At 60.2% G+C, this 46185-nt stretch carries 47 protein-coding genes and 4 pseudogenes (1 of these 51 cut by a window edge); 10 read left to right on the top strand and 41 right to left on the bottom strand.

Going from position 1 to position 46185, the window contains the following annotated elements:
• A pseudogene (locus TU80_RS32765) lies at nt 1–120 on the bottom strand (IS5/IS1182 family transposase); the annotation flags it as partial.
• A 77-nt stretch (nt 121–197) separates the two neighbouring features.
• On the opposite strand from TU80_RS32765, the pseudogene TU80_RS33815 reads away from it, so the two are divergent.
• From TU80_RS33815 to TU80_RS21635, 3 genes and pseudogenes are all read left to right on the top strand, one after another.
• Nucleotides 198–395 (top strand): annotated as a pseudogene (locus TU80_RS33815) (hotdog family protein); the annotation flags it as partial.
• Nucleotides 396–484: 89 nt separating this feature from the next.
• The gene (locus tag TU80_RS21640; RefSeq protein WP_261754711.1) at nt 485–1252 is read left to right on the top strand and encodes an HpcH/HpaI aldolase/citrate lyase family protein; all 768 of its coding nucleotides are present in this window, start codon (nt 485–487) and stop codon (nt 1250–1252) included.
• Nucleotides 1253–1382: 130 nt separating this feature from the next.
• Nucleotides 1383–1754: pseudogene (locus TU80_RS21635) on the top strand (electron transfer flavoprotein subunit beta/FixA family protein); the annotation flags it as partial.
• A gap of 131 nt (nt 1755–1885) precedes the next feature.
• Here TU80_RS21635 and mobH read toward each other — a convergent pair.
• Nucleotides 1886–3724: a MobH family relaxase gene (mobH, locus tag TU80_RS21630; RefSeq protein WP_057005381.1), complete on the bottom strand. Its 1839-nt coding sequence runs from the start codon at nt 3722–3724 to the stop codon at nt 1886–1888.
• Between the two features lie 291 nt (nt 3725–4015).
• Here mobH and TU80_RS21625 point away from each other — a divergent pair, with 291 nt between their 5' ends.
• Genes TU80_RS21625 through TU80_RS21615 form a run of 3 tightly spaced genes read left to right on the top strand, consistent with a single transcriptional unit; the run spans nt 4016 to nt 5189 of the window.
• Nucleotides 4016–4336 carry a type II toxin-antitoxin system PrlF family antitoxin gene (locus TU80_RS21625; RefSeq protein WP_057005380.1) on the top strand — a complete coding sequence of 107 codons (321 nt, stop codon included), beginning with the start codon at nt 4016–4018 and terminating at the stop codon, nt 4334–4336.
• Entirely contained in the window at nt 4336–4794 is a 459-nt protein-coding gene (locus TU80_RS21620) for a type II toxin-antitoxin system YhaV family toxin (RefSeq protein ID WP_057005379.1), read from the top strand. Before TU80_RS21625 ends, TU80_RS21620 begins: the two co-directional genes overlap by 1 nt.
• A gap of 29 nt (nt 4795–4823) precedes the next feature.
• On the top strand, nt 4824–5189 hold the full coding sequence (locus tag TU80_RS21615; protein WP_057005385.1) for a DUF3742 family protein: 366 nt from the start codon (nt 4824–4826) through the stop codon (nt 5187–5189).
• Between the two features lie 26 nt (nt 5190–5215).
• Here the strand turns inward: TU80_RS21615 and TU80_RS21610 are convergent, their stop codons facing one another.
• From TU80_RS21610 to TU80_RS21535, 16 genes are all read right to left on the bottom strand, one after another.
• Nucleotides 5216–6724, bottom strand: a complete 1509-nt coding sequence (locus tag TU80_RS21610; protein WP_057005378.1) for a conjugal transfer protein TraG N-terminal domain-containing protein — start codon at nt 6722–6724, stop codon at nt 5216–5218.
• Between the two features lie 15 nt (nt 6725–6739).
• A complete protein-coding gene (locus TU80_RS21605) occupies nt 6740–7078 on the bottom strand; it encodes a hypothetical protein (RefSeq protein WP_057005377.1) in 339 nt (112 codons plus the stop codon).
• A complete protein-coding gene (locus TU80_RS21600; RefSeq protein WP_057005376.1) occupies nt 7075–8466 on the bottom strand; it encodes an integrating conjugative element protein in 1392 nt (463 codons plus the stop codon). Before TU80_RS21600 ends, TU80_RS21605 begins: the two co-directional genes overlap by 4 nt.
• Nucleotides 8467–8476: 10 nt before the next feature.
• Nucleotides 8477–9412, bottom strand: a complete 936-nt coding sequence (locus TU80_RS21595; protein ID WP_057005375.1) for a TIGR03756 family integrating conjugative element protein — start codon at nt 9410–9412, stop codon at nt 8477–8479.
• Nucleotides 9409–9828, bottom strand: coding sequence for a TIGR03757 family integrating conjugative element protein (locus TU80_RS21590; RefSeq protein ID WP_057005374.1), 420 nt, complete (start codon nt 9826–9828; stop codon nt 9409–9411). Before TU80_RS21590 ends, TU80_RS21595 begins: the two co-directional genes overlap by 4 nt.
• A gap of 194 nt (nt 9829–10022) precedes the next feature.
• Nucleotides 10023–10502, bottom strand: a complete 480-nt coding sequence (gene radC / locus TU80_RS21585) for a RadC family protein (protein ID WP_231990967.1) — start codon at nt 10500–10502, stop codon at nt 10023–10025.
• Between the two features lie 193 nt (nt 10503–10695).
• The gene (locus TU80_RS21580; RefSeq protein WP_057005372.1) at nt 10696–11445 is read right to left on the bottom strand and encodes a DsbA family protein; all 750 of its coding nucleotides are present in this window, start codon (nt 11443–11445) and stop codon (nt 10696–10698) included.
• 16 nt (nt 11446–11461) lie between these two features.
• On the bottom strand, nt 11462–14326 hold the full coding sequence (locus TU80_RS21575; protein ID WP_057005371.1) for a conjugative transfer ATPase: 2865 nt from the start codon (nt 14324–14326) through the stop codon (nt 11462–11464).
• On the bottom strand, nt 14326–14760 hold the full coding sequence (locus TU80_RS21570; RefSeq protein ID WP_057005370.1) for a TIGR03751 family conjugal transfer lipoprotein: 435 nt from the start codon (nt 14758–14760) through the stop codon (nt 14326–14328). Before TU80_RS21570 ends, TU80_RS21575 begins: the two co-directional genes overlap by 1 nt.
• Entirely contained in the window at nt 14741–16177 is a 1437-nt protein-coding gene (locus tag TU80_RS21565; protein ID WP_057005369.1) for a TIGR03752 family integrating conjugative element protein, read from the bottom strand. The genes TU80_RS21570 and TU80_RS21565 overlap by 20 nt, the downstream gene beginning before the upstream one ends.
• Nucleotides 16167–17075, bottom strand: a complete 909-nt coding sequence (locus tag TU80_RS21560; protein WP_057005368.1) for a TIGR03749 family integrating conjugative element protein — start codon at nt 17073–17075, stop codon at nt 16167–16169. Before TU80_RS21560 ends, TU80_RS21565 begins: the two co-directional genes overlap by 11 nt.
• Nucleotides 17072–17764: a PFL_4703 family integrating conjugative element protein gene (locus TU80_RS21555; protein WP_057005367.1), complete on the bottom strand. Its 693-nt coding sequence runs from the start codon at nt 17762–17764 to the stop codon at nt 17072–17074. The genes TU80_RS21560 and TU80_RS21555 overlap by 4 nt, the downstream gene beginning before the upstream one ends.
• A complete protein-coding gene (locus tag TU80_RS21550) occupies nt 17761–18162 on the bottom strand; it encodes a TIGR03750 family conjugal transfer protein (protein ID WP_057005366.1) in 402 nt (133 codons plus the stop codon). The genes TU80_RS21555 and TU80_RS21550 overlap by 4 nt, the downstream gene beginning before the upstream one ends.
• Nucleotides 18163–18172: 10 nt before the next feature.
• Nucleotides 18173–18529, bottom strand: a complete 357-nt coding sequence (locus tag TU80_RS21545; RefSeq protein WP_057005365.1) for a TIGR03745 family integrating conjugative element membrane protein — start codon at nt 18527–18529, stop codon at nt 18173–18175.
• Nucleotides 18530–18545: 16 nt separating this feature from the next.
• Complete coding sequence (locus TU80_RS21540) at nt 18546–18779, bottom strand: TIGR03758 family integrating conjugative element protein (protein WP_057005364.1); 234 nt, start codon at nt 18777–18779, stop codon at nt 18546–18548.
• Complete coding sequence (locus TU80_RS21535) at nt 18776–19132, bottom strand: integrative conjugative element protein, RAQPRD family (protein ID WP_057005363.1); 357 nt, start codon at nt 19130–19132, stop codon at nt 18776–18778. Before TU80_RS21535 ends, TU80_RS21540 begins: the two co-directional genes overlap by 4 nt.
• A gap of 377 nt (nt 19133–19509) precedes the next feature.
• Between TU80_RS21535 and TU80_RS21530 the strand changes: the two genes are divergently transcribed.
• Together TU80_RS21530 and TU80_RS21525 are read left to right on the top strand one after the other, a co-directional pair.
• Nucleotides 19510–19833, top strand: coding sequence for a helix-turn-helix domain-containing protein (locus TU80_RS21530; RefSeq protein WP_024718120.1), 324 nt, complete (start codon nt 19510–19512; stop codon nt 19831–19833).
• Entirely contained in the window at nt 19830–21119 is a 1290-nt protein-coding gene (locus TU80_RS21525; RefSeq protein WP_057005362.1) for a type II toxin-antitoxin system HipA family toxin, read from the top strand. The genes TU80_RS21530 and TU80_RS21525 overlap by 4 nt, the downstream gene beginning before the upstream one ends.
• A 15-nt stretch (nt 21120–21134) precedes the next feature.
• Here the strand turns inward: TU80_RS21525 and TU80_RS21520 are convergent, their stop codons facing one another.
• From TU80_RS21520 to TU80_RS21440, 17 genes and pseudogenes are all read right to left on the bottom strand, one after another.
• Nucleotides 21135–21884 carry a TIGR03747 family integrating conjugative element membrane protein gene (locus TU80_RS21520; protein WP_057005361.1) on the bottom strand — a complete coding sequence of 250 codons (750 nt, stop codon included), beginning with the start codon at nt 21882–21884 and terminating at the stop codon, nt 21135–21137.
• Nucleotides 21881–24052: a type IV conjugative transfer system coupling protein TraD gene (gene traD / locus TU80_RS21515; RefSeq protein ID WP_057005360.1), complete on the bottom strand. Its 2172-nt coding sequence runs from the start codon at nt 24050–24052 to the stop codon at nt 21881–21883. Before traD ends, TU80_RS21520 begins: the two co-directional genes overlap by 4 nt.
• Before the next feature lie 10 nt (nt 24053–24062).
• On the bottom strand, nt 24063–24614 hold the full coding sequence (locus TU80_RS21510) for an integrating conjugative element protein (RefSeq protein ID WP_057005359.1): 552 nt from the start codon (nt 24612–24614) through the stop codon (nt 24063–24065).
• Nucleotides 24611–25141 (bottom strand): transglycosylase SLT domain-containing protein, encoded by a 531-nt coding sequence (locus TU80_RS21505; protein WP_235000080.1) that lies wholly within the window; start codon nt 25139–25141, stop codon nt 24611–24613. Before TU80_RS21505 ends, TU80_RS21510 begins: the two co-directional genes overlap by 4 nt.
• Before the next feature lie 35 nt (nt 25142–25176).
• A complete protein-coding gene (locus tag TU80_RS21500; RefSeq protein WP_057005357.1) occupies nt 25177–25914 on the bottom strand; it encodes a TIGR03759 family integrating conjugative element protein in 738 nt (245 codons plus the stop codon).
• A gap of 9 nt (nt 25915–25923) precedes the next feature.
• Nucleotides 25924–26580, bottom strand: a complete 657-nt coding sequence (locus TU80_RS21495) for a hypothetical protein (protein WP_057005356.1) — start codon at nt 26578–26580, stop codon at nt 25924–25926.
• Nucleotides 26577–27161, bottom strand: coding sequence for a PFGI-1 class ICE element type IV pilus protein PilL2 (pilL2, locus tag TU80_RS21490; RefSeq protein WP_057005355.1), 585 nt, complete (start codon nt 27159–27161; stop codon nt 26577–26579). Before pilL2 ends, TU80_RS21495 begins: the two co-directional genes overlap by 4 nt.
• A 226-nt stretch (nt 27162–27387) precedes the next feature.
• Nucleotides 27388–27696 carry a hypothetical protein gene (locus tag TU80_RS21485; RefSeq protein WP_024718111.1) on the bottom strand — a complete coding sequence of 103 codons (309 nt, stop codon included), beginning with the start codon at nt 27694–27696 and terminating at the stop codon, nt 27388–27390.
• 449 nt (nt 27697–28145) lie between these two features.
• Nucleotides 28146–28973 (bottom strand): DUF932 domain-containing protein, encoded by an 828-nt coding sequence (locus TU80_RS21480; protein ID WP_057005354.1) that lies wholly within the window; start codon nt 28971–28973, stop codon nt 28146–28148.
• Between the two features lie 263 nt (nt 28974–29236).
• On the bottom strand, nt 29237–29788 hold the full coding sequence (locus TU80_RS21475; RefSeq protein ID WP_057005353.1) for an STY4534 family ICE replication protein: 552 nt from the start codon (nt 29786–29788) through the stop codon (nt 29237–29239).
• A 319-nt stretch (nt 29789–30107) separates the two neighbouring features.
• Nucleotides 30108–30942 (bottom strand): annotated as a pseudogene (locus TU80_RS21470) (phosphoadenosine phosphosulfate reductase domain-containing protein).
• A gap of 131 nt (nt 30943–31073) precedes the next feature.
• Nucleotides 31074–32411, bottom strand: a complete 1338-nt coding sequence (locus TU80_RS21465; protein ID WP_082643881.1) for an IS4 family transposase — start codon at nt 32409–32411, stop codon at nt 31074–31076.
• Between the two features lie 113 nt (nt 32412–32524).
• Nucleotides 32525–32887, bottom strand: coding sequence for a DUF3085 domain-containing protein (locus TU80_RS21460; protein ID WP_057005352.1), 363 nt, complete (start codon nt 32885–32887; stop codon nt 32525–32527).
• An 83-nt stretch (nt 32888–32970) separates the two neighbouring features.
• The gene (locus TU80_RS21455) at nt 32971–33771 is read right to left on the bottom strand and encodes a hypothetical protein (RefSeq protein WP_057005351.1); all 801 of its coding nucleotides are present in this window, start codon (nt 33769–33771) and stop codon (nt 32971–32973) included.
• A 309-nt stretch (nt 33772–34080) separates the two neighbouring features.
• Nucleotides 34081–34794 carry a DUF5983 family protein gene (locus TU80_RS21450; protein WP_057005350.1) on the bottom strand — a complete coding sequence of 238 codons (714 nt, stop codon included), beginning with the start codon at nt 34792–34794 and terminating at the stop codon, nt 34081–34083.
• Nucleotides 34795–36401: 1607 nt separating this feature from the next.
• Nucleotides 36402–38426 carry a DNA topoisomerase III gene (locus TU80_RS21445; RefSeq protein ID WP_057005349.1) on the bottom strand — a complete coding sequence of 675 codons (2025 nt, stop codon included), beginning with the start codon at nt 38424–38426 and terminating at the stop codon, nt 36402–36404.
• A 319-nt stretch (nt 38427–38745) separates the two neighbouring features.
• Nucleotides 38746–41172: an ATP-binding protein gene (locus TU80_RS21440; RefSeq protein WP_057005348.1), complete on the bottom strand. Its 2427-nt coding sequence runs from the start codon at nt 41170–41172 to the stop codon at nt 38746–38748.
• 33 nt (nt 41173–41205) lie between these two features.
• On the opposite strand from TU80_RS21440, the gene TU80_RS32760 reads away from it, so the two are divergent.
• The gene (locus TU80_RS32760) at nt 41206–41370 is read left to right on the top strand and encodes a hypothetical protein (protein ID WP_156422912.1); all 165 of its coding nucleotides are present in this window, start codon (nt 41206–41208) and stop codon (nt 41368–41370) included.
• A gap of 223 nt (nt 41371–41593) precedes the next feature.
• Nucleotides 41594–41833 (top strand): DUF7740 domain-containing protein, encoded by a 240-nt coding sequence (locus TU80_RS21435; RefSeq protein ID WP_082643880.1) that lies wholly within the window; start codon nt 41594–41596, stop codon nt 41831–41833.
• Between the two features lie 204 nt (nt 41834–42037).
• Here TU80_RS21435 and TU80_RS21430 read toward each other — a convergent pair whose 3' ends face one another.
• From TU80_RS21430 to TU80_RS21400, 6 genes are all read right to left on the bottom strand, one after another.
• Nucleotides 42038–42433 (bottom strand): single-stranded DNA-binding protein, encoded by a 396-nt coding sequence (locus TU80_RS21430; protein WP_019689279.1) that lies wholly within the window; start codon nt 42431–42433, stop codon nt 42038–42040.
• Nucleotides 42430–42945 carry a DUF3158 family protein gene (locus TU80_RS21425; protein WP_057005347.1) on the bottom strand — a complete coding sequence of 172 codons (516 nt, stop codon included), beginning with the start codon at nt 42943–42945 and terminating at the stop codon, nt 42430–42432. Before TU80_RS21425 ends, TU80_RS21430 begins: the two co-directional genes overlap by 4 nt.
• Nucleotides 42942–43769, bottom strand: coding sequence for a PFL_4669 family integrating conjugative element protein (locus tag TU80_RS21420; RefSeq protein ID WP_057005346.1), 828 nt, complete (start codon nt 43767–43769; stop codon nt 42942–42944). Before TU80_RS21420 ends, TU80_RS21425 begins: the two co-directional genes overlap by 4 nt.
• 617 nt (nt 43770–44386) lie before the next feature.
• Nucleotides 44387–45574: an STY4528 family pathogenicity island replication protein gene (locus TU80_RS21410; RefSeq protein ID WP_057005344.1), complete on the bottom strand. Its 1188-nt coding sequence runs from the start codon at nt 45572–45574 to the stop codon at nt 44387–44389.
• The gene (locus tag TU80_RS21405) at nt 45574–46134 is read right to left on the bottom strand and encodes a DUF2857 domain-containing protein (protein ID WP_057005382.1); all 561 of its coding nucleotides are present in this window, start codon (nt 46132–46134) and stop codon (nt 45574–45576) included. Before TU80_RS21405 ends, TU80_RS21410 begins: the two co-directional genes overlap by 1 nt.
• An 11-nt stretch (nt 46135–46145) precedes the next feature.
• Nucleotides 46146–46185, bottom strand: partial view of a ParB family protein gene (locus tag TU80_RS21400; RefSeq protein ID WP_057005343.1) — the 3' end only. It continues 1685 nt past the right edge of the window; 40 of the gene's 1725 nt are visible here — the last part of the coding sequence; its start codon lies off the right edge, out of view; the stop codon is at nt 46146–46148.

Genomic DNA, 46185 nt, shown 5'->3' with positions numbered 1-46185 from the left:
GATCAAGGCAATCAAGCCCTTCCACGGCACCACCCGATCCATCTCGATCAGAAAACGCTCACGTCGGGTTTGTTTACGCTTGCCGGCATACTCAGCATCGGCGAAGGAGATCTGCTTCATCGGAAAACTCGGCGGGTGGTGTCCGGCTATTTTGCCAAAATCAGGAAGTCTTTTTCAGAGTTTCCTTAGGTTTTACTGACATAAGTTTTCCTGCACCGGTGTTTTCTGGCGATACCCTCTATGCGAAGACAGAAGTCATGGAAAAGCGTCTATCAAAGTCCCGCCCGGACGCTGGAATAGTTCTGCTGGAGCATCGTGGGTATAACCAGAAAGGTGTTTTAGTGGCCGTTGCCCGGCGTCACGCGCTCATGTTGCGCAAACCGGAGGTTGTATGAAAGAAATCCGCCTCGGAGAGGCCATATTATTTTGCCCTGGCGATCGTCCTGACCGCTTTGAAAAGGCATAGCATCGTGCCGACCGCGTTATTTTTGACTTGGAAGACAGCGTCGCTCCACAACGCAAGGAAGCGGCCCGTCGCTGCGTAATTAATGCCTTGCCGGAATCAGGTAAGGACATAATTGTCCGGATAAACGCATCTACATCCCCTTGGTACAAAGAGGATGTGCAAGCCTTGCGGGACCTGCGTGAACGGAGCGGTTTTTCTCCGCTGATCCTTCTTCCGAAGGCAGAGGAAACACAGCAGCTGGCGGCTTTGGATGACTTCCACGTCATCGCGCTCTGTGAAACCGCGAAAGGAGTGATCAACGCTTATCAGTTAGCGATGGCTCAGAACTGTATTGCGCTGTTCTGGGGAGGCGAAGATCTAATCGCCGACCTGGGAGGGCGCAGTAGCCGGGACCCCTTCGGAAACTACTACCCTGTGGTCGAGCACGCGCGAACCACAATACTCCTAGCTGCTGGCCAGTGCGGTAAGCCAGCCATTGATGCCGTGCATATTGATATAGCAGATGTGGACGGGTTGGCCCGCGAATCGAAGCAAGCGGTTGACGTGGGCTTTACGGCCAAGGCATGCATTCACCCATCCCACGTCAACGTTATTCGTGGCGCCTTCAGCCCCAGCAAAGAGCAACGCCTTTGGGCTGAAGAAGTGGTTGCGGCGATGCAATCTGCTGCAGGCGGGGTAGTAAGCCTCAATGGACGCATGATCGATGAGCCTCTCCTTAGACAAGCTCTGCGAGTGCTCGCAGTGCCTCCCTGTAACTCTCAACGACAGTTAGCCGGCGCGCCCTGACTTAGACGCCACGACTAAGCCTTATTATGGAGGCTGTTGTAACGAATAAGTTAATAGAGCTCGCACACAGAAATTTCGACGCAATCCCGCCAGCAGCGGTGGCATCTTCACAAACAATAAAAGGTAAGCCATGAAAATTTTGGTGCCAATCAAACGAGTGGTCGACTATAACGTCAAGATTCGCGTCAAAGCGGACAACTCCGGCATCGACCTCGCTAACGTCAAGATGTAGATGAACCCTTTCTGCGAAATCGCCTTGGAAGAAGCCGTACGCCTGAAAGAGCAAGGTGTTGCGACTGAAATCGTCGTCGTCTCCATCGGCCCGTCCACCGCCCAAGAGCAACTGCGCACTGCGTTGGCTCTGGGTGCCGACCGCGCCATCCTCGTCGAATCTGCCGAAGATCCGACTTCCCTGGCTGTTGCCAAACTGTTGAAAGCTGTTGTCGACGAGGAACAGCCTCAGTTGGTGATCCTTGGCAAACCAGCCATCGACAGCGACAACATTCCGAGTATTGTGCTGGTCTAAATTTTCATGGATACCTCGATAGGGGATGATTCCCCCAAAGAGGACTTTGACCACCATGACATCCCGGTCCCGTAGAACGGCGGATGCAGGGGCTGAGTGCAACACGGTTATTGGATTGACGCCGTAGCGTTCGACGCTGGCAGCACCGCGAGATAAGGATTGTTCATGGGAATATCATTGAACAATAGCAGCGGATCAATCAGAAGGTAGCCATGCAACTTGCGTGACTTTCGGGGTCCATTGACTTCACATGTCCAGATGTTCAGACCGTTATCTTGTTTGCGGTGCAGTTTCAGGTTCTCAAAAAGCTTCTGTACCCACTGCCAGTCCGCCATTCTCTCCCTTTTGGCAAAGATTGCCGTAAGCGGGTGTTCCTGTGCGTAGCGTTGAAACACCCCTGGACTCACCAAGTATACGGTATCCGCAACTGTATGCACCAAGGCCTTTGCGTCGTTGATGATTAGGCGGCGTTCATCGATGCGCTGGCGTAGCCAGTCTACAAAATGCCCAGCCGACGGTGGCGGCCATGAGTCTTGATCCTGTGCGGGGAATGTTTGCGGCATAACAGGTGCTTCAGGTTCTTGTTGAGCTGTCGCTTGTTCGGAAAGCTCATTGTTCCGTGGAGTAGGCAGAGAGAAAGCCTTATCAGTGGTGTCGAACAAAACTAATAGATCATCCAACCCGCCCGAAGGGGTTACAGGAGTGGGTGGATGAGGTTCCTTCGTCGTCGTTGTCTTGACACTGGACGGGGTGTTTACATCAGTCACTGTCGGGGGGGCGCCTTTCGGTGCTGCTTTTTCCTCTACTATCTCAACCGTGCCGCTGAACGGCAGCGGGCGCTCTGCGCTTTTCCAAATCAAGGCGGGGGCCAGACGCAGCAAGGTGAACGTATGTGACCATCCTCCCACGCTCGTGACAACGGCTTTCCAGATGGCCCTGTCATCGGCGGTGGGCTGCAACATGCCGTGATCCTGCAGCACGTTGAAGACAGCGGTATTGCTCGACGGGATCCCCTCTATACCTTGTGACAGCAGGTGCGCGCGCAGCTTGTCCGAAACAGTCTTGCTGACGAGCCACAAAGCGTCTTGGGTCAGCCAGCCGTCCGAGGCCTGTGGCTGATTCAACCTCAGCTCTTCCTTGAGCAGGAACCGCAGGCCTTCAAGCAGTTTGCGTTGCAGTGCATGTTTCGGCGCAGCTATCGCCCTGGCCGGATCGCCACCTAACTCCTGAGCGACGGAGGCTCGGTCGGCCTGGGTTACGAGCTCACCGAGCACCCCGGCATGTTCATATTGGCCTGCCAGCACATACAGTAACGACGACCACAGCGCGGGATAGGCGCTGAGCCAGTCCAGGATGTGACCATCAAGCAGGCGGTTGTAGAGTAGCCCGGTTGCGGCACTGTGCAGTCGGTACTCACGCTCCTGGCGATAGCGGAAACGGTACGGATGCAACAACGGTCCGTGCCAGGGGTGCCAGGTGCTGCCGTTGGCATATTCCACATGAAGATCGACGGCGATCTTGCCAATATCGTGCAGGAGCGCTGCGTAGGCAATGGCGGCTGTCCAGGCTTCGGCTTGTGCTACTTGGTCCTCGGGTGTTGTGCCTGCGGGAAGAAGGTGCGATTGCCTCAGCTTGAGCGCGTAGGCGACGATTTCCAGCCCGTGGTCGAGCATGCCGCCTGGATAGGCGTGGTGATGGCTTTCCGACGCGGGGAATTGCTGGACCAACTCGGCGTAGCGTTCCAGTGGTGCGAGATACAGGGACCTGAACTGCTTGCGTGAGAGCGAAGTACGTTGCCAGATGTGTTCCAGCAGCTTCTGCCGGCGTGGGGTGGACAGCAGCGATGCAGCCGACTCCGGCCGCGTCAGCCCCTTACCTTTTACAGCCGCTTCCGTGGGCGCCATCGGTGCCGACGCCGAGCGTTTTCGTTGGAACAGCGCGAACATGATGTCACCTGAAGTTGCGGTGGACGGGAGAGCCTTTTCCTTTTCCGGGTAGAGCCTTTCCCCTTGCGCCCATTCTATTGACCCTTCCCAGCCCTTTGACCTTTATCGAAGCCTTTACTTGTAGCTCGGTTCGGGGAGTCGCTCTACAACCTATCCGGCACGGGGTCAGCCCTTTTTTGTGGTAAGCGCGATCCGCCTGCCGGCGTCTGAAGACCTCGCCAATCTGCCTTGACGAGGAAAGGAATATTCCTTACTATTGGAAAAACTGTCATCCAAGGAGCGCGCCACACCATGCCAGCCATTCATGAACTAGCCACGCTCACATCGAAGGGCCAGATCACGCTGCCCAAGCCGATCCGTCAGGCGTTGGGCGTCGATACTGGCGGCAAGGTAGCGTTCGACCTAGGCGAGGATGGGCAGATTGTCGTCACCCGCGCGAATGCCGAGCACGAAGATCCGGCCATCGGCGCGTTTCTGATTTTGCTGGCCCGCGATATCGAGGCTGGCCGGCATGTTCGCGGGTTGCCAGACGAACTGGCTCACGCCATGCTGATGCAGGTTGGGCATGACGTGAGTCTGACCAACGAGATTGACGGCGAAGTGACGCTCTGATGCAGCGGCATGGATGGACGCTACTCTTCCACGATTGTGTGATCGAGCAGATGCAGAAACTGTATGTCACCGCGCAGCGCGCGGAGCAGAATGACCCGATAGGATTTGCATCCAATGCCAACATCAAGCTGTTCCGAGCCCTGAGCCAACTGATGCTTGAAATCGTTCCCGGTGAGCCGGCGCGCGATGAGTACCGTCAAGGGAACACACTGGGGCCGGAATACCGCCACTGGCGCAGGGCCAAGATTGGGAGACGATTTCGGCTGTTCTTCCGTTATGACTCGAGGGCCAAAGTGATTGTCTACGCTTGGGTCAACGATGAGCAAACGCTGCGTTCCTCGGGGAGCAAATCCGATCCGTATGCGGTGTTTGAGAAGATGCTGGGTCGTGGAAATCCGCCAGACGACTGGAACGCATTGGTAACTGCCAGCCGGCAGAATTGGAGTAAACAGGAGTAATTGTTCAACGCGCTTAACAGGTGATGACTATGAGCACAGGAACTCGCATCAGCAATGCAGAACGCTTTGGCTGCTGGCTCGGCCGCGGATGGCGTGCTTATGTGCGCAGAGAACGGCGGGTATCGGGATGCTTGGTTGCGCAAGGCGTGCCTACGCCAGCGGCGGTTGTATTGATCTGGGGCGTCAAGCTCGCGGTACTGGCTGTGCTGCTCTATACCGCTTTCTGGCTGGCGTTGCTTCTTGCTTTGATGGCGGCTCGTGGCATCAGCAGCGGGGATGAGGATATTCCCGTAGCACAAGAAGAGTTGCGCCATGGCGAGGCTGGATTTGGGTTGTACTCATCTAGTGGTCAGCGCATCGACCCTCATGACCTCAATCGTCCTTACGACGAATAGATCTACTACGGAGGAAAGATGTTGGCTCAACGTATCATCCTGTTGATACCCGAGGCGGCACTATCCTTGGCATCCTTGCTTCCAGTCGCAAGATTCTGAGCGATCACCCCTGCCTGCACTCCGACCCAACCCAGTGCAGCAACCCAAAACGTGGGTAATGCCAGAAACATCGTCCCCATGACGAAGTTGAGCAGAAGGTCGCCAAAGGCATTGTTCAATCCCATCACCGGATCGAAATTTGTGACGGGCCGGTTCCAACCCCAGCCCGAGCCATAGAGCGCGTCGAGGATGGTGCTGTCGATCCAGCGAGCGAGCTGGAACCAGAAGTCGACGAAGAACAGCGCGAACTGGACCACGCTGATGGTGACCACGGTCTTCAGGTCGTAGGTGCCCATTAACAGCACCAGCGGGATGCAAATTACCAAGGCCATTTTCAGCAGCGACAGCACCATCGGCAGGGCTTGGCGCACCACGTCCATCGCCGGAAATGCAGGAATGGCTCCCACCGCAAGTCCCACGTCGCCCGCGGCGCGGGTAACGATGTTCGGCAAGGTCTTGTCGATCTGGCCACCATAATCGGTGTAAACCGTTCCCTGGTTGAGCTTCTGTTGGCGCGGGGAGGCGATTGCGCGGATGACCGAGTCATCAACCTCGCTGCGGCTCAGAAAGCCTGCCCAGCCGGCCAGGCGTGTAAGCAAGCTGGGATCGACCTGACCCAGCAGACGTGCCCGCAGACCATTGCCACTCTCGCTCCACCATTGCTGGCAGGTCGGGTAGCCGCCCCCGCCGGGCACCTGCGCAAGGCCCGCGTCGCGGTCAGTGTCATAGGACCAGGCATCGCGCGGCGTGCGTGAGTGGTAGGTGTCATAGTAGCCGCCAGTGTTGACGAAGTAGGTCGAGCCGATCCAGGTCACGTCATGCATCTGCGCGTCGTCGAGTGGAGGGCGGTTCATGAACAATTTCGCCCTGGCGGGTCCATAGCAGTCGTGGGTGAAGTCCGCCACGTCCTGTGCGAGGAGCGGGTCGTCAATGCGCGTGGCGTTGATCTCTATCCTCATTTGCCGCAGATCTGTTCCGCACGGGATCGCTGCCACCGAGGCCCCTGTCACCGCGCGGGAGAGCGCATGCATGAAGGCCCACCACACCGGCACCTTGGCGCTCTGGTTGTTGAGGGTAGTGAATGACTGCGACCAGCCGGTATCCGTAGGTTGCGGAACATTAACCTGGCACTGTGCCGATCGCGCCTGGTCGTACTTGATCGTGCCTAGGTCGATATCGATAAACGAGATGCCGGCGAACATCAGCACGACGATGGCCACCCAGATGCGGTTCTCGATGCGCATCGAGGACAGTACGCCCTTGTTGCCTTCGTCGGCCCCTTCAGTACGTGCTTTGAGCCATTCCTGGATAATAATGGCTATAAAGGGAATGGCGAACACGCCGCTGGAAACCAGCACCGCCCAGATGCCGTTGTGGACGATCCAGCCCACGAGGGTCAGGTAATACTCCAGATAGTCAGTGGTGAAAAGCGTCATGTTCCAGGTCTCCCGCTAGACCGCCTGCATCAGCAGGCTGGCCTCCAGTGCGACGATCGCAGTGACTCCGGCGATTTCGGTACGTAGCAGCCGGCGCTGTGTCGAGGCATCCGATTCGCGTGCCAGCAACCGACGGCGCATCCACACCCAGCCATAGACAGTCGCCCCGTAGAGGCAGAGCCGCCACAGCAGGAAGTAGCCAGCCGCGTTCGCCAGCCAGAGTTCCCAGCCGGCAATGCTGCCGACCCGATAGAGGCCAGCGATGTTGGCCGCCACTGCCAGCGCAACGAGCAGCAGCATCCATAGCAATGCCCTGGGGACGCGCCAGCGCGGCCGTAGCCATGCTGCGTTCATGGCGGGTCTCCTGGATGGGAGCGCTGTAACTGGTCGAGGCGATCCGGCACCGGGTCGCCCTCGTAGATACCACGCGAGCCTGACGCGCGCGTGCCATGGCGCTGAATGATCGTCATCGGCGAGTTGTTTGCCAGCTCGCGCCTGATCTCCAATTCGGTTTTGAGGTTGAGGATTTCGCGGTCGAGCGTGTCGCTTTCATGATTGACCGCTTCGACGGCCAATTGGTTAGCCGCGACATTGGGTTCTTTCTTGCCGGTCAATAGTGTGCGCTGCAGCAGCAGAGCCTTTTCCAGTACCGACGCCAGCGCTACCTCGGACGCTAGGCGGTGGGCGAGGACATCTTGGTCGGGTTCATCGCGCAGCGCTTCGATCACGCCGCGGGTAACCGGCAAGGATGTACTGCCGGCTGCACGCAAGTTCTCAGCGGTGGTATGGCGGGCGCCGCTGATCAATTCCTGCAGCGTTTCCAGCTTGGCCTCGTACTCTTCCTGAATCAGCGGCGTCAACCCGACGCCTGGCACGGTCTGGGTCTTGGTGCAGATCGCGCAGGTGCGCTGCTCCTGTTCGCCGAGCACGCGTGTGGCCCAGTCGGTGGCCGCTTGCGGCGACGACCAGGTCTGGCAGGCCAGGCTATTACAGCTCGTCGGGTCGATGGATGTTGGGTCGGTTGCACTGCGGCCATTGACCAGGTTGTAGCCGGCACGCGTTACATCGCCGATCACTTTGATCGACGGCTGGCCGGCACCGCCAGCATTGCCGCCGCCCACCCACGGCACGCCATCCTTGCCCCGGCTGGTCTCAGCCTGTTCGATGGCTGACACCGCGTCAGTGCTCGCCACCGCCTGGCGCAACGCCATCCCCTCGGCGAGCTGGCTCCAGCTCATCTGTCCGCCTGCCGTGTCGGCCATCTTCTCGGCCATCGCGCGGCAGGTCAGTTTGGAACGATCGAAATCGAGCCTGGCCTGAAGAATACCGTTGGTCAACAGGTTGTAGAGGCCGGGGTCTGCCCGCTGAATGATCAGCGCCGGCAACGACGCGACCGCGCTCGTCGCGTTCTGGATCACGCTGCTCATGATGTTCTGAAAGCCATTGGTGAGGCCGTTGAGCTGATTCTGGATCGTGGTGCTGATGTTCATGTCGCCGCACATCAGGTTGCTGTTCCAGCCCGCGCCCACACCGAGCGAATGCATGCCGGCCGCGCGGCTCATAGACACCGCGCTGCCGCCACCGATCGAATACATGAGGTCGTCGCCAATCACGCTGCCGCTGTTCTGGAAACCGTCGGTTTGGGCCGATACCAGGTTGCTGACCAGCACCAGCGCGCTGGCCAGCAGGGCCACCTGCCACCGCAACGGCAATGGGTGGAAGAGGGTGACAGGACGCTTCATTGTTTTCCCCTCAGTTGAAGTCTGTACTGCCGAGGAACGTCTGCCCGCGGCGTTCGCAACAGCTGTATGGGCGCCAAAGCGCCCAGGCATAATCACCTTGCTGGGCCTGGGTCAGCGGTTCGCTGTGGGGGAACACCGCGCAGCTGTTGGAAAGACGCGGCGTCAGCTCCTGCCACTTGCCGGTCGAGGCATTGCTTTCCTCCAGCGCTCCGGCCGGCCAGTAACCGGGCTGCGAGTTCGCGAGCAATGGCTGATAGACATGCAATTGCCCCCGCCGGGTGACGATGTCGCCGGCGCGTTGGGCGACCACGGCACCGGTCTTATAATCGTCGGTCTGATGCAGAAATCCGCCGCGCGGATAGACGGCGCCCCACAGGTTGAACGTGCTGCGCGCGCCGATCTCGCGCATGCCCGGAATCAGGGCCTCTGGGTACACGGCTTCGGGCACGTTGTAGCGCCAGGCCACGGTGTCGAGCGTGCTCAGCAGGTACGGCATGAACGCGGTGCCGGCACCTTTGCAGGCGTAACCTGAGGTGCTGGCAAATTGGCCGAACACATGACCGCCGGGATGGCCGATCACGTCGGCGTTCTTGAACTTCGCCATGTTGCTTTCATTGTCATGGTTCGTCGTGCCGTCGCCACCGGCCTGGGCCGTCACGTTGGGTGCGCTCATGGCCCGCACTTCGAGCCACGGGTTCTCACCGGTATTGGAGTAACTCGAAACCACGGCATCCGGAATGTAGTGGCGCACCTTGGTGGACGTCCGCACCGAGCAGCCGAACGGCGTGCAGAACAGCCAATAGCAGATCCCTACCACCCGGTATTCCAGGCACGATGGGGACAAAGTGGAAGACACGATGGTCGCGGTGTTGAGCGCGAACGATGACGAGGCGGTCATTAACAGAATGGTGGCGATGCCGGTACGCCGAAGCCGGGCACACTTCATGGTTGAGTCCTCCGGTAGGCCTCGATGCGTGCGATCGCCGTGGCGACGCCCGGCTCGCCATAAACTACGTAGCGTTGATCCATGACGATGGCGGGGAGAGAGGTAATGCCCAAGCTCCAGGCATCGGTCACGTCCTGGTAGGTCCTGGCCAGACGCTGCTCCAGCGCGGGGCCGCCGTGCTTGAGGCGCTGCTGTACCAAGAGTGACGCTTGCTGGACATCACTTGGAAGATCGGTCGACAGTTCGGCTTCAATACGCGCGGGTGCATCCAGCTCGATCAGTCGGTCAGGTGTACCTTGCACGGGATGTTGGCGGTCGGTGATGACCCAGATATCCATTGCACTAGCCGCAGAGGCACACAGCGCAATGGCCAAGGCCAGGCAACTGATCGGGCCGGGGGAAAGAGAACACAACATGGCGCAGCATCCGGTGGTTCATGACCTCGGTAGTGCAACGCATCGCGCTTAACGCGACAACAAACAATCGGAAAAGGGAGGTGCCCGGTTTCCATGCACCGATGAATCGCGGTATTTCGTGGACCGCAGATACCCCATCGAAAGCATCGCTTCCGATGGGGTGTTGGAGCGTCAGCAAGCTGGCGCGAGGAGGATCAGATCAATCCGTGTTCGGCGAACGAATAAGGATCGCCTTTCCCGATGATGAAGTGATCCAGCAGACGGATATCGACCTGTCCCAATATCTCCTTCAATCGCTGGGTCAACGTTTCGTCCGCCGTACTGGGTTCAGTACAGCCGGAAGGGTGATTGTGGCAGAGCACCAGAGCGGCGGCGTTATGGTCCAGGCAGCGCTTGAGCACCACCCGTGGATAGACGCTGGCGCTGTCGATAGTGCCTTGGAACAAAGGCTCGTAGGCCAGCACCTGATGCTTCGAATCGAGGAACACGGCGCCAAAGACTTCATGCGGCTGTGCTGCGATTTTCAGCTGCAGGAAATTGCGCACATCCTCCGGGCTTTGCAGCGAGGGGCCACGAGTGAACACTCGCTGCTCAAGGATGACCAACGCCTGTTCGATGATTTGGTCGTCGTCCGGTGTGCCGACGGGATTGAGTGACGCATTACCACTGATCATGGCGAGGGATGTGGACATGGGAACCTCCTTTAGGAATTGGAGGCAGCCGCCCCTGGAGGGCGGACCCTCCGGAGACAGTGACGATAGGCATCCGCCATCGCTTGCGCAGATGACCGTTCGCTCGGGGGATGCGTGGCGAACTGGCGTGCAGTCAACGCGGTCGAAACCGCGCCATAGCCTTGAAGACCGCGGGCTATCTGGGCATGTCGCCGACGACGTCGGCAGGCATTTGGTGATGAAGTTGTGCTGCGTATGGCGCCGTACCGTTGGACACCAATAGGTCCAATGCCGACAGCAACGCGTCGCCTTCGGCCGGGCCGGCCAGGGTCAGTGACTGGCCGCTGTGGTGGTCGATCAGACGCAGGGTCGGGGTGGCGCTCACGCCGCCATGGCGTGCTTCGTTGGCCTGCCCCTGGATGATGGTGTCGGGCCGCTCACTGGCGAGGCAGGCTTGCACGGTTGGGTCCTGGCCGTGGTACTCGGTGTCGGGCGGCAGGCCCTGGCCGTCGCTGCGGGTGTGCTGGTAGATCCAGGTGATGGCTTGCCAGAACGCATCATGGCCGTGGGACTCGCCGATGCATTCGGCCAGACGCGCCTGTCGAGTCGCTGCCGGCTCGTGCATGGCTAGCGGCAGGTGGTGCCATTGCAGATTCACCTCCGGGTGCTGGTCGATCCAATGCCGCAGTATGGGGTCATAGGCCTTGCAGTAGGGGCATTCGAGGTCGGCGTATTCGACAATGGTGAAGCGCGCATTCATGCGTCCATAGCGCCAAGGTGGGCCGGCCGGGTGCTGGGCAGCGGTGGTGTCCGACGTGTGGGTTGACTCATGCGACTCGTCGGCCCACGACCAAAGCCAGAGCACGAGCAGGCCAGCAATCACCCACCCCAGCAGCCAGACCCCGCACGGCCACCGACGGTAGAGGAGGAAAGTGGGCGAAGGCATGGCGGAATCCTCGACGTCAATCAAACAGGTCGTAGCGCAGCGGCTCGATGCCCCGCGCTCGGTCGATCTGGTCGGCAACGCGTAGCGCGGCTTCCAGTTCACTGATGCCGTGCTGCTGCATCAACTGAAAACGTTCGGCTTTCTCTTCGGGTTCCGTCATTGCCAGCGCCAGGTACAGGCTGGGCGGTACCGCACGGAACAGCAACTCCATTGATTTTGACAAAATCACCCCCTCCGTGAATTTTCCGGCTTCCTTGCGTGCGGACAGCATCAGGGCCTTCTGCGAGGCGTTCAGTTCACGAAACCGGGCAATCTTCTCCACCTCGTCGGGCGGCATGCTCAGGCAAATCCACCACTCGATCATGTTGAGCATGGGCTCGGCGGCTTTCGGCAGGTCGTCCAGGTTCTGCGTTGCCAGCCAGTACCAGGCGCCCAGTTTGCGCCACATCTTGGTGATCTTGACCACATAGGGCGCGAGCAGCGGGTTCTTGGTGATGATGTGGCCTTCATCGGTGACATTGATGATCGGGCGGCCGAGGAACTGGTCGCGCTCGGCGATGTTGTTGACGGTGTTGATCAGCGAAATGTAGGCAATCGACAGCTGCGCGTTGTAGCCCTCGCGGGCGAACGTGGCCAGGTCGACAACCGTGATATCGGCCTCCGGCCAAGGCGTACCCGGCCTGTCGAACATCTCGCCATCGACGCCCTGGCAGAACATGTCCATCGCATCGGCCATTTCCAGCAGACGAGTACGACGTGTCTCGGGTAACGTCGAATCGCAACCGCGTTCGCGCAGCGCATTGCGTACATCACGGGTCAGTACCGTGCGTTTTTCTATCACGCAGCGATGGGCGGCCTCGAGGATGCACTGACGGATCAGGCTGCGATCGGCACGGGTCATCCTGGCTTCCTCTCTGTCCTCCCCGCCGGTGATCATCAATCGTGCGGTGATCTCCAGTTCACCCAGCACATCACGTTGCTCGTCAGCACTGGCATCGCCCTCGGCGGATTCTTCATCGAGCGCGTCGGCATCGAGTGTCTGGACCTGGCTGGGCGTGTCGACCAGGCGCCAGGCGTCGGCGAAGGGCGCAAGGCTCACGCCTGCACCGGGCGAAAGCCTGACGCGATGCACCGTCAGCCCCAGACGCGCGGCGAACTCACCGTAGAGGCCAAAGCTGTTACCGGCTTCCACGATGAACAGCCGTGGCCGGTAGATGGCGGTGATCTGGTTGAGGATGTTGTTGAGCGTGGCCGACTTGCCTGAACCGGTGGGGCCGAACAGGAACAGGTGTGCATTCATCTGGCGGTCGAGTCGGTTCAACGGATCAAAGGTGATGGTGCCGCCGCCACGGTTGAAGAAGGTGATCCCGGGGCGGCCGGTGCCGGCACTGCGCCCCCAAGTCGGTGCCAGGTTGGCTACATGCTGCGCGAACATGAGTTGGGTGTACCACTGACGCTTGTCTTTGCCCGGGTCATAGACACAGGGTAACCAACGCAGATAGCTGTTGAGCGGCGCGACTTCATCTTCTTCGCGCACCGGTTGCAGGCCTGCGTTGAGCAGGACGTTGCCCAGTTGCAGACCGCGGGTATCGAGGTCTGCCATGTCCCGACCCCGAAGGTAGAACGCCAGCGAGGCGCGATACAGCTTGTGTGCACTGCCAATCAGCCCGCGCGCCTGCTGGACGTCCTTCAATGCCTGTTCCGAGGCCAGGGTTTCACCAACCGCCTTTTTCGCCAGGTGATTCAGGTGCGCCTCAAGAATATCCTGCGGCGTGACGACCATCGTCAGGCACATCACCGTGTCTTCGGGCATCTGGTCCATCAGGGCATTGATCGCATCACCGCCCTTGCAGGTTTCTCCGGTGATGTGCCCGGTGTTGGGCGGTGTGCGCAACCGGTCGACAACAACAGTCCGGTGGGGCAGGTCGTCGAAGTACCACAGGCCGTGCTCGACGTCGGAGCGGGGCTGGCCGAAAAACAGACGCTGCGCGAAATCCGTACCACTGGCCAGTTCCAGCCCGCCGGGTTCGGACTCCGTCGGATAGGCCGTGAGGCGGTAGAAGCGTTCGCGGTCTTCTAACGTGGGGCCGAGCATCGTTGGCCGCGGGTTGAACCAAAGCACCAGCCAGGCATGAATATCTGCCGCCTGCAGGCGACGGGCGCGTATGCCCGCATTGGACAGGCCGCCGAGCAACCGGTCGCAAATGACATTCAATGCCTGCTCGGGGGATTGCCCGCGTCGGGCGGGCGCACTCCCAGCACGCCGATACACCACCAGGCGGACGCGGCGCGTTTGGCCGCGCCATGGTAGCTTGGTGACTGTGCGGTCCTCGAACAGGCCACCCTGTTTGGCAACGGCCCGCAGATGGTGACCGAAAAAGCGCAGGTAGAACTCGCTGAAGGCGCTGCCCTGTGCCCGTGGCTGGAGATAACTGCGCAGGGAGGCAAGGTACGGGTTCCAGTCGGTCTCGTCCTGAGCGTAGAGCTGCATCACCCAGGGCGATTCATCCAGTTCATCGAAACTGTCCTGTAGTGCGTTTTCCAGGGCGTCGCGCGCCTGCGCAAGCCAGGCCGCCTCACGGCCCTCCGTACCCACGGGCATCAATTCAAAAAATGCCGCGACGGAGACGCCGTCTTCGAGCAGCATGCATTTTGAATCCGGCAGGTATTCGACCCAGGGCAACAGGTCGGCGAACGAGGGCGCGACGTCATAAAGTGCCTGCTCGTCGGCCTGTGTTGCGGAACGCTGCCTCCTGACGCCGATCTTGCCCGGTACCGGAATACCGTGCGCTTGCAGTTCGGCAACATGGCGCTCCCAGGCATCCGGCGTTGGCCTGTCTGTCTGAGTTGTCTCAGGTACGCGGGAAAATGGCCAGCGCATCAGTAATCCTCGACCCGCTCACTGGGCATGGCGTACTGGACCCGCTGGTACAGGGGAAAGACGGTTGTGTATCCGGGAATGGGAGCGGGATCAGTGCCTGCCAGATGGGGAAAGACGTACATCACAAGGTCCGGATTGGGCAGGCGGTGAAACTGCCGGTAGATCTCGTTCTGTGCGGTGCGGGTATAGCTTGCGTTGACAGTCGGCGCCGCGTTTACATCGTCTTGCGTGAGTGGCCGGCGCAGCGACTGCCGGGCGTCCAGCAGATGCTGCGCGCTCTGTCCGCCACGCGCGGCACCGCCGGTCTCCTCGTTCCAGATATCGAGCATGGTGTTGCCGTCATGCGGCAGCATCTTTTCCTTGCTGGTCGAACAGCCGGCCAGGGCCGCGGCCACCATGAGGACCGTCAGGCCGTTAGTCCAGATCCTGTGCATGGGGAGCTCCTCCGAGACGGTGATCGACGCGACGACCTTTGGGGTCATAGTCGATGCTGAGGGGTTGTTCGAGATGGACGGCGACCTGGGCACCGGGCTTGACGTAGACGGCTGCGAAGGCCTGCCCGTAGAGCTTGTTCACCCACTGCGACATGTCCTGCACACCGCCCGCGAGGATGCGGCCCACCGCTTCGTTGCCGGTAATACCGACGGTGCCCATTGAACCGTTGTTGTTGGCCACCACAGCGACGCTGTCGTTGTCCGATTTGATCAGCGAGGCGGCGCCGGCACCCGCCGCCGTAATCAGCGCCTGACTGCTGAGGTACTGCTGGGCGTTGCTGCGGCGTTCACCTGAAACGCACGGGATGCCATAGGGATCGCTGATCCAGCCCAGGCCCTCCTGGGTAGCGTTGCTGTCCCTGTTGTCCTGCTGCTGGTTGCCACCGCGCTCGCCCTCTTCGGGCACGGTGCGGATGGTGCCGTCATGGAACACGAACGTCACACTGCGGACCTGGCCGCGCACGCAGGACAGCGTCCAGTCGCCCGAGGCGGTACCGCTGACCACCGCGCCGGCCACCTCGGGGAGGTCGATGCCGTTGGCGGTGAGGTTGTCGGGACCAATGAGGACCTTGAACGGGTAGGGGTCATTCACCGTACCGTCTACCGGCACGCGCCCGATCAACGCAGTCATCGCAATCGAGCCCATCAGCGTCGCGTTGGTTGGTACGGTGTATACTGGCGTTGCGGTGGACACACCCGCCGCCTTGCTGCCAGCTTCCACGACGGTCTCCTGGGTCGCTTCCAGCGTTTTCTGCGCGGGCCCGAAACGGGTGGGGAAGCTGAAGCTGTCGCGCTTGCCGGAGGCGCTACTTTTGCCATCGCGCCTGGCATCGTCCGGTTCAATCCAGTGAATATCGTCACTGCCGAGTCCATCGCCGTCCCCGGGTTTCAGGCCCAGACCGATGGGAAGGTCGGCATCGCCACGCTGACGGGACAGCCCTTCAATTTGGCGCTGCAGGTCTTGCAGCAAGCCCTGAGCTTGCTGCCGCTCGCCGGAGACCTGTTCACGGTCGTTGCGCAACTGGTTGCGTTCAGTCTCCAGCGCACTTTGGATGCGCCGGTCAATTGAGCCTTCACGCTGACGCAACCGCTCGTTTTCAGACTTCTGCGTTTTGTTGTCCGCCATCGCACCCTGCAATTCGGTACGCATTTGTTTGACCTGACCTACCAGCGTCGCCACGGTGTCGCGGGGCGTATCGCCTTCGATACCCAATGCCTTTGCCTCTTGCGACGTCAGCCGGGGAGTGCCGTCATTGACGGGTTGGACGTTACCGTCGGAAAACAGCTTGATCCCGACGAACACCAGCAAGAGCGCCATGGGCACCATCAGCCACTTCAGCAGGCCGTTACCTTTCATGACGAACTCCGTCCTTCGGGGCAGGCGTTGAGGGGGACGGCAGATTCAGCGCCGCATTGATCGGGCTCACTCTCGGCAGCAGAGATTCGGCCAGGCCATGCCCCCGGGTCACCAGGTAAACCACCGAGGTGTCTTCCGGGGTACCGGCGGGCCCCAGGGTTGAATGCTGAAACGTTGCGGTCATGAAATCACCCTGCAGTTCGCGCGGATCCAGGGCGAGCCAGCGGGTCGACCTGTTGGCCAACCTGACGGCGGTCACCCACAGATCATCCAGCCGCCAGGCGGCGATGGCTCTGGCCTGAACGGGCAGGGTGGGCAGCAGCGTATCCAGGGGCAGATGGCGGCGCAGGTTCACGCGCGTCACGCCAGGAACGGAGTCGACCGTGCGCAGTGGGGCGTACAGGTTCTGCGCGGCGTAGCGGGTCAGCACCACGGGCACAGGCGTTTCATGGGCGGCGCGAGGCGGGGCGGTTGTGTCGACACTGCCATGACTGCCCTGAGATGTCTGCGTCTGGCCGTAGCGTTGAGCCGGGCCCTCAGCCTCAACAATACGCACCGGCTCCATCGCCGCCTGGCCTGTCACAGCGGGCTCGGCCGCGATGTCCAGCAGGATCAGTGTCCCGTTGTCAGCATCCTGCAGTTGCAGGCGTGTCGGTTCGATGGGCTCACTGGCGCGCAGATAGAGTGCACCACCGGCACTTTGTACCCGCAGGCGTCCGGCGAGTGAAGCAGGCACACCCACGCGGACGTTGCGGTCGATGAACACGATCCGCTCCTGATCCACGACCAGGGGAATCGCCAGGGGCAGGCGTTCCCAGTGCAGGATCTCCACGGCGCGGGCTGCTGGCGACAACACAACGGTGAGCAGCAAACTGAAGGCACAGAGCAGGTGTTTCATGGCGTCACTCCCATAGCGCCACCCAGCCCGCCCGGCGTTGTGCTGGCAGGTGTGACGGGATCGGGGGTGATGATGCGTTGCGGCGCGCCGCTGTAGCAGTCCAGGGCCAGGCCGAAAGGGTTGCGCTCGGGGTCGACGTCCACCCGTACGACCTTGAGCGGGTAACGAACCAGCGCTCGCTTGACCTGTTCGGCGCCGTAGTACTCATCCGCCGTCACATCAAGCGTGACGATCCAGTCGCGGTCGGAAACGACTTTCACCCGCTGGGTCGGGTTCTCGCCGTAGCCACGCCCGGGGATTTCATAGAGGCCTCGTACCCGCTGGCGTAACTCACCTGCCGTACGGCGGTATTCGTAGTCGTTGCGCAGAAAGGTCTGGCAGGCGGGAGTGAAGTAGGGCGCCAGTACATGGATGTTGCGCGCATAGTCTTCGTCACCGTTGGTGGGCCAGCGTTGGAGTTGCTGCCAGATGTAGAACGAGAAGGCGTAGACGCTTTCGGGTGGCACTTCCCACCACTTGCGGGTACTGCCGGAGCGCAGGTCGGGCGGGACGTGCACGGTCAGGTCACGCGGTGCGCTCCACCAGCCGCCGCCCATCAGCAAGGCGATAACAAGTAGTGCGCCAAGCCCCAGCCGCAAGGTCTTGATGTGCGACTGGAGGTGAGTGATTTCGTTCTTGAACCGGCTCACAGTGCCTTGCTCCTGCGCGTGCTCCAGTAACCCGAGCGGATCACTAACGCGTGCGCGCCCACAAAAGACGCTAAGGCTGGATGATGCTGTGCAATACGCCACTGCAGTTGGCGATACAGCCAGGTATCGGGCCTGCCACGTTTCTGGCGACGCAGCATGCCTCCACCGGCAAATACCCCGGCAGCGATGCCCAGCATGATGGCCGTGGGCACGATGGCGATCGTCGAAAATACAAAGGCCAGCGGCACGCCAACCACCAGGCTGCCTGCCGCCGACAGCCCGGCGCAGATCCACAGCTCATCCGCGGTAAGGCCGCGGACGACCACAGGGTGACGGTTGAGACGGTGTGGAAGAAACACTACCGTCCCGTCAGGCCGAATGTCCTGATGCGTGTTCATGGCATGAGTCCTAGAGCACGCCGGTGGCTTCAGTGAGCAGCCAGATACCGACGACCAGCAGGACGGCGCCCACCGCCACCGTCAGGCCGAATTGCCCCCAGGTTTTGCGACCCGTGTGGATCTCGGCATAGGTACCGTAGGCGTGGTAGCAGACGCCGACAAACATCGAGGCGACCACCAGCAAGGCAACGAGCATCACGATGTCGTAACCGTAGTTGCGCAGTGTATCCATGATGCCCGACCCGGTGCCTCGTGACGGATCTTCCAGGGTTGGGAGATCGGCCCGGGCAAGCGAAGACAGCATGGCGAATGCGGAGGCCAGGACGGCCACACGTGCCGAATGCAAGCGATGCGAGAGCGGGTTCATGATGTAAGCCTCTGCGTTAGGAGAGCAGGAAAAAAGTCAGCACGACGTACATCGCGATAAACCTCACCGCGACGCCGAGGAACTGACGCTGGGAAATCCGCTGTTCCGACCAGCCGACATAGGCTGTGCGCAGGGCCCATACGCCCCACAGCAGCAGAGTTGCGAACACGGCGCCGAGCAGTACGCCGGCGACAGCAGAAGGGGTGAAGCCTGCATTGGCCTGAAAGGCGGCAAGCTGGTTGGCGTTCATCGGTCATCCCCCTGTTCGGCGTCCTGGCGGTAATCACCAAGCAGTGCAAAGGGATCGCGTGGCTGTGCACGCTGGGGCGTCAGGTAGTCGTCGATGCCCGACCGCATGCGCTGCAGGTCGGCGTCCAGACGCCGATAGTCGAAGTGATAGCGGGATCGTGACTCGGGGGCGGTGCTGGCGGATTGTTTGGCCAGGCGGTCAAGCAGGTCGAGCTGGCGGGCGACGGCCGCCAGGTGTTCACGCTCATACCCATCGTCAGCTGCGGCGGCGGGCTGAGTGATGACGATACTGGTGAGCAGCAACGCTACGACAGGACGTCGCCATGCGTAAGCCGAATTGTGAAACCTTGCCATGGCGCCATTTCCGATGGACTCGAATGGCTCGATGCTGCGGGGATGGCTGGTGGAAAGCCGCAAACAATGGGGAGTTACTCCTCACCACTTTCCTTACATACATTTTTTCGGTGGTGTTGCGTTGTGCATTCTGAAGAGAGTGGCAGGGGCGACTGTTTCATCGCAGAACAGCTATCTCTTCATCTGTGTCTCTGCGTATCGAAATCGTGGACGCTAAGGGCTGATATCTTGTCAGATTTCACTTTAGCATTCTGCTTGGAGCGCTAATCGCTTACTAGCGCTCCCATGGGATGTTTATTGACAACAGTAACGAGGCGTGAGGTAATTGTTCTTATGGGAACTGATAATAGCCTTAAGCGTTCCTATGAGGATGATAAATGAGTACACCACTGCCGTTACCCGTCGAGCGGGCGCTCCGCAAGCTCGGCAGCGACATTGAGCTTGCACGCAGGCGTCGACGGATTTCACAGGCCTCGCTTGCAGAGCGAATGGGGGCTTCTGTATCCACTGTTCGGCGCATGGAGAAAGGGGATATGCGGGTGCCTATTCATTTCTTCGCCCGCGCCTTGCACGTGTTCGGTGAGGTACAGGCGCTGGCCAACCTGCTGGATACGGCGCACGACGATATCGGGCTGACGCTGATGGATGAACAATTGCCTAAACGTGTACGCAGTAAACCGCCGGCATCGGGGGCATTATGAAATCGGTTACTTCAGTTCGCCAGCAAGTCCAGGTCTGTCTTGGTAAGGCGGGAATAGCTGTTGGCACTCTTATTTACGTCAAGCAGGGGCGCCGCGAGAACACCACCTTTGCCTATGAGCAGGGATGGTTGGGGAATCAGGAGGGGTTCAATGTTTCTGCCGATCTCAGCCTGATCTCGGGTTATCAGCCACGTAGAGCTCCCTCAGCTCACGATTCGGTCTTTCATTTCGCCATTGCCGATACGACACCGGACGCTTGGGGACGCCGGGTCATCGCACGTGACCATGCCAAGCGTCGTAAGGGTAATCCATCGCTCGCGTCGCTGACAGAGATGGACTACCTGCTGGCGGTTGACGATTTCAGCCGGATCGGCGCGCTGAGACTGCGCGATCAGAATGGACAATATTGCCGGACGACTGAAGATGGACGGCGCGCTACACCGCCACTGCTGGAATTGCAGCGCATCTACCAGGCCAGCCGGGCAGTTGAGAAAGGTCAGGAAAGCACTGAAGACTTGCGTTACCTACAGGGCAAAGGCACATCGCTCGGCGGGATGCGCCCCAAGAGCACGGTGGTCGATGAGGATGGCGCACTCGCCATAGGAAAATTCCCAAGCGTGGGCGACACCCGTAGCGTGACGCGCGGCGAAGTGCTGGCCTTATGCTTGGCAAAACAAGCAGGTATCAATGCCGCGCCGGCCCGTATCATAGAGCTGGATGGCGTACCGGTCGCTATCATCCGCCGTTTCGATCGCGATGGTGCTGATGGGCGTATTCCATACCAGTCCGCCGCGTCTTTGCTGCAGGCGTCGCGCGAAGAGGATCGAAGCTATACCGAAATTGCCGATGCTATCCGTTCCGTGGGGCATGCACCGACCGCAGATGTGCAGCAGCTGTGGCGGCGACTGGTGTTTAACCTACTGATCACCAATGTGGATGACCACCTGCAGAACCATGGCTTTCTTCATGTGGAAAAGGGGCTCTGGCGGCTGGCACCGGCATTCGACGTCAATCCCTTCCCGGACAAAGAGCGAGAGTCGAAAACCTGGCTATCGGAGGAGGATGGACCGATCACCGATCTTGAGATGCTGCTGGCGCGGAGCACCTATTTTTCGTTGAGCCGGGAGGATGCGTTGGCCGTGCTGGCAGAAGTGTATGACGCCGTGCTGGACTGGCGGCAGATTGCGCTCAGTGCAGTGGTGGGGTTGCAAGCGAGCGAGTTGGACGATTTTGCTCCAGCGTTTGAGCACGAGCAAATGGAGGCGGCGCAGGCATTACTGGCCTGAAATACCGCTCAGCACTTATAGGTATTTTTTGAAGCTTCCTGCTGCGAGGTCTGTTGCGGCACCTAACAGAATTGCGCAGGGAAGCAAGATAAGAAGCGGGTGTGCGCTGACGGGCAGGGTCAGGTAAAGGACCCAAGGCATGACGGCGAGAGGCATCAGGCTGGCCTTTGCCCGGTGGTAGACAAAGCCTGACTCACGGCCCGCACCAAAGCGCCTGATGTCCCGCCGCACCAGGCCATCGACCAGACCGACGAAAGCCGCCATCAGAAATAGCGGAATGGTCAGTACCAGCACCAGCAGCCGGACGAGGAACACCAGTAGCGTGTACGCACTGGCGATCAGGTAGCTCTCCAGGTACACATAAACCTGACTCAGATAAAAACGGAAATCCCGACCCGTTCCCTGGCTGGGTGAACTGGCTTTGGCGGATGCGTCGCGCATCCAGTCGATGAGCCCGCTTTTGACGAACACCCATTGGTAAGCCGTTTCTACCAGCCAGGACGCGGTTCGTCCCGGTTCCTGCAAGATGGCGCTGCGCATGAAGTGTTGTGAGAGCTGCGTCAGTTCGTAGTCCAGCATGCCTTGCGCATGCCGCCAGCCTTGATCGGCCCAGAACAGGTGCATACCCACGCATTCGATCACGATGGACAGAAACAAAGACCCCAACAGCACGGCCACAAACCGGAATGGCAGTGTGATGATGCCGGTGATCAAACCCTGCTGCTGGGTCTGCTGGCGCTGCGCTGTGTTGGCCGGGTCACTCACGGTTGCGCCTCTTCAGCATCCATTTCGGCGGTCGCCATATGCCGGAACCCGTCAAGCAGGTCATCAGGTAGGGGGGCATCCTGCAGGCCCGGTAGTGCTTTGCTGTCCCACCAGTCACCCGCCTCGGCGTAGTGTTGGCGCATGTACCCAGCAAGCTGCTGCAGGTCCCTAGGCATCACTTCGTCAGGGTCGGGTGCCGGCAGCGGCATGCGAATCTTCCAGAGGTTGCCGCCTTCGATCAGTGCAAAGCACTGCCCCTTGGGCAGGCCGACAACATGGGCGGGTTCGATCAGGGGCACACTCGTCGTCGTGATGCGGTCCTGGGTGTTGCTGGTAAAATCGGTCTTGCCGTGAATGTCGGAGCTGTCGGTGGCGCCGCTCATCAATGAGGTGGTGTATACCTCAACTTTCGGCAATTGCTTCGTGAGTAACTCGGCGGTCGCAGTTTCCCGCACCCTCAACATGAACAGGTTGTTGAAGTTACCGACCACCTGACCGGCTTTGGCGCGGTTGCCGATACGCGCTTCAATGTCACTGAGCGTTTGCGTGTAGGCCGTGACCTGGAGACCGGCACCGCCGCCTTTGTTGACCATGGGGATGAACTCATCACCCATCAGTTCGTTGAACTCGTCGGCGTGCACGTTGATCGGTACTTTGACCCCAGACGCCGTGCCGGGTAGACCATCGTCAATTCCGAACTTGTAGATGTGTCCAGCGACCGACACCAAGTCACTGAACATGCTGTTGCCCACGGCGGCTGAAACCTCGGCATCCGAGAGCGCATCCAGGCCCACATACACCACGGCCTTCTTCCGGATAATCTGCATCCAGTCGAAAATGGGCCGGGGATCGGCCAGATCGGCATAGTCCGGGGCCAGCAACTGAGAAATCTTGCCGGTCGTGAGTTTTTCCAGCAGGGGCAGCAACGAGGCGACGATCTTGTCGAAGTAGGTGCGGTCGTAGCGCACGGCAGACCTGAGCCCGTCCAGCACCGGATCGTAGACCCTGACCTGTGACAGGTATTGTTCGAGCGCAATGACGCGCTTCTCGCGGCCGATCATGTTGCGGGGAATGTTCTTGTCGTTGAGCCTGGCCTCGATCTGCACGATGACTTCCCAGGCCTTCGGCTCGTTGCTAGCGAAGTAGTGCTGGGCGTATTCGATAAACAAGGCGTCGATGTTCACCACGTGCCGCTGGATCAGCAGGTAGTCGGGCCGCTGCCCCAGCTCGACGAGTGCACGGGCGATGATGTTGACGAAGCGCCAGGCGAACTCGCGAAACGCCGCGGAATTACCCTCGCCGGAGAGTTGACCGGCAATGCGCGTGGCCACCTCGCTGGTGCGACCAAACCGTCCCACGGCGTTGTAACGGGCGGAAATATCTGGCCAGCCGAGGTGAAAAACATAGAACTCGCCCTCGCGCCCGGCGCGTTTGGCCTCGACATACATGCGCTTGAGCAGGTCCGCATCGCCTTTGGGGTCGAAGACGATGACCACTTCGTGCTCGCCAACTGCGTTACGCCGCCGGATGTCCTGGGTGATGAACAGCTCGGCGAGTCTTGTTTTGCCCACCCGCGTGGTTCCCAGGACGAGTGAATGCCCAACCCGTTCCCCTAGCGGAAGCGTGACGTCCACCTCATGCGGTTCAATGCCATGCAGGCGCGGCATGCCACCGACTGGAGGTAGCGGCCGCGCCGGATTAAATGGGCTGTCCCAGGCCGTCAGTCGGGCAAGCTTTGAGAGTGGAAAGGGTGCGAATTCCAGTCGCTCTTCCAGGCGGCGGGCGATGCGGTAGGCGGCCGTGGGCTCCACATAGCGACGAAACTCGGGGCGGTACGTTTGCATCAGCCGATGCGTGTGCCGTTGATCCCAGCGAAACCCCCGACCGATGAACAGGCGCTGCTGACTGACCGGCACAGCGCGGCTGGTCATCACGTACTTCGGCAGACGGCGGATGTTGCGCCGATAGCGCAGAATGAACCGAGCCTCACGGAGCCGAATAATGCCAAACACCAGGAACGCCAGGGCTGATCCCAGGCCCAGCAGTGGATTTAACGCGAGTGACCATGGCGCCACTAGGCACAGAAGCGCGGCGGCGGCGCAGACGGCCACCGTGTACAACTCCACCGCTGACCGTAGCAGGACTTCCACCGCATGAGGCTGGGCCATGGCGAGCGGCTCACTGCTCAATGCCGGTGGCAGTGACCAGCACGGGGTAATGGCGCAACCCCAGGCGTTCTGCGAGATCGTCGCCCGATACCGGCGATAGTGTCAGGCCCGGGACCAGCCCGCGCAAGGTGGCAAGGGCGTCGGCAGATGCCACGTTGACGACCAGGCCGACCGCATTCAATTCGCCCAGGATTGCTGCACGCTCGCGTAACCATTGGCGCGAGCGGTCGTCATCGCCGACCAGAAACATTGGCCGCAGCCCGGAGGCCTGGATGACCCTGCGCGGCTCCTCCCCCGGCGACAGCCGCCCGGAACGAACCGGCAGCATGTCTGTTTCGCTGAAACGTTGCTGTGAAGGATGAGGTGCGGAGAGGGAAGGGGCCAACGGCTGGTCCTGGCGTGGCCGCAGATTCAGTGATTGGTAGTAGGGCCATGCCGAAACACCGCCACGGTCTTCGACCACGATCAACGAGGGGGCGTCCGCGAGCGCTCCCCTGGTGGCCAGGCATAGCAGGCCGAACAGCGATGGGGCGGCGATTCGCAGAGGAGGATGGAGCCTCATAGTGGTTTTCTCTTGGGGGAGTTTTCAGCGAGGGCGCCGCCGAGCACGCGCTGCAGGTGCTTGTGCACACTCATGCGGTAGCGGGCGGCCGGTGCCCCTCCGGCCGGGCGGTGGTAGCGTCCAATGGCGAGCAGCCAGTCCTCGCCGTCGGTGTGCTGTTCGCGCAGAATTTCCGCGGCGATAGCGAGGTTGCGATACGGATCCAGTAGTTCGCAGGGTTGTTGGTAACGGTGCTTCTGATAACCCAGATTGACCTGACCGAGTCCGGCATCGACGCGTGAGGGGGGAGCCGTCCGCAGCGCCTTTTGCAGACCTGCACAGGCATCGGCGCGGGAACTGAAACGGCGCGGTGCGCCCGCCACATTCAGGGTCCAGGGCCACGGCACTATCCGGCCATCGCGCTGCAGCCCGCTCTCCTGCAACGCCACCGCATACAGCACTGCAGAAGGAATGCCAGCCCGGTGCGCGGCGATCTGGTACGCCGGCGGCGGCACTTCCTGCGCGCCGGCGGAGGCGATTATGGCCATCCAGCCCAGTACCACGAGCCGATGACGCCAGCGGGTCACTGCCGTTGCCATTGGCCATTGACCTGCCGCACAACGGCAGGCAGGTCCCCCGGCAGGCCCAAAGACAGCCAGCGACCGGCATCGTGGTTGAGCGTGATTGAACCGTTGCGTACGCGATCTGGATTGATCCTGGCGCGTTTTGCCCAGTCGCGAATGAGCGCGTCGTTGGCGCGGCTGCCAACCATGTAGAGGTCGAAGCCGACATCGGATACCTGCAACTGCTGAACCGCCAGGCCACAGGGCGCGCAGCCGTCCTTGATGAACACGGCGATGCGGTCGGTGCTGTTGGCTGTGGTGGAGGAATTGCGTGGAGTATGGCCGGGCAGGGTGACACGTTGCATGCCCGGGTGCAGGCGTTGCCAGGCGGCGTCGTAGGCCTGCTGGTATGCCAGCGTCTTTTCGACGCGGCGGGCTTCAACCTGAACCTGCAACTCGGCATAGCGGTCGCGTTCTTCCTCGGAGCGCGCTTCGATGCCGAGTGCGGTCAATGGGTCGAGGTTGGGCGAAAAAAGGCCCAGCGGTCCCTGCATCAATTGGCGATAGCGAGCCCATTCTTCCGTGTGCAACCCCCAGTCACGGGCCTGTTGTTCGTCGCTGACGCGTGAGGTCGCTGTTTGTTCCTCGCTGGGCGAGACGGTAGAGGCGATCGTGCGAGCGTTTTGTGCGATCACCGGAGAGTTAAAGAAGGCGATCAGGCTCAGCGTTAACGCGCGGAAAACAAGATTGCTGTTCATCCGGAGCCCCTATGGCAGCGTCAATCGATGCGTCTGACCGTCGTTCTCGCGCTGGAACACGGCGGTCTGGCCATCGATGGCTTGCAGGCGCCAGCCGCTGTCGGTCTCACCGGGACGCAGGACGCGCATCTCGGAAAAGGCGGCATTGCCAGTTGGCAGAATCGACAGGAATCGTTCGCCGCCGCGAAGCTCCGTTCCCATAACCGTGAACGGTAGGTTTGCTGTTTGGATTGGCTTTGTGGGGTGTGTCACACGGGTGCGCACCGGTACTGGAGTCGTCTGGTTGGGTTTATCCAGACGGGAGGTCAACTGGTCGATGCGTGTTTCCAGAGAAGACAGGCTGGCTGCTGTCAGACGCTGGTCGAGCCCGCTTTCGACGGCGGTCATTCGTTGCTCAAGTGTTTTGCTATCAGCCTCATAACGGGCTTGGGTCAAGGCGACAGGCCGTTTCTGCAGAACGTCGAGGCGCTGGTTCAGATCAGTCAGTCGGGCTTCCAAGGCAACAACCTGGCTGGCCTGAGCGTTGGCGCTGGCCTGGGTGGCCAGACTCGACAGTGAGACATGGTTGACGATCGTGGCTGCGCTAGTGAGGACCAGCCATGTGATACCTGCTGCACGCAACAGCATGCTGCGGGAAACGGCTGTGGTGGATTGAGATCCCGTCATGGCCTGGCCTCCGTTTTCAATGGAGGCCGCGCTATGCCGACAGGGGCGACTGGTCCGGATTGGGGAAGGGCGCCATCGGTGGTGGGCTGTGCTGCGTGTGTGAAGCAGATCCGGCGTGCGCCGTCGTCGACTTCCAGATCCCAGGCAGGACCGGCCAGCGTGAGCAGCGCATCACGCAACAACAGCGGACCCAGTCGGTAATGCGAAGCCGGTAGCGGGAGCGCATTCAGCGCTGCGATATCACTGCTGGAACACAACTGGTAGCCAGAACGGAGCAGGACATGACGCAGGGCGTCCCCAACGGTGGCTGTGCGTGTCTCGGGAACGGCCACATCGACGACCTGAAGCAGCAGGTCCTGTTGCGCTGATGCCGGGGCCAACTCGACCAGGGTGTACCGGCCATAACGCACCACCGGGATGAACTCCGGCATCCAGCGCGCGGACGCGCTGGGACCTTTCTTTGCGGGTTCTGCCGGAGTGGGCGGGGTAGGCGCGGATGCCGTCGTGCAACCGGCCAGAGCGGTTGTCATCAGCAGGCAGAGTAAGACCTTGCTGGGGTGATTTTGGCTGAATGCTGGCATCGGTCGATTCTCTGGAGCGTGGAACCGACACCATCGCCTCACAAGGCCGGTGCATCAGCAAACAATAGGATTCGCCGAGTCACCAGATTGATCATGGCCTTGGCCGCGCTCGGAAACTCTGCCTTAGGCCAAGGGGAACAGGGGCCGAGTTAGGCCCCCGGGCGGTGAAAAAAGTGACTGACCGGTACTGGCGACCGGAAGTCGGTAGATAATGGCAAGAGCGGCCTCAGCGTTCCGACGGTAGCCGGATCATGGTGGCACTGCGGTCGGCCTCGGACATGATGCTAAGGCTGATTTCGCGGGTGACCACGTAGAATGAATTGAGCTGCCCGTCGATCTTCAGCGCGGCGTTGTTGGCGTACCATGTCTCGTCGGAAACCTGGCCCCAGTCACCACGCGCATGACGTTGAAAGAACGGCATTGGATCAAGGCGACCTTCACGCATCAGGCGATCGACGCCCTTGCTGAAGATCAACGCGCCAACCGGAAACAACAGCTTGGAGTGGCGGCGGTGGTATCTGGATGAATGTGCCATGGAAGTTTCCTTGTTGAGGACCACAGCACCCTTGGGGGGATGGGCCCCAACAGGTGGATAAACCGACAATCTCGGCCTTCAGGGGGCAACTGCCTCGACGAGTAATTGAATGGTCGTGAGACTGCGTTGCTCGTCAGTGATAACCACCAACGCTAAATCACCACTGATGGCACGGTGCTCCTTGGGCGGAGAAGGGCTGCGCGGAGCGCAGATGTGGGAGGTATCGAAGGTTCATGCTAAAGCTCCTTTGGGATAAAGAAGTCGGTCCGTGGATGCGCAGTAGCGGTTGGATGGCGGATGCATGGGGCATGGTGATGTCCTTACGAAGAAGCAGGGACGGCACCAGCCCGCGAGGCCAGTACAGTCCCTTGGGGATTGAAGAGCGCTCTGGCAGGAGCGATGTGTGAGAATCGCTGACTCTGCCCGGAGTGGGCAAAGTCAGCGAGCGGTCAAGCTTTGAGCTGTCGCAAACCTTCGGCCAGCAACCACAATGCCCGATTGAGGCGTACGTTTTGATCGATGCCTTGCACCGGGCGTGTGCGTTGATGACGACCGTTGGCAGTCCGGCCGGACAGACCTCCTTTGACCAGATTTTCCTGTACTCGGTTAAACACCGACCACAGATCCGTGCGTTGGTCATCGAACCGGCGTGTCGCCAACACCTGGCTTTCAGTGATCGGCAGCACCTTGTCCGGGCTGTCGTACTTGAGCATCAGTGCCGAGCGCGCAAAGACCTCTGCTTCGCCATCGTCGAGCGTGATAGCTCGCATGGCTTCGTGGGAGTCCTGTACTTGGTCGAAGCCACGCAGGACTTCATAGGCGCCCTCGATGACATGTTCCGTCACGTTGCCCTTGTGAGGCACACGGACGTCACCGACGATGTTGCCGCACACCAGACCGTTTTGGCAGACAAAGCGGAACATACCCGCCAGCATCTGATAGCTGCTCGTACCGTCGTGACTATTGAGCAAGATAATTTCATTGGCCTCTTTGCCATTGATCTGGCTCGCATGACGAAGCCGGAGCATGTGCTTGGTGAATTCACGACGGTCTTCGTGACGCACGCGGGTCTGGCACACCATGAAGGGCTCGAACCCTTCATCGCGTAGTTTCGCCAGTACAGCGCAGGTCGGTATGTAGCTGTACCGCTCGGAACGGCTTTCATGCGGGTTTTCCGCGAAGATGGAAGGGGCGACTGCGCGGATCTGGTCATCCGACAGCGGATGATCAGCACGTAGCACGGGGGAACGTGATGCAAAACGAGAGGCAAGTTGCATGACAAACTCCTTGAAAATTGAGCAGCCGACAACGACTGGCTAGGAGCCAGGCGAGCACGAGTGCATAGGACAAAAAGCCCCGCGATGCAGGGGCTGGACGAAAATTGGCAGGAAGAAGCCTATCTGCATGTCGGTCGTACCGATGCGGATGGATACGCCAATGGCGTAATAACCCATTAGGCAATGAAGGAAGGCCGGGGCTTATGTTGGCCCGATATCAACCGCACGAGGGTTGAATCGAAGGACCACCCCGGCGTTACGGATCAGAACGACTCGGCCAGTGCCGGTGTTTGTGCATCGGTGGCTTTGTCGACAGGTTCTGCAACAGGCTCGGAGGTTTCCGAAGCGGGTGCTTCTTGGCTGACAGGCGTTTCGGAAGCCGCAGGGGCTTGCGATTTGCTTTCATCGGCCTTGGTCGATTTCGGCTCGGCCTTGTAAACCAAAGTACTGTCGACCTTGATCCAACTGATGAACAGCAGACGGGCCTTGAGGCTCACTCCCTGTTCGCCTGCACGTTTACCTTTGGTGTAGGTGAACGTATCAGCCCACAGGTCGCTGAGTCGGAACCCGATCATCACTTTCTTCTCCGCCTCGACGGCCTCGATGCAGCGACGAACCAGGTGTTGTGCTTCCGAGCCCGATACGCGCGTATCAAAACGCACGTACGAGACGTCGTCGCTCGGACCATTGAGCGCTGCGATATCGCAGGCCAGGAACGGATCACCTTTCTTTGGCTTCACTTCGCGAACGCGATTGAGATAACCGAGGCCGGTGATGTGAAGATCGAAAAAGGTTTTTTCGGATGAAGTGGTCATGGTGAATCTCCAGACTTGCAGGACAAGAGTGCGGAGACACACCGACCCGGACGGGAGGTGTGTAACCCCCGCGTGGGTTGATGGATCCTGGGATCCGGTACAACTAGACTGGCATCACCATCGAAGACTCGATGGGCGTTCGCATCTGGGATGCCGAGTGCGAACTGGATTGATCAACGCGGACGGAACCGCGCCGTAGTCTTGAAGATCGTGACCACCTGGGCATGTTGCTGACAACGTCAGCGGAACACGGCTGTAACGTGGCACCCGTGCGATGTGCCCGCTACCGGAAATCGGTACTGGCGCGCATCCCCATTGTTCAGTCACCACAAAAACAGGCGATGGACGCTTCGTCGGAATCGAGCATGTCGCGCTGGTGGGCGGTGAATCGGGCTAGGTCGGCATAGCTCGGGTCATCGTGGCGAAAGCGCGCGCCGCTGGGTTTGCTGGCAAGATTCAAAGACTCCATACGTATCCACCAGACGGCGGACCCCGGTTTGGCCTTGATCAGTGCCAGCCGCTGTCCCTGTGGCTTGAGAAAGCACAGGTCGCAGTTGCCTTCGAGCGTGCGGCCGTTCACGGTCAGCAATTCCAGATCGAAGGGCTGGGCCTGCCAGAAGGCGGTCACCTCGCGCACGCCAGCCTCGGCCAACGGCATGCACATCGTCTCTCGCTGGACTCTGTGGAATGACTGCGCGTCCTGATCTTCGCCACGCGGTGCTGCTCGTCAGCCCGGATGCCGATGAACTGATCCCAATCGGTCCAACCCAAACTGCTTACGAACTTGTGCATTGCACGGATTTTCAGGGAGGTGGTGCAACCCAGAGCTACCGGGTTGGGCAGGTGCTGGCGCTTGCGGATTAGCGCCTCGAAGGGTTCGCCTTGCCGGCTGGCGTTTGCGAAATTGACCACCGCGAAGCCGGGCAACGCATCGCGATATTCGAGCCATTGGATCGGCACCTGCCACCGTACGCTGCACTCGCGTACGAAACGCAGCGTGGCCTCCACTTCCTTGCCGGTGTTGGCGAAGCAGACTACGGTATCCGCAGGCAGGCCCGCATTGGCTGCAGCACTCGCCACAGCATGTAGGCGCTGGTGCGACCGCCGCTGAAACTGATACAGGTGGGTTGGTCAATCTTGAATGGGTCGCGCATGTGAGCTGTCTCCAGGCTGGCGTGCCGGCAGGCACCGACGACAGAAGGAACTCCTTGTGAAAGGAACGAGAGACAGGCATGCGGTCACATGGCCGTTGTTCAGAAAAGGCCCCCGGATGGAGCAATGCTGTTCACTTAAGCGGAGCAGCGTTGCGATCCACTGGATATCGGGTTTTAGACATCTTCACTGCCCTGGGTCTCGACGGCCTGGGGCATTTTTTTATGAACAGCGTGCCGATGCTGCCGCGCAGCTCCTTCAATCTTCGTGGTGTGTGCGAGGGCGACAACACCGCTGCCATAACAACCAAGTGGCTGGCAATAAACTGGCAGGCAAATTTGAAACTGATCTCGCAAGGCGCCCGCTGGTGGGCCACGGCGGCCTGACTGGCTTCTCTACGCACGACGTTGTAACCGAGTAGCAATCCCCACAACTCCTGATACACCAAGTCCACGGTTTTGCTTCGAAGCGTCAAGGCGTTGTCCTGCATTGAACTTTTGATATCCCTGAACCCCAGTTCAATTTCCCAGCGTTCGTGGTACAGCGTAGCCACTTGTTCAGCACTGAACTGCTCGGAGGGCAAAGAGGTGAATACCGTTTTCTCTTTTCCTTGGATTTCGTAGGTCACCGCTCGAACCTGCCAGTGCTCCGGCAGCGTCGGATTTTTCTTTCGAGCCTGAGGCGAGACGCGCATTTGAAGAAGGCGATCCCCGTCGCCGTACCGCAGCAGTTCTGTGGACACAAGGCCTTTTCGCTCTGGAATAAGCCAGTGCCGATTGGCCGCACCGTTCTGGATGTTCAATAGCAAGTCGGCGCTGAAGAACCCTTTATCCAGCAAGGTGACCGAGTGAGCGGGAATCGCCTCGACAAACTCGGCAGCCAAGGGGATTTCCCCGCGACGATATGGACTGATGGCCGCATTGGCGAGTACATGAGAACGGACATTCATCAAGGCCACCAGACGCAGGACCGGGTACGGTGTTTGTCGTTCGCTGGAGGTATTGCCTGCCCCGAAGTGATCACGCAGTTGCGGTGTTTCCTGGGTTCGAAACAACGCACCATCGACGGCAAAGACTTGCAGTTCATGCCAGTGGTCTTTCGGGTAACGCTCATAACCCCAGACATTTGCGCACTGCTGGAAGAGCCACGAAGCGGGTTCTTTACCCAGACGCTGCCTGGCTTTGGAGAGAGCGCTGTTGGCCAGAAGCACTTCGTTGGCCAAGCCCTTGGAGCAGATATTAAGGCGGCGAGCGACCTCGGCAATCGGTTCGCCGCGAAAGAAAGCCATGCCCACCACCAGCCATAAAACCAGGTCGGAAGGTAATCGGCGACGGCGAATGCTGGCTTGCTCAGCTAATGTCGCCGCAGCCTCTATCCATTCCACTGGGATGTGTTCCGCCAAGACATCCAATCGAGCAAGGGACTGTCCGGCAGTTTCCAAAACAGTGTTCAAATCCTGGGCAATAGACAAAAAAAATCCGGAATCCTTATCGAATTCCGGATTTTCCAGCGGTTCAAGGATTAGTCAACAATCCTTAAGTGAACAGCATTGCCCGGATGGAGGCCTTGTGATCAGGTGGTGAGCTAGCCTTTACCAGGCTTGGACGCAACGGCTTGCAGCGAAAGCTGTGTCGGCGTGGCCGACAACTCAAGATCGTCTTCACTGTTGAGGATGCGGGTGAAGACAGCATCGTGAGGATCAAGAAACTCCCCGAAGTCATCCCCGCCAAGCTCGGTGCGGGCGAGTTCCCACCAGTCATCGAATGGATCGATGTCGGGATCGCAGCCAACGGCGTAGGCCAGCAGTTTTTGCTGCCCATCGGGTGTACGCTCGCCGAACTCGGCCAGGAAATACACCCCATGATCCTTGGCGAGGATGAGGCGGCCCTTGTGAGCGATTGCCTCGGCCAGCACGGGACGCAAATTTGTACCTTTGAATCGCAACATGGTGGTCTCCATTGCTTGAGGAAAATGCCTCCCGCCAGGAAGGCAGGAAGCTGGACAGGTAAGGAGTGGTGTTGGTCGACTGATCAATGCCGGATCGGCTTGCGCCCGTCCGACAGGATTTCCACCTGGATCTGCCGCCAATGCCCGTCGTCGATCAGGTGTTCCAGCGTTTCGCCGAGCATGTCGAAGTACACCTCGTCCACGCGCTGGATGAGTTCATCAGCGTGGCGCAACTCCACGGCGTAATGGTCGCCGGCACGGTCATAGAGCACCGTGACGCGGCCCTGGAATTTCTCCGTGGAGACCGTGAAGCTGATCGCGGGTGGCGTTTCGATGATGTTGTTGGGCAACGGGTCGACCCAGGTGAAATCCCTGGCCTTGGCATCCACCAGGAGGTGGGTGATGCGCCGGAAACCATCGGGAGCGGGCAGTTGCTCCAGTTGATGAACGAGTTCCTGCAACTCCGGGCAACGCAGTTCAGGGGCCGGCAACTTGGCCGGTGCTGATCCGAGAATGTGTGTCTTCACCGTGTATGGAGTGCCGTCTGAGGCTACTTCTGTGCGCTCTTCGGGCGTATCCGCGCGAAGACCGTCGAAGCGGCGACGAACATAGGGTTGGACTTGTACCTTGGTGCCTTCGTCGGGTTCCTGGCTCACCTGGTGGCGATCCAGTACGGCGAATTCGGCACGACCGATCTTGACCACAATGACCTGATCGGTCTTGGCGACAATTTTGCCCTCGAAGGGCTGCGGGTCCATACGGACGCCGAGCGAGGATTCCTGCGGAAGGTCTTCGTAGATGCGGAACTTGAAGCTGCGAACATTGCGCGGAACATGGGCCGACACCAACGCTGGTATCTGCGTGCGAATGGACGAGTGATCCATGGGGAGACTCCTTTGAGGAAAACAAGGGACTCCTGCCCGCAAGGGAGGGTATCCCTTGGGGGGTGGGTAAATAGATGCTGCGTGCATCAGGGAGCACAGTGACCAGCGCGCAAAGCCGCACCGAAGTCTTGAAGGTCTCGACTACCTGGGATGGTGCCGGCTACGCCAGCAAACCTGTGCGCAGAATGACATCGCCACACGGCGGTAGGCCCGCGTCAATCGGCAACCGGCGTGCCCCGCATTTGTCGTTTCATCCGAGCAGAAAAAAGCCCCTCGGTTGAGGGGCTAGAAGGTATGTCGTGGCAAGGGTCATTCTTCGTACAACGGCAAGCCGTCGAGTACCGGTGCGTCGGCGTCGAAGATCAGGATGCGGACATAAGCCTGCGCGGCCAGAAGAAGAACATTCACCAGCGACTCCGGCATGCCTTTGTCGCATTGCTCCTGCCGCAACTGCTCGGCGGTGATGCCTTCGACGTACTGCAGGTTGGCATCGGTCCAGGGCGTGGCAATCACCTTGACGCCGATCGCCGGGCTGTATGGGATCCGGAAAGCGACGAACAGAAAACCGATCGGCGTGGCGATGTCTGCAAGCTCTGTCAGGTAGCAACCCGCTTCTTCGGTGATGTGCGCCGTACTGATTTCCCAGCATCGGCTGTAGAAGCCAGTCTCAAAAGTCAGGCGCCGTACAACTTCCCGCGCGTCCTCAGCGGCGTAGGTATCGCCGATGTGGATGGGCTGCCCGGCATCGCCGCCGAGGACGGCGTAGACCACCGAGCGGACGATTCCTTCGGTTTGGCACTGTGCCTCAAGGTCGTCGCCGACCTCCTGGCCTTCCGTGATCAGCGCGAAGTCGTTGCACAGGATGCAGGGAAACTGTGCGATTTGATCGTCCAGAAGGTGTGCTTGGCTGGGATGAAGTCGCCGCCATACGGGCGGGCTGTCGTCTTCATAGGTGATGCAGAGAGTTCGAACGACATGCAGGTTTTGGTAGCCTCGGATGAAAGGATTGGGAGTCTGAGACATGGTATTTCTCCAGCAGAGGTTAGGCGGAGCCCATCCCCAACTGGGGATCGGGTCCCAGTGGGTGAATAAATGCTGGTGCTTCAGTCGAAGCACTCAGCGTTGGAGGTATCAAGCAGAAGCTGCGCAACGTGCGCTCGCAGGATCGCTTGAATATGCAGGTCGGAGATGCCGACAAGTAGGCTCACCGTCTAGCGCTTGAGTAGGCACGATGTTTCATCGATCTGGTTCTGCAGCACGGCCTCGCGCAGTTGTTCGCCGAGATTCAGTGCCTGTGTTGAGTCGTGGGTGGAATATCACCTCGTTGCTGATGACGCAGCCATGGCCGCCGAACTCGAACAGTCGTGATTTGCTGCACAGTGCCATGGGAGCCTCCAGAAGACGATGCGCCATAGGCGCGGTGGATTGAATTCGCGTACGCCGACACGACGGCAGTTCTGAACTGGTCAGTGCCATGCGTCGAATGAAGAAACGCGGGGTTGCGCGGGAATGAAGAGCATCGGCGCTAGGTGTGGCGCACGTCCGCGTAAAACGATGCGAAGCGGACTGGATCGGTCTACGTGGAACCTCCACGTCGCAGCCTGAGGACCGTGGCTGCTGGCATGGTGCTGACCGGAGTTAGCAACAGATGGTGGCAGAATGGCAAAGCGGCTTCATGGCGTCTGCCGACAATGGGCTTTTTGCGCGCCCCTGTTATTGCAAGACCTGTTGCAGGTGTCGTCCGAGCTAGGCCGCAAGGCACGGCCATTGAGTTGCCAATGGCTTTGCAGCGAGGTGCACGCGATACGGCACCAGGGTGTAGTCGTCCGGTATGCCTTAAAGGCGGCGGCACTCCTTGGGCATTAGCCAGAGCCCCCGTCATTGGTACCTGTCCGCTGTGCCGGGGTATTCCCGTAGTAGCAGAAATAGGGTTTCATAGTTCGGCACCGGTATGGGGCTTTCGTCATCATTACCGGAGCTGACGCCTAATTATGGCGACATGCCACTCTCCCTGTTCGGCGGCCAAGTTCATGACTTTGATGCGGCGGCACACGCTGCCGTACCGAAGGGGTTGAAGGTGCATGTGTCCATCTTCTGTTCTGGTTGTGGCGAAGTCACCCGGTTCTGGACAGGTCGCAGGCAGACGGCGTTCAAGATGCGGAGAGGAACAAGGCGCTGGAGGCAGTACGCCTCCAGCGGGGGACAGGGATACCACCTGTGGCTGTCGCAGGGACTCTGGCCGTCGTCAACGCCTGTCGCTGGAGCAGATCGCACCCGACCCGTTTCGTGGCTGGGGTCGATATCTTTCGGCGCACATCCGCGCACAAAAGGAGCCCGTTGTTTCACCGGCGGGCACCGGGGGAGAACACCGTCGTCCCCGAAGGGTCTCCTGGCATCTCGCGCGCAAGGCGCCAGGAGACCCTTCGGGCCGGACGTAGAGAGTGCCGATCAACAGGCCGTGCATCCGGCCGGGCAGGAAAGCACCTTCAATCCTCCCGACGACACGAGCCGCTGGAGAGGTACATGCCATTGCAGAAGGCGGGGGCATGCTTGGGATGCCCCGCGGGTAGCGGGGCCATTCCTGACAACCGCTGGAAAACGCGGCTGGGGCAGGACGTGTCTGGCAGGCGTCAGGAAGCTCTGGGAGCGGTCCGCCGCTTGCGCGAAGCGGCTTGCTTCCCATCGAACGATTCGAACGGTACGGTGCCTTTACAGTCAGGATAACGGTTGCACGACCAAAAAGGACCGGTTTTGCCGGTGCGCTGCCGCGTCGCTGCACCACACAATGGGCAAGCTGGACCTTCGGGAATCTGGATGGACAAGATGATGTCACGGTACTGTTGCACCAGTTGCGTGATCCAGACCGATTGCTTCTCGATGAAGGTGTCCAGGGTCAACTGACCGGTTTCGATCATGTCCAACGCCTGTTCCCAAATGGCGGTCGTGCCCGGGTCGGCGATGGCCGCTGGAACTGCGTCGATCAGGGTGAAAGCCGCCTCGGAGGCGCGGACGGATCGGCCTTTTTTGATCAGGTAGCTTCGGCCCAGCAAGCCGTTGATGATGTTTGCACGGGTGGCCTCTGTGCCGATGCCCGTGGTTTCCTTCAACTTCTGCTTCAGGTGTGGGTCGGTCACCAGTTTGGCGACACCCTTCATGGCTTTGATCAACTCCCCCTGCGTGAACGGCTTGGGTGGCAGTGTCTTCAGCGCTTTCAGATCGACAGAGTGGACCTGGCAATGTGTGCCCTCGGATAGCAGCGGCAGGATCTGGCTACGTTGGGTGGGCTCGTCGTCCGTATTGTCGGGTGCTGCTGGTCCGCTGTTGATTAGCGCCAGGCGCCATCCCAGGACGGCAACCTGCTTACCCGTCGCCTGCAGTGTCTGGCCGCCGGCTGACAAGGTGGCGACTGTTCTGTCGAACTCATGGTGAGGCAGAAACTGCGCCAGGTAATGCGAACGGATGAGCCCATAAACGGCCTGCTCCTTCTCCGACATGGCAGAAAGGTTGGTCGGCTCCAGCGTGGGAATGATGCCGTGGTGAGCAGTGACTTTCGCATCGTTCCAGGCGCGTGAGCGTTGGGTGCGGTCGAGTTGGTCGATCAAGGGGCGCAGGCTGGGATCAGTTGCGAGGATGGCGTTGAGTACCGTCGGCACATCGGCCAGCATGCTCTCCGGCAGGTAGCCGGAGTCCGAACGGGGATAGGTGGTCGCCTTGTGCGTCTCGTACAGCGATTGCGCGATGTCCAGTGTCTCCTGAACGTCGAGAGCAAACTGACGCGAGCAGACTTCCTGCAGCGTGCTGAGGTCGAACGGGAGAGGCGCGACTTCGCGGACCCGCTCGGTTTCCACCGACAGCACCTGCGCCTCACGAGTGCCGCCGATTTGGCTTACTGCCTGCTGGGCCGTTCGTTGGTCCAGGCACCGACCTGCAGCATCGGTGGTGGCATCGTGCGGCATCCAGTTTGCGGTGAAAGAATTGCCGGCGTGCGATAGCTGCACTTCGACGGACCAAAACGGAACAGACACGAACCGGGCGATCTCGCGGTCGCGATCAACCACAAGACGCAGCGTCGGCGTCTGCACACGACCGACTGAGAGGACGCCCTGGTAGCCGGCTTGGCGGCCGAGCACCGTGAACAACCGGCTGAGGTTCATGCCGATCAACCAATCGGCGCGAGAGCGGGCGAGTGCCGAGTAATACAGCGGCAGGGTCTCGCTCGATGACTTGAGCGCGTCCAGTGCCTTGCGAATGGAGGCGTCATTCAGTGCCGACAGCCACAGCCGTTGAATGGGACCACAGTAGCCGCACAGCTCGATGATTTCGCGGGCAATCATCTCGCCTTCGCGATCAGCATCGGTGGCAATCACCAGTTCGGTGGCCTGTCCGAGCAACTGTTTGACGACCTTGAATTGCGCGGCAGTGGAGGCCTTGACCTCGCTGCGCCAGCGCTCGGGAAGAATGGGAAGCTGTTCAATGGACCAGCGCTTGTACTGCTCACCGTAGGCTTCCGGTGGTGCCGCCTCGATCAGGTGACCGATGCACCAGGTCACGACAATTCCTGGTCCGTTGTAGCAGCCAGTTCCGCGCTGTTTCGCACCCAGCACACGCGCGATGTCTTTACCCTGCGAAGGCTTCTCGCACAGATACACGCGCATGCAACCTCCTCGGAAATAGCGTGGTGTCCATCGAATGAGCACCAGCATGTCCGGGGAGACCGCGAGAGACCGCAAACAAGGTGGACTCGACAATAACCGGCTTGTTGGCCCTGGGAGGCAAGATTGCGGCAGTTGAATCCAGGGTCGTTTAGGCGATCGTCAGAGCAGGCGCTTCGTTTTGGGCGCGCACGTGGAACTCAGTGGACGTCCATGGCGCTATACCCTGGGTATAGCGGTGTCCGCTGGAAGCCGGTACTTGGCAGGCCGATAGGCGCTGGCGAATTGAGGGCGACCATCGGTTGCTACAGCCGCCCCCGGATCAGGCATCCGGCCCTTCACGCCATTTCAGATAATCACCAACACAAAAGAAGCCGGCAGCGGCCGCATTGCGCTCGAGCGTCCATGCTGTCTCGCCGGGACGGATCAGTGCCTGCAGGTCTTCGGATAAATGCGCTGTCGGGCCATCACAAGAAGCTCCTTGACGACCATCGGGCGGGTCGACTTCTTCGAGGTCGCCGTCTTCAAGTTCGTCATCGCCAGAGTACTCCTGGTCGTCAGCCTCCCAGGGCTTTGCAGCCCACAGGGCATGAAGCTCTTCATCGCTCAGATCCTCGCGCAGCAAGTAGCACAGTGCGTCAGGATGGAGCTCTTGGACCTGTACATTGAACAGTGTGGCGAATCGACGCCGTGCAGCCTCTTTGGCCCCGGCCTGGGCTTTCTCATAGGCTTCGATCTCGGCCCAATACGTGGCCTCTTCCTCGTCGTACTGGATCTGCGCTGAGGTACATTGCGCCGTGTCAACCCGGTGCTGCGCCTCGATGAGCTTCTGGTCAGCCTCGGCACGCGTCAGGACATTCGGCCAGTTGGGTGCCGGGGAATCGGTGCCAACCACAGCAAGAAGCGTGTTCTGGTAGTCGATGAAGGCCATATTTTCGCCAGGAACCGGGTCGACGACGACAGGATCGTTGCTGATATCTTCGATGATCGGCGGAAGGCCGCGTTTCTCCCGACCGCTGCCGGCACGGTCGACCAGATAACGTTCACGCCAGGCCTCGCCACGCGCGCGCTTCCCGTCACCCTCCAGGCTCATGGTGTACTTTATTAGCCACATGTGCATGTAGCGCTGGCGTTGCTCGCTGTGTTGCAGGGCGAGGTCATGGAAGCGCTGATAGAACGCTTCATCGTGGCCGCAGTCGAGGCTGTCGCCTTCGTGGGCAACCTCGTGCTCGATGAGAGAAAAAATATAGGCAGCGCTCCTGAGCGGACTGGACTTGAGCCGTTTCACAAGGGTGACGTCGACGGCGATGTAGCTGCTGCCGTCGGTCCACGCCTCGGCGATGTTGGACTGCCCGAGAAGAATGTGCAGCGATTTACCCTCACGGACCTGCCCCCCGTACGCAGGCCGGCCACCCGTGCACAGGGCGGCGTAGTGATGCAGGCACCAGCGTAAAGCGGTCCAGGCGCGCCGTGTTTCCCGATCGAGCGCGTCTTTCTCCGTCAAGATATGGGTCCGCTCAATGAACGCGTCGCGCAGTGTTGAAAACGCGAGCAAGTCCGGAACGTAGAGGCCGTTCAGCCACCAGTACGGTGTGCCGTTCTGCTCCACGTCGTGGCGCAGGTTGGCATGGACCCGAATGATGCAGTCGAGAAAATCCTGTGCGTTGTAGCAGCCGAAGCGGTCGAGCGTGGTGGGGTGAACAATCACGGCGATACCTTCGCGGGCGATGGTTTCCCCCTTCGGGACCTCGAAGGCGTTGTCTACGACCGCGAACCTGCCGCCTTGCCGCTGGTTGTGGCTATAACGGCATTTGCGCAGAAAGTCCTCTAACGACACGTGCCGCTTGCCGGGCAGAAGCGTGACGACCTCTTCCCGAGAGTAGATCTGGACGATGTTGGCATCGCCCGAAAGCAAGGCCCGCGCGGATTTTTCACGGCGAGCCTCGGTTTTGCGGTGGTCACCAAGACGGGACGCCATCTGGTCAGCCATCTGGCCAAATTGCCTGGCAATTGATTTCCACGCCGAGCAGGTCTTGCGCAGGATTTCGGTGCGGGAGACGTTCAGGCCGATGGCCTTTTTGGAAACGATGAGGCCGCCTGCACCCCACAAATGCGCGGGATCGTGACGCACCAGTACGCCCTGGTTGTAGATGGAAACGGCGCCGTCCGCTTTCACCCGATACCAGGCGAACTCGTCCTCGGCATCCCAGTGCTCGGTGCGGGGATCGCGGGTGATGCGCTGGCCATTCAGCTCAACGCTGACGGGGGTGTAACGCACCAGGTCCCGAACCTCCTGGATGGCCGACATCAGCTCCACATCACTCAGGACTTCGTACCAGTCGCCAGAGATCGAACAGCCCGGCGACGCGTCCTGGAGGTCGTCCAGATCGTAGTGATAGCCCATCGCACGTGTATCGACGGTCATCCTCCAGGCATTGGAGCGCCAGACTGTCTTGGCATGCGCCATGATCTGGCCGCGCCCGAGGCGGAAACGGCCGTAGGTGGCGTCGCCTTCATCGTGTGGCGTGCCGAACCGACCGAAGTACCGAACGACATCGTCGCGGCTGGCAAAGCCCTGGCCGTCGTCGCTGCAGGTGAAGCCACTACGGGTCAGTGAAAGATGCACAGAGCTGGCCCTGGCGTCGACCGAGTTCATCAGCAACTCGATGAGGGCTTTGCTGATGGAGCCCGCCTGGCTGTAAATGATGTGATGGATGATCTGCGGATCGAGCTCGAATGGCAGACGCATGGACCCTCCTTGTAGCGTTAGGTCAAGATATTGATGAATACGCCGTCCATTTCATTGCCGATGCGCAATGAAGAGCCCGGCATTCGACCTGTGCACCGGGAAAGAATGGACACCCGATCATTGATGCCGGCGATTACCGGGGTTGTCGAAAACCTAACCGAGCCGCTGCTGCTCCGTATTCAGCGTGAGTGGGTGTGAGCAGACCGACGTAAGCAGCGTGTGATGGCGTGCTCAGGAGGTTCAAGCGTGTCGTGAGTGGAACATCGGGGGGCATCGTCATGTACCGCGGACAGCGACCTCAGTGGACGTCAGTGGAGCAACTTGAGATGATCCAGGCCCAAGCGGTTGGGTGCAAAGTGGCGAGACAGCGAGTGATGGTCGTTAAGCTACCCCCTGATCAGCCGAAGAAAGACGCTATGCAATGGGCCAAGCGTTAGTGACGATTTGCAACGAGAGTGAGGTGATGGCGAAGACGCTTACCGATGCATACCTAGTGCTGCTGTTGGCGGCGACCATCCACGGCACGGATGCCGCAGTGCGTGATACGGCGAAGCGCTGTACCAAAACGCTGCCGAGAAGCAAGCGGGATGTGATGTACCAGATAGTCGACAGCAAGGAACCGCTCAAACTTGTGTTCCATATCGCGGAGAATCTGGACTGATGTGGCAAGCGAGAAGCGTCTGCAAGAGTAGCCGGAAGCCATGAGGCCGCGAATGGGGGCCGTAGGTTGGTTCTCCGGGAGCTTCTCCATGTGCCGCGAGCGGTGGATCTCAGTGGAACGCCATGGACGCTGACTGTTGCCCGGTGAGCGACTGGTGGTTGGCGCAATCGCTCAGCGGGAAAGGTGCACGCAGGGCGGGAATGATCACTCGTTCTCGGCTGGCTCCGCTGCCGCGGGCTTGGCCCCGAGCACGACAGACTCAATGCGATAAGGCAGGATGCCAGCGCGACGCGCTTCGATCTTGAAGGTCACGCGCTCGTTTTCGTCCGCATCCTCCCAATCGTCTTTCACCGCCCGACCTTCGACCAAGACGCGCATGCCCTTCTGGTACAGCGCGGCCCAGCGCTCGGCGTCGCGATGCCAGATCTCGACCGGCGCCCAGAACCCACCGCGATCTTCAAAGCCCTCCTTGGTAGGCACGGGGTTGTCGAAATAGACATTCAGGCGCAGCAGCCTGCGCGGCTCATTGTTGCCGTTCGGAAACTCGCGGAATTCTGGCGCAGAACCGATGTTGCCCTCGCCGTAGAAATGCGTGCTCATGGGTGTGACTCCTTGGGGGTGGTGGCGTGGACACGCCGTTGGTAAGCCCCCTCGGCGTGGACCAACTTGCTGGCGCATTCCGAGGTTTGGCGGGCGATGCTGTGAGTGAGGCTGATCTGCAGGTTCAGCACGATGCGCTGCACCTCGATGGTGTAGAGGTCATCGATCAGCGATGTCGGTGTGCCGGGGCTGGCAAGCAGCTCCTCCCACAAAGCCGTACCCATGCGTGAGCGATCAAGGTTGCGCCAGCGCAGAAAGGTCGTGCCTGCGCCAGTGGTTTGCTGGGCCAGTTGCACAGGAAGGAGGTTGAAGGGGTGGCTGCGGGCCTGCGACAGCACCTTGCGCTGCGCCAGTCCGATCAGATCGTCCCGCAGTGCTTTGCACTGGCTGGCCCAGGTCGCAAGCTCCCCATTACCTTTAAAAGGTTTTAAAAGGCCTTTTAGGTAGCCTGCGTGTTCCAGCCGCTGGAAGTCCGCCTGTTCCAGTGCCAAGAAGCGGTTGGATGCGGTCATGCTGGGTGGTCCTCGCGGTCCAACGACACGGAAGAGTCTTCGCCCAGAGGTCCCCCTGCAGATACGGCTGGCTCAGCCGCGTCGGGTTCACCGGCTGGCGCAATATCGGAAGTTGTTGACGGAGTTGGCGCCGATGCAAAAGGGGCACGACGGATGAGCGGTGGCGCAAAGCGTGAACGGCGCGTGCCTTCCAGCACGTCCTGCGGCAGTTCACCGTATTTCTCCAGGGCGGCACGCGCCGCCGCGTTGTTTGCGGCGAAATCATCGCGCTTCGTACCGGAGTAGCGATACTGCTGCGCCAGGCTGAAAAGGCTGCGCAGCGCATGTGCGCCTTCATTGAGCCAGCGTTCCAGGGTGCTGCGGTCGATCAGGGCCGTGTGATGCGCCAGGATCAGGCGCCGGGCCAGGTCGTCGTAGTCGGCCAGCAGATAGACCGCCATGAAGCCGAGTTGCGAGGCCACGAACAGGGGTAGCTTTACCGGCTGGACGTTGAGGTTCTCGCCCAGACTGAGTGCCGCCGGCACATCGGCCAGCGCCTGATCAACCTGTTCGCGCAGGGTCTGGAGTTGTGCCTTGGTGGTGCTGAGCTTGTCTTCGATGCGCAGCATCCACCAGTCGGAGTAGGGGTCGTCTTGCTCAGAACCTCGCTTGAGCTTGGTCATGATGGCGACAAAACCGTTGAGGCCAACAATGCCCGGCTTGCCTTCGGAGGGCGCGCGTCCGTGCCAGATGCGGGACGCATGATGGGTGTGCAGTGTCAGCGACATCGCGCTGCGCAATGACCCAAGGTTCAACTGCAGAGAAGATTCGGGTTCGGTGGCCATCGTGACGACTCTCGGTGAGGAAACGAGTCGCCAGCATCGGCATTGACCGGAAGGGTGTCAGTCATCAAACCGCACCGCATGACCGCCTGTTTGTGAATTCGCACTGCCGCAGTGGAATCTTGCACCTCCCTGCGGATGAGAGGGTGGCGTGAGGCATTCTGCGTCCGTTGCCCGCCACCGTTGCCGGAAGGCAGCCTGTTCAACTATACCAGTGGTATAGGCGACGGTGGCCTTCAGTGGACGCTTCAGGCGGATGACCCCGGGGCTGGAGGTGATGCATTGCAAGGAACGCAGTCTGTTCAACTATACCAGTGGTATAGGCGACGGTGGCCTTCGGTGGACTCTTCAGGCGGATGACCTGAGGCTGGAGATGATGCGTTGCAGGGAAGGCAGCCTGTTCAACTATACCAGTGGTATAGGCGACGGTGGCCTTCGGTGGACTCTTCAGGCGAATGACTCTGCGGCTGGAGGTGATGCATTGAAGGGAAGGCAGTGTGTTCAACTATACCAGTGGTATAGGCGATCATGGACGTCGTTGGACTTGCTGGCAGAGGTATAGGACAAACCCTGATGTTGAGCATTGGCAAAACGCCATTGATGCCCCGTGGGTGCTGCTTTCACCTACCCAGCAGAGAGCGCAGCCGTGCGATGTTCTTTCGGGCGACTTCAGGGTCGACAGCCTGCGTTGGCGGTGGCTGTGGGGGCTGGCTTACCGGGGGGCTGGCTGTCTTCTGACCGACCCAGGCGTGAAACTCACCCTTCATGGCCTTCTGAATGATGCCAAACAGGTAGCCCGCAGGGTTGCGCACTGAGCTTGCCCGACAACGTGCATCCCATTCGTCGAGGATGGCTTGGTGCAACTCGGCATCCACAGGCTGCAGTGCGGTCAGCGCGCCTGATTGCTGCTCTGCTTTGAGTGACAGGAAGCGTTCGGGTAGGCGAAGTTTTCCCCGCTCGCGCGGTACTGTACGTACTTCTTTTAATTCTTTTTCTTTACGTACAGTACTATCGGTCTTCGGATTCCGAAGTGAGTCGGTTTTACTGGGTTTTACGCCTGCTTCGGATTCCGAAGTCGGGGGGGTAGGATTCCGAAGTAAGTCTTTGGGACCTTCTTCGGATTCGTGGTCATCCCCAGGTTGTGGATAACTTTGCTCTTCGGTCCAGCCTTGCGCAGCCAATCGCTGCGACAGCACCTGAAGCCTGCTTGGCAGTATTCGCCCGCTGAGCAGCGGGTCGTCGGCCATTTCTTTGAGCGTGTGCACACCGACACGCTGGACGGACTTGCTGGCGTGATTCAATGCCTGGCTGACCAGACCCAAATAATCCGGGTCGAGCTGAATGGCTTCATAGGGCGTCAGGGGCTCGTCGTGCAGCACATAGAGATTGCCCTGTATTCGTCCTGTTTTCGGATCACGACGGCGCCTCACCAGACTGATCCAGCGCGTCAGGCGCAGCAACGTTAGCGCCCGCGCGACGGTCTCATGGGACGCACGAGCCGTGCACGGCATTGAGGCCAGATAGGGGCAGAGCTGATCGTAGGTGGGGAAGGCGGTGACCCCATCGTCGTTGAGCAGCAGACGAAAGACCTGCCAGGCATTTCGTTCAAGCGGGGTCAGCCGGTTATCCAGCAGCAATGCACGGGGCACGCTGTCATGGCGGTTGCCGCTGAAGATGAATCCATCAGAGGGAGGGGGTGCCGGAGTCGGCGCCGGTGTTGTGTCCGGGGGAGGTTGCATGTGCTGCAGTGCCTGGTCGAACAGCTCCCCCAGCGATACGGGGCCGCGTGAATGACGTGGACTGCCCATCAGACCAGCCCTTCATCAATCCACCCTCGGATAGCGCTCCAGATCACTGAGATGGGCAGGCCCGTGCATTCGGCAAGATCGGCTGTAATCGCAAGCATTGCCATGTCGTCGTTCAACTCGGTGCCACGTTCTTTGACGGTCGCTGACCAGCGATGCCAGAGATCAGCGTCCTGTTCTTCTGACAGGACCGGATGCCGGCCCTTGCGTTTCGGTAGCCCGATGACGTCGCGCCTGAGGGCGATTTCCTGGTGGGTCAAGCCGTAGAACTTGCTGATGAGCTCCGTACTCGCTCCCAGCCGCAGAAGCCGATCGATTTCTTCAATCTCCCGGGTGACATCATTCACCTGGCTCAAGAGATGATGCAGCACCTCCTTGTTCACGCTCACTGAGCACCATTTAACGGTTGCGTTGGCCAGGAGACTGGCCATGGCCGGGTGCTTGAGTGCCTCCAGCGCCGTGTCGTCGAACCCCATGGATTTTGCCCGGCGTAGCTGGCCGTTGCGCAAATCGTGGAGCGCTTGCGCGATCACTGCCTGATTGAGCGGATGGGGGTCGGGCATGGCGGCCGTCCTCATGATCCGTGCATGGCGGTGTCGCCATCAGTGATGCCG

The sequence above is a fragment of the Pseudomonas veronii genome (assembly GCF_001439695.1).
In the GTDB taxonomy this organism is placed as follows: Bacteria; Pseudomonadota; Gammaproteobacteria; order Pseudomonadales; family Pseudomonadaceae; genus Aquipseudomonas; species Aquipseudomonas veronii.
The sequence above is the reverse complement of the archived record's forward strand: the minus strand, read 5'-3'. Positions and strand labels throughout refer to the sequence as shown.

Coding starts and splice junctions, on each gene's coding strand:
- TU80_RS21480 (WP_057005354.1), bottom strand. CDS start 28,973: ATGCAACTTGCCTCTCGTTTTGCATCACGTTCCCCCGTGCTACGTGCT.
- TU80_RS21460 (WP_057005352.1), bottom strand. CDS start 32,887: ATGTTGCGATTCAAAGGTACAAATTTGCGTCCCGTGCTGGCCGAGGCA.
- TU80_RS32760 (WP_156422912.1), top strand. CDS start 41,206: ATGAATACGCCGTCCATTTCATTGCCGATGCGCAATGAAGAGCCCGGC.
- TU80_RS21445 (WP_057005349.1), bottom strand. CDS start 38,426: ATGCGCGTGTATCTGTGCGAGAAGCCTTCGCAGGGTAAAGACATCGCG.
- TU80_RS21435 (WP_082643880.1), top strand. CDS start 41,594: ATGGGCCAAGCGTTAGTGACGATTTGCAACGAGAGTGAGGTGATGGCG.
- TU80_RS21540 (WP_057005364.1), bottom strand. CDS start 18,779: ATGAACGCCAACCAGCTTGCCGCCTTTCAGGCCAATGCAGGCTTCACC.
- TU80_RS21530 (WP_024718120.1), top strand. CDS start 19,510: ATGAGTACACCACTGCCGTTACCCGTCGAGCGGGCGCTCCGCAAGCTC.
- TU80_RS21625 (WP_057005380.1), top strand. CDS start 4,016: ATGCCAGCCATTCATGAACTAGCCACGCTCACATCGAAGGGCCAGATC.
- TU80_RS21565 (WP_057005369.1), bottom strand. CDS start 16,177: ATGAAAGGTAACGGCCTGCTGAAGTGGCTGATGGTGCCCATGGCGCTC.
- TU80_RS21590 (WP_057005374.1), bottom strand. CDS start 9,828: ATGTTGTGTTCTCTTTCCCCCGGCCCGATCAGTTGCCTGGCCTTGGCC.
- TU80_RS21450 (WP_057005350.1), bottom strand. CDS start 34,794: ATGTCTCAGACTCCCAATCCTTTCATCCGAGGCTACCAAAACCTGCAT.
- TU80_RS21510 (WP_057005359.1), bottom strand. CDS start 24,614: ATGAGGCTCCATCCTCCTCTGCGAATCGCCGCCCCATCGCTGTTCGGC.
- TU80_RS21550 (WP_057005366.1), bottom strand. CDS start 18,162: ATGAACACGCATCAGGACATTCGGCCTGACGGGACGGTAGTGTTTCTT.
- TU80_RS21455 (WP_057005351.1), bottom strand. CDS start 33,771: ATGGATCACTCGTCCATTCGCACGCAGATACCAGCGTTGGTGTCGGCC.
- TU80_RS21525 (WP_057005362.1), top strand. CDS start 19,830: ATGAAATCGGTTACTTCAGTTCGCCAGCAAGTCCAGGTCTGTCTTGGT.
- TU80_RS21475 (WP_057005353.1), bottom strand. CDS start 29,788: ATGACCACTTCATCCGAAAAAACCTTTTTCGATCTTCACATCACCGGC.
- TU80_RS21560 (WP_057005368.1), bottom strand. CDS start 17,075: ATGAAACACCTGCTCTGTGCCTTCAGTTTGCTGCTCACCGTTGTGTTG.
- TU80_RS21420 (WP_057005346.1), bottom strand. CDS start 43,769: ATGGCCACCGAACCCGAATCTTCTCTGCAGTTGAACCTTGGGTCATTG.
- TU80_RS21405 (WP_057005382.1), bottom strand. CDS start 46,134: ATGCCCGACCCCCATCCGCTCAATCAGGCAGTGATCGCGCAAGCGCTC.
- TU80_RS21485 (WP_024718111.1), bottom strand. CDS start 27,696: ATGGCACATTCATCCAGATACCACCGCCGCCACTCCAAGCTGTTGTTT.
- TU80_RS21430 (WP_019689279.1), bottom strand. CDS start 42,433: ATGAGCACGCATTTCTACGGCGAGGGCAACATCGGTTCTGCGCCAGAA.
- TU80_RS21410 (WP_057005344.1), bottom strand. CDS start 45,574: ATGGGCAGTCCACGTCATTCACGCGGCCCCGTATCGCTGGGGGAGCTG.
- TU80_RS21495 (WP_057005356.1), bottom strand. CDS start 26,580: ATGACGGGATCTCAATCCACCACAGCCGTTTCCCGCAGCATGCTGTTG.
- TU80_RS21620 (WP_057005379.1), top strand. CDS start 4,336: ATGCAGCGGCATGGATGGACGCTACTCTTCCACGATTGTGTGATCGAG.
- traD (WP_057005360.1), bottom strand. CDS start 24,052: ATGGCCCAGCCTCATGCGGTGGAAGTCCTGCTACGGTCAGCGGTGGAG.
- TU80_RS21610 (WP_057005378.1), bottom strand. CDS start 6,724: ATGACGCTTTTCACCACTGACTATCTGGAGTATTACCTGACCCTCGTG.
- TU80_RS21575 (WP_057005371.1), bottom strand. CDS start 14,326: ATGCGCTGGCCATTTTCCCGCGTACCTGAGACAACTCAGACAGACAGG.
- TU80_RS21615 (WP_057005385.1), top strand. CDS start 4,824: ATGAGCACAGGAACTCGCATCAGCAATGCAGAACGCTTTGGCTGCTGG.
- TU80_RS21570 (WP_057005370.1), bottom strand. CDS start 14,760: ATGCACAGGATCTGGACTAACGGCCTGACGGTCCTCATGGTGGCCGCG.
- TU80_RS21535 (WP_057005363.1), bottom strand. CDS start 19,132: ATGGCAAGGTTTCACAATTCGGCTTACGCATGGCGACGTCCTGTCGTA.
- TU80_RS21545 (WP_057005365.1), bottom strand. CDS start 18,529: ATGAACCCGCTCTCGCATCGCTTGCATTCGGCACGTGTGGCCGTCCTG.
- mobH (WP_057005381.1), bottom strand. CDS start 3,724: ATGTTCGCGCTGTTCCAACGAAAACGCTCGGCGTCGGCACCGATGGCG.
- radC (WP_231990967.1), bottom strand. CDS start 10,502: ATGATCAGTGGTAATGCGTCACTCAATCCCGTCGGCACACCGGACGAC.
- TU80_RS21425 (WP_057005347.1), bottom strand. CDS start 42,945: ATGACCGCATCCAACCGCTTCTTGGCACTGGAACAGGCGGACTTCCAG.
- TU80_RS21595 (WP_057005375.1), bottom strand. CDS start 9,412: ATGAAGTGTGCCCGGCTTCGGCGTACCGGCATCGCCACCATTCTGTTA.
- TU80_RS21605 (WP_057005377.1), bottom strand. CDS start 7,078: ATGAACGCAGCATGGCTACGGCCGCGCTGGCGCGTCCCCAGGGCATTG.
- TU80_RS21440 (WP_057005348.1), bottom strand. CDS start 41,172: ATGCGTCTGCCATTCGAGCTCGATCCGCAGATCATCCATCACATCATT.
- TU80_RS21500 (WP_057005357.1), bottom strand. CDS start 25,914: ATGAACAGCAATCTTGTTTTCCGCGCGTTAACGCTGAGCCTGATCGCC.
- TU80_RS21505 (WP_235000080.1), bottom strand. CDS start 25,141: ATGGCCATAATCGCCTCCGCCGGCGCGCAGGAAGTGCCGCCGCCGGCG.
- TU80_RS21600 (WP_057005376.1), bottom strand. CDS start 8,466: ATGAAGCGTCCTGTCACCCTCTTCCACCCATTGCCGTTGCGGTGGCAG.
- pilL2 (WP_057005355.1), bottom strand. CDS start 27,161: ATGCCAGCATTCAGCCAAAATCACCCCAGCAAGGTCTTACTCTGCCTG.
- TU80_RS21580 (WP_057005372.1), bottom strand. CDS start 11,445: ATGCCTTCGCCCACTTTCCTCCTCTACCGTCGGTGGCCGTGCGGGGTC.